Annotated in this window: 39 protein-coding genes (2 of these 39 cut by a window edge); 18 read left to right on the plus strand and 21 right to left on the minus strand. The window is 40.4% G+C overall.

Annotation, left to right across the window (positions count from 1 at the left end):
• From ACTB0Y_RS13580 to ACTB0Y_RS13605, 6 genes are all read right to left on the minus strand, one after another.
• Positions 1-1,755: the 5' portion of a PAS domain S-box protein gene (locus tag ACTB0Y_RS13580; RefSeq protein ID WP_463207373.1), read on the minus strand. Its footprint begins 876 nt before the window's first position; only the first 1,755 of its 2,631 coding nucleotides appear in the window; it begins with the start codon at positions 1,753-1,755; its stop codon lies beyond the left edge, outside the window.
• Between the two features lie 27 nt (positions 1,756-1,782).
• The gene (locus ACTB0Y_RS13585) at positions 1,783-2,532 is read right to left on the minus strand and encodes a GAF domain-containing protein (protein ID WP_463207374.1); all 750 of its coding nucleotides are present in this window, start codon (positions 2,530-2,532) and stop codon (positions 1,783-1,785) included.
• 10 nt (positions 2,533-2,542) lie between these two features.
• The gene (locus ACTB0Y_RS13590) at positions 2,543-3,100 is read right to left on the minus strand and encodes a chemotaxis protein CheB (protein WP_463207375.1); all 558 of its coding nucleotides are present in this window, start codon (positions 3,098-3,100) and stop codon (positions 2,543-2,545) included.
• A gap of 9 nt (positions 3,101-3,109) precedes the next feature.
• A complete protein-coding gene (locus tag ACTB0Y_RS13595) occupies positions 3,110-3,937 on the minus strand; it encodes a CheR family methyltransferase (RefSeq protein ID WP_463207376.1) in 828 nt (275 codons plus the stop codon).
• Positions 3,938-3,953: 16 nt separating this feature from the next.
• Positions 3,954-4,796, minus strand: coding sequence for a CheR family methyltransferase (locus ACTB0Y_RS13600; RefSeq protein WP_463207377.1), 843 nt, complete (start codon positions 4,794-4,796; stop codon positions 3,954-3,956).
• Between the two features lie 230 nt (positions 4,797-5,026).
• A complete protein-coding gene (locus tag ACTB0Y_RS13605; protein WP_463207378.1) occupies positions 5,027-6,082 on the minus strand; it encodes an endonuclease/exonuclease/phosphatase family protein in 1,056 nt (351 codons plus the stop codon).
• 470 nt (positions 6,083-6,552) lie between these two features.
• Between ACTB0Y_RS13605 and purQ the strand changes: the two genes are divergently transcribed.
• The 6 genes from purQ to ACTB0Y_RS13635 all read left to right on the plus strand — a co-directional run bounded on the left by purQ (position 6,553) and on the right by ACTB0Y_RS13635 (position 12,006).
• On the plus strand, positions 6,553-7,248 hold the full coding sequence (purQ, locus tag ACTB0Y_RS13610) for a phosphoribosylformylglycinamidine synthase subunit PurQ (protein WP_463207379.1): 696 nt from the start codon (positions 6,553-6,555) through the stop codon (positions 7,246-7,248).
• Positions 7,249-7,258: 10 nt separating this feature from the next.
• Positions 7,259-7,870 carry a DUF502 domain-containing protein gene (locus tag ACTB0Y_RS13615; RefSeq protein WP_463207380.1) on the plus strand — a complete coding sequence of 204 codons (612 nt, stop codon included), beginning with the start codon at positions 7,259-7,261 and terminating at the stop codon, positions 7,868-7,870.
• Between the two features lie 120 nt (positions 7,871-7,990).
• Positions 7,991-9,343 carry a TolC family protein gene (locus ACTB0Y_RS13620; protein ID WP_463207381.1) on the plus strand — a complete coding sequence of 451 codons (1,353 nt, stop codon included), beginning with the start codon at positions 7,991-7,993 and terminating at the stop codon, positions 9,341-9,343.
• A 40-nt stretch (positions 9,344-9,383) separates the two neighbouring features.
• Complete coding sequence (gene tsaB, locus ACTB0Y_RS13625; protein WP_463207382.1) at positions 9,384-10,079, plus strand: tRNA (adenosine(37)-N6)-threonylcarbamoyltransferase complex dimerization subunit type 1 TsaB; 696 nt, start codon at positions 9,384-9,386, stop codon at positions 10,077-10,079.
• An 81-nt stretch (positions 10,080-10,160) separates the two neighbouring features.
• Positions 10,161-10,730 (plus strand): elongation factor P, encoded by a 570-nt coding sequence (efp, locus tag ACTB0Y_RS13630; RefSeq protein WP_463207383.1) that lies wholly within the window; start codon positions 10,161-10,163, stop codon positions 10,728-10,730.
• Positions 10,731-10,776: 46 nt separating this feature from the next.
• Positions 10,777-12,006 carry a PP2C family protein-serine/threonine phosphatase gene (locus ACTB0Y_RS13635; RefSeq protein WP_463207384.1) on the plus strand — a complete coding sequence of 410 codons (1,230 nt, stop codon included), beginning with the start codon at positions 10,777-10,779 and terminating at the stop codon, positions 12,004-12,006.
• Here ACTB0Y_RS13635 and ACTB0Y_RS13640 read toward each other — a convergent pair.
• From ACTB0Y_RS13640 to hisG, 11 genes are all read right to left on the minus strand, one after another.
• Entirely contained in the window at positions 11,983-13,449 is a 1,467-nt protein-coding gene (locus ACTB0Y_RS13640; RefSeq protein WP_463207385.1) for an O-antigen ligase family protein, read from the minus strand. The genes ACTB0Y_RS13635 and ACTB0Y_RS13640 overlap by 24 nt on opposite strands.
• Before the next feature lie 6 nt (positions 13,450-13,455).
• Complete coding sequence (locus ACTB0Y_RS13645; protein ID WP_463207386.1) at positions 13,456-14,472, minus strand: Wzz/FepE/Etk N-terminal domain-containing protein; 1,017 nt, start codon at positions 14,470-14,472, stop codon at positions 13,456-13,458.
• Positions 14,473-14,544: 72 nt separating this feature from the next.
• Positions 14,545-16,449: a DUF4139 domain-containing protein gene (locus ACTB0Y_RS13650; RefSeq protein ID WP_463207387.1), complete on the minus strand. Its 1,905-nt coding sequence runs from the start codon at positions 16,447-16,449 to the stop codon at positions 14,545-14,547.
• Positions 16,450-16,515: 66 nt separating this feature from the next.
• Positions 16,516-17,118, minus strand: coding sequence for a bifunctional phosphoribosyl-AMP cyclohydrolase/phosphoribosyl-ATP diphosphatase HisIE (gene hisIE, locus ACTB0Y_RS13655; RefSeq protein ID WP_463207424.1), 603 nt, complete (start codon positions 17,116-17,118; stop codon positions 16,516-16,518).
• 27 nt (positions 17,119-17,145) lie between these two features.
• On the minus strand, positions 17,146-17,901 hold the full coding sequence (gene hisF / locus ACTB0Y_RS13660) for an imidazole glycerol phosphate synthase subunit HisF (protein ID WP_463207425.1): 756 nt from the start codon (positions 17,899-17,901) through the stop codon (positions 17,146-17,148).
• Entirely contained in the window at positions 17,895-18,623 is a 729-nt protein-coding gene (gene hisA, locus ACTB0Y_RS13665) for a 1-(5-phosphoribosyl)-5-[(5-phosphoribosylamino)methylideneamino]imidazole-4-carboxamide isomerase (RefSeq protein WP_463207388.1), read from the minus strand. The genes hisF and hisA overlap by 7 nt, the downstream gene beginning before the upstream one ends.
• A complete protein-coding gene (gene hisH, locus ACTB0Y_RS13670; protein WP_463207389.1) occupies positions 18,620-19,204 on the minus strand; it encodes an imidazole glycerol phosphate synthase subunit HisH in 585 nt (194 codons plus the stop codon). Before hisH ends, hisA begins: the two co-directional genes overlap by 4 nt.
• 12 nt (positions 19,205-19,216) lie before the next feature.
• Positions 19,217-20,323, minus strand: coding sequence for a bifunctional histidinol-phosphatase/imidazoleglycerol-phosphate dehydratase HisB (gene hisB, locus ACTB0Y_RS13675; RefSeq protein WP_463207390.1), 1,107 nt, complete (start codon positions 20,321-20,323; stop codon positions 19,217-19,219).
• A 10-nt stretch (positions 20,324-20,333) separates the two neighbouring features.
• Complete coding sequence (hisC, locus tag ACTB0Y_RS13680) at positions 20,334-21,404, minus strand: histidinol-phosphate transaminase (RefSeq protein ID WP_463207391.1); 1,071 nt, start codon at positions 21,402-21,404, stop codon at positions 20,334-20,336.
• The gene (hisD, locus tag ACTB0Y_RS13685) at positions 21,401-22,696 is read right to left on the minus strand and encodes a histidinol dehydrogenase (protein WP_463207392.1); all 1,296 of its coding nucleotides are present in this window, start codon (positions 22,694-22,696) and stop codon (positions 21,401-21,403) included. The genes hisC and hisD overlap by 4 nt, the downstream gene beginning before the upstream one ends.
• Before the next feature lie 17 nt (positions 22,697-22,713).
• Positions 22,714-23,571, minus strand: a complete 858-nt coding sequence (gene hisG, locus ACTB0Y_RS13690; RefSeq protein ID WP_463207393.1) for an ATP phosphoribosyltransferase — start codon at positions 23,569-23,571, stop codon at positions 22,714-22,716.
• Between the two features lie 611 nt (positions 23,572-24,182).
• Here hisG and ACTB0Y_RS13695 point away from each other — a divergent pair.
• The 4 genes from ACTB0Y_RS13695 to ACTB0Y_RS13710 all read left to right on the plus strand — a co-directional run bounded on the left by ACTB0Y_RS13695 (position 24,183) and on the right by ACTB0Y_RS13710 (position 28,965).
• The gene (locus tag ACTB0Y_RS13695; protein ID WP_463207394.1) at positions 24,183-24,500 is read left to right on the plus strand and encodes a hypothetical protein; all 318 of its coding nucleotides are present in this window, start codon (positions 24,183-24,185) and stop codon (positions 24,498-24,500) included.
• Between the two features lie 166 nt (positions 24,501-24,666).
• Positions 24,667-25,071, plus strand: coding sequence for a DUF1987 domain-containing protein (locus tag ACTB0Y_RS13700; protein ID WP_463207395.1), 405 nt, complete (start codon positions 24,667-24,669; stop codon positions 25,069-25,071).
• Positions 25,072-25,082: 11 nt separating this feature from the next.
• Positions 25,083-28,415: a transcription-repair coupling factor gene (gene mfd, locus ACTB0Y_RS13705; protein ID WP_463207396.1), complete on the plus strand. Its 3,333-nt coding sequence runs from the start codon at positions 25,083-25,085 to the stop codon at positions 28,413-28,415.
• A gap of 52 nt (positions 28,416-28,467) precedes the next feature.
• Positions 28,468-28,965, plus strand: coding sequence for a hypothetical protein (locus tag ACTB0Y_RS13710; protein ID WP_463207397.1), 498 nt, complete (start codon positions 28,468-28,470; stop codon positions 28,963-28,965).
• Between the two features lie 59 nt (positions 28,966-29,024).
• Here the strand turns inward: ACTB0Y_RS13710 and ACTB0Y_RS13715 are convergent, their stop codons facing one another.
• Complete coding sequence (locus ACTB0Y_RS13715; protein WP_463207398.1) at positions 29,025-29,528, minus strand: hypothetical protein; 504 nt, start codon at positions 29,526-29,528, stop codon at positions 29,025-29,027.
• 304 nt (positions 29,529-29,832) lie between these two features.
• Here ACTB0Y_RS13715 and ACTB0Y_RS13720 point away from each other — a divergent pair, with 304 nt between their 5' ends.
• Both ACTB0Y_RS13720 and ACTB0Y_RS13725 read left to right on the plus strand, forming a co-directional pair.
• Entirely contained in the window at positions 29,833-30,756 is a 924-nt protein-coding gene (locus tag ACTB0Y_RS13720) for a DUF362 domain-containing protein (protein WP_463207399.1), read from the plus strand.
• Between the two features lie 3 nt (positions 30,757-30,759).
• Complete coding sequence (locus ACTB0Y_RS13725; protein WP_463207400.1) at positions 30,760-32,319, plus strand: 4Fe-4S dicluster domain-containing protein; 1,560 nt, start codon at positions 30,760-30,762, stop codon at positions 32,317-32,319.
• Positions 32,320-32,698: 379 nt separating this feature from the next.
• Here ACTB0Y_RS13725 and ACTB0Y_RS13730 read toward each other — a convergent pair whose 3' ends face one another.
• On the minus strand, positions 32,699-43,681 hold the full coding sequence (locus ACTB0Y_RS13730; protein WP_463207401.1) for a T9SS type A sorting domain-containing protein: 10,983 nt from the start codon (positions 43,679-43,681) through the stop codon (positions 32,699-32,701).
• 391 nt (positions 43,682-44,072) lie between these two features.
• On the opposite strand from ACTB0Y_RS13730, the gene ACTB0Y_RS13735 reads away from it, so the two are divergent.
• The 4 genes from ACTB0Y_RS13735 to ACTB0Y_RS13750 all read left to right on the plus strand — a co-directional run bounded on the left by ACTB0Y_RS13735 (position 44,073) and on the right by ACTB0Y_RS13750 (position 49,922).
• Positions 44,073-44,225 carry a group II intron maturase-specific domain-containing protein gene (locus ACTB0Y_RS13735; RefSeq protein ID WP_463207426.1) on the plus strand — a complete coding sequence of 51 codons (153 nt, stop codon included), beginning with the start codon at positions 44,073-44,075 and terminating at the stop codon, positions 44,223-44,225.
• 111 nt (positions 44,226-44,336) lie between these two features.
• Positions 44,337-44,981, plus strand: coding sequence for an MEDS domain-containing protein (locus ACTB0Y_RS13740; RefSeq protein WP_463207402.1), 645 nt, complete (start codon positions 44,337-44,339; stop codon positions 44,979-44,981).
• Positions 44,982-44,985: 4 nt separating this feature from the next.
• Positions 44,986-47,259 (plus strand): PAS domain-containing sensor histidine kinase, encoded by a 2,274-nt coding sequence (locus tag ACTB0Y_RS13745; protein ID WP_463207403.1) that lies wholly within the window; start codon positions 44,986-44,988, stop codon positions 47,257-47,259.
• A 203-nt stretch (positions 47,260-47,462) separates the two neighbouring features.
• Positions 47,463-49,922, plus strand: coding sequence for a TonB-dependent receptor (locus tag ACTB0Y_RS13750; RefSeq protein ID WP_463207404.1), 2,460 nt, complete (start codon positions 47,463-47,465; stop codon positions 49,920-49,922).
• A gap of 263 nt (positions 49,923-50,185) precedes the next feature.
• On the opposite strand, the gene ACTB0Y_RS13755 is transcribed toward ACTB0Y_RS13750, so the two are convergent.
• Positions 50,186-54,784, minus strand: a complete 4,599-nt coding sequence (locus ACTB0Y_RS13755) for a C25 family cysteine peptidase (protein WP_463207405.1) — start codon at positions 54,782-54,784, stop codon at positions 50,186-50,188.
• A gap of 209 nt (positions 54,785-54,993) precedes the next feature.
• Here ACTB0Y_RS13755 and ACTB0Y_RS13760 point away from each other — a divergent pair, with 209 nt between their 5' ends.
• Positions 54,994-56,322, plus strand: a complete 1,329-nt coding sequence (locus tag ACTB0Y_RS13760; protein ID WP_463207406.1) for a deoxyguanosinetriphosphate triphosphohydrolase — start codon at positions 54,994-54,996, stop codon at positions 56,320-56,322.
• Positions 56,323-56,522: 200 nt separating this feature from the next.
• The gene (locus ACTB0Y_RS13765) at positions 56,523-57,554 is read left to right on the plus strand and encodes a hypothetical protein (RefSeq protein ID WP_463207407.1); all 1,032 of its coding nucleotides are present in this window, start codon (positions 56,523-56,525) and stop codon (positions 57,552-57,554) included.
• A 69-nt stretch (positions 57,555-57,623) separates the two neighbouring features.
• Here the strand turns inward: ACTB0Y_RS13765 and ACTB0Y_RS13770 are convergent, their stop codons facing one another.
• Positions 57,624-57,671 carry the end of a 4-hydroxy-3-methylbut-2-enyl diphosphate reductase gene (locus tag ACTB0Y_RS13770; RefSeq protein ID WP_463207408.1) on the minus strand. The gene runs 807 nt beyond the window's last position, so only the last 48 of its 855 coding nucleotides appear in the window; its start codon lies off the right edge, out of view; it ends in the stop codon at positions 57,624-57,626.

Genomic DNA, 57,671 nt, shown 5'->3' on the forward strand with positions numbered 1-57,671 from the left:
CTGCATTATTCTATCGCCAAAGTTTGTAGGGAAAACTGTTTCGTAATTTTGTTTTTGTCCGCTTTCAACGGTGTCTTTTATGGCTTCAGTAAAAAAGTTTTTTGTTTCATCATTAAATTCAACTTCGTGAAGCTTTCTTGTTACGATTGTTTTGTTGTCAACTCCAGTGAATATTTTAACAATCGGGTTGGCATAGAAGAATTGTCCTTCTTCATTCATACGCATGATCATATCAGGCGAGTTTTCTGATAGTGCCTGCATTTTACTTTTCATGCGTTCTTCTTTCTCTGCACGCTTACGTTCCGTAATATCCTGTGAGTTGAGTATAATGCCGGCTATGGCTTCGTCGCTGAGCAGGTTTCGACCTGTTGTTTCGACATAGATTTTCTTGCCGGCTTTGTTCATGTAAGTATATTGGATGACAATGGTTTCTGATGGATCATCAAGCAAACGTTTGAACATTTGCTGTATTTCCTTGGTGCCTTTTGCTGTTAATCGGTCCATGTCTTTTCCGTCAATCATTTCTTCGGGTGTAAATCCATAAATGTTGGCCACGGAAGGACTTATATATTTCAGGTTGAGTTCCTGGTCGTAAATAGAAATTACCTCAGAAGCATTTTCAAGGAGTGAGTGTAATCTTTTTTGCGCATTTTCTACCTCGGTTATTTGTTGTTCGAGCTTGGCATTTGATCGTTCCAATTCTTCATGCGTTGCCCGCATTTCTTCTGCGTTCTGTCTTAACTCTTCCTCGTTTTCTTTGAGCTCCTCTGTCATCTTTTGTGAGTCTTGCAGGAGCTTTTCTGTTCTTTTATTAACTTTTAGGTTAAAAAGTGTTCTGGCAATTACATCACTTAGTTCTTTGAGGAAGTTGATGGTGAGGTCTGTAATGTCTTTTTCGAGCGATGCAAATTCCAGTACACCCTGAAGTTTTTCATCTGTAATGAGTGGAACCACTAAAATGGTGTTGGGTTTTTGCTCTTTTAATAAACCGGATGTAATGGTAAGATAATCTTCGGGTATTTCTTTTCTGTAAATAATGTCCATTTCAAAGGCCGCCTGACCGACGAGGCCTTCGCCGATTTTAAATCGCTGATTTACATATTTTCGACGGTTATAGGCATAGGTAGCCTTGTTTTCTATAATTTTTTCTTCTTCATCGTAAAGGTAAAATGCGCCCTGAACAATTTCGATGTAATCGATAAGATTTACAAGTGTGTCGTATGCCAGTTCATCCAGGTCGTTGTGTAAACGAAGTATAGTAGCAATTTTATCTTTACCTGCGGTGATCCAGCTTCGTTCTGATTCTTTTTGGGATGTTTTAAGCAAATTATCACGCATTCTGATCAAAGACTGCCCCAGTAAATCATTTTCATTGAATGCATTGCTGTCAATATCTAACTTCCCTTCACCAATTTGTTTGGCGAAATAGGCATTGCGCTGTATGATAGATTTTTTGTCTTCAATGGATTGTTCATAATATGTTTCCATATTTTCCAGCCAGCCTTCCAGTTTGTATCCAACTACGCCGGCAACTATAGGAATAATATCTATCAGAAAGACCAGTGGGGTAGTTCTATGCATTTCCACAAAACCATAAAATGTAAATTCATGGTTTCTCAGAATAAATTCTACCATCCAGGCCACCAGCGGAAAAATCAGACTGATTAAAACTAAGCCTGTCGGAAACCGGGATTCAGTTCCGTAGCCAAGGAGTAGTTTGCGCAGCTGTATTTTTCGTTTATGTGTACTTTTCATATAACCAAAAATCTATACGGATAAATGTTAGGCAAAATGTTTTGCTAATTTGTTAAGTATGCCTTCGAATTTATCAATTTTTTGTTCTTCTAATTTTTCAAAGAAAGACAATTCCACTAAGGCTACTGTCTTTTTTTCATATATCAACGGTGCTAATAATAGCATCTTGGGTTGCCTTTTACCCAACCCGGAAATTACTTCTGTATAATCGTCTGGTAATTCGGTGAGTAAAATGCGATGCTGATCACGTGCAGCTTGTCCGGAGAGTCCTTCGCCTATGGTAAATGGTTGTGGTGGCTCCTCTCCGTAATATGCAAAAGTGCTTAATACTTCAAATTTTTCTGTTTCACTGCTGTACTGATACACCAGACCCTGAACAATATGTAGTTCTTCTCCTAATCGGGCAAGAAGTTTTTGAGCCAATTGTTCTGCGTCACTTTCACCTGATAATTGTTCAATAAGTTTGTCGAGCTCTTCTTCTTGTTGTTCTTTTTCTTCTTGCTGTCCTGTATTTTTTTGGTTGATGATGTCGCTGATTGAAATTTCTTCTTCAGATTCTTTTTGTTGCTGAAGGGTTATTTCTTTTATTTGTTTGTAAAAGGCAATTGCAATGGTGTAAATGCGTATAATTATTAACAGAATGACACCTGTTAGGGATACAATGACCCAGTTAAATCCGAAAGTTTGCAAACTAACTGCATAGGCAGCAACAATGGCCAGTAAAACAATGACCAGATAAACAGAGAGGTATGTGCGATTCTTTTGGATATGCTTCATAGTTGCGAAATTACTTTAATTTTAGTAAAAACCGTATAATTTCATCCGTTTTCATAATATGGTCTACTTTAGTAGCTTGCAATGATGCGTTGGTCATTGTGGGCACCTGGCATTCTGCCGGATCCTGCACTATTGTGAGCCCTCCGTTGTCTTTTGCTTTTTTGAGACCCATGGCCCCGTCTTTATTGGCTCCTGACAGAATGATGCCAACCAGTTTTCTTTTATAATTGTATGCCGCTGAAATAAATGACAAGTCTATTGATGGGCGTGAATGGTTAACGGCTTCTTCGGTAGAAAGCGCAAATTTGTTCCCGAGTTCTATGTACATATGATAATTGGCCGGGGCCAGGTAAATATTGCCCGCTTTAATTGGGTCTTTGTCGTTGGGCTCTTTTACCGGTAGACCGGTCTTAATGGATAAAGCTTCCACAAAACCAGATCGTACATGTTTCAGTCTGTGGAGACACAGGAATACCGGAAGCGGATAGTCCTTTGGTAACGCTGCTATAATGCGCGTTATAACCTGGAAACTTCCAGCACTACCTCCTATGATTATAGCTTTATACATTGGCGTCAATTATTCTGTTCGTTTTTTATATAACTTTTCTTCGTCGTTTAGGTGTGTGAGTTTTGTAAAGTATGATGTGTTTGCTAATGATTCTTTAGTTCCAGTGCTAATGATTCCGCCTAAAAGTGTTGATTTGATTAGTTTTTCTGTGATTTTATCCTGTAAGGTTGGATTAAAATAGATTAAGCGGTTTCTGTAAATGACCAGGTGGAACCCTTTTAGGGCATCATCTATAAGAAAACTATGTTTTTTGAATGTGACATTTTCCAAAAGGTCTTGATTCATCCTGGCCTTGGTGCCTTCAAGGGTGTAGTATGCACTGAGAGAAGCTTCATCTGAGAAGCGTTTATAATTGGCTTCGCCGATTTCTATCTTTTTTAAATCGTAGTAACCTCCTCGCTCAACATTATTTAACCGAATTTCGCTAATACTGGTTGCGGTTACTTTGGCATGATGTAACATACCTAATTCTTTCAGCATTATTAGCAGGGTGTACAAATCATCTCCACTTGAAATTCCGGGTATTAATACTTTAAACTCACGGTTTTTGTACAATTCTGGCACGTACTTGTCTCGTAATTCCCGCCAGGAAGATGGGTCACGAAACATTTCTGTTGTGTCGACCAGGCCCTGAGCAAGGTATTTTTCAAAAAGTAATTGATTATTTTCAATGTTTGAAATAAAATCTACTATACTGGCATAATTGTTTTCATTAAGCACATACAGCAACCGTCTTTTGAATGCTGTAAGCGCAAAATTGCTGAAGTCTATGTTGTAGACTTCGTTAATTGCTGCAATTACTTTTTTTGTATCTACTATGCCAATATCGTATATCATTCTCAATTAATTTCTTTTAATAAGCCTTTTTTTTGTATACCCCTTTGGTTCTTTCGAAATTGTTAGATACCGGGCCAAGTATACTTTCATGTGCTCCAAGTGCAAGGTAACCGTCGCGGTATAAATTATTGCTAAATAGCTCCAGTACTTTGTTTTGTAAATTGTTGTTAAAATATATGATTACATTTCTGCAAAAAATAATGTCAAATTTTGAATAAAAAATATTTTTATCGTTTACAAGGTCATGCTTTCGAAAAACGGTTTTATCCCTGAGGAATTTTTTCATTTTAATGGAATCCTGGGTTTTGTCAATATCAAAATATTTTTCGTAAGGGACATCTTTTACATCTTCGTAGTTGTAAGGGTTTTCTTTTATTACTTTGTCGAAATTGTCAAGGTACTGGAGGTTAAAACGATAGCGGTATTCGCCGGCTTTTGCACGTTCGAGCATGTCTGTGTTAATGTCTGTGGCGAATACTTTGGCTTTTTCGAACAGATCGAGTTCAGCCAGCAGGATTAACATAGAGTAGATCTCCTGTCCGCTGGAGCACCCTGCATGCCAGATGAAAATTGATTTGTTTTTGCGAAATTTGGGCAGAATCCGGTACTTAAGGGTAATCCATAATTCTGGATCCCGGAAGAGTTCGGTGGTATTGACTGTAATATCTTTAATTACATTTTCAAGAAAGTCTTTGTCCTTTGAGAGCTTATTGATCGCACCATTGATATCCATCCGATTATCATTGAGCACTTTGTCTATCCTTCGTTTGAATGACCGCTCTGAATAATCAGAAAAATCATATGTAGATACGTTCTTTATCGCATCAATGAATCTATTTACATCTTCTGCTGAGACCATAAAAATACTACCAATTGTGCTGGTAAATTATTGTCTTTATTTTTATTCCCGCATTTCAACAGCGGGTACTGCAATATATTTTCTATACTAATACTAGTACGTTTCAAATGTAATAATTTATTTTAAATTTTGACAGTACTTTAATTTCCCTTTGTGGTAAATTTCTTTTTGTTTTCAGTTATTCCGGTGTTATTGTATACTGAGAAGTTGTGTTTTTGGGTTTATTCTGTCTATTGTTTTTGATGAACAAAAGTAAATTTGAGATAAACCGGTTGATGGTCACTACTAATAAAGCTAAGATTTTTTGTTTTGACTTCAATGGGTTGGATCCCTGGCGAAATGGCAAAAAAGTCTATAATTGTTTTGTAGGAATTGTTGTGAAAAACCGTATCGAGTCCCCTGTTTGTCGGTTTTTCAGGGTCAAAAATAAATTGCCATCCATCAGGCAAAAAGTTGTTCGGGATTTTTTTTGGTGCATAGTTTTTACTTTTGGGATTAGAACCAAACTGGTCTATAGCAATTCCCGGTGGGAGTTGATTCCAATCTCCGGCTATGATAAGTCTATTTTTCCCATTATCATGCTTTTTCATCCATTTTTTTAATTGTTGCATTTGGGTTTTTCTTATTTCACCTTCGTCGTAGGCTGTATTGTGGGTGTTCACTATAAAGAGCGTGTCTCCGGCTGTCAGTGGATATTCAAGGCTTAGGAAACAACGGTCGAGCATAAAAATGGATTTTGGCCACTTAAAGTTTCCTTTGTAGCTATACCTGATTGCCTGAAGTGGCTTGTGTACAGAGCCGGTCACAATACCTGATTCTACTTTTCCTAATGGGTTGCCCGGAGGGATTGGGACAAAATCTACAAGGTAATTGTATGCAAAAAACCAGTTATAGTCTTTCATTCCAGTTTTAATGGTTTCAACCTGATTTGTGTGGTAGGACCTTTTCGAGTTGACGTCAATTTCTTGTAGTAAAAGAAAATCTGGTTTTGGCGCTTTGCTTAGTTCTTTTAAAATTTGTTGAAAATTTTCAGTGGCCCGGTTTTTATTCGTACGCATTTTGTCTCCTCCATCGTAGAAAAAATCCATATCATTGCCTAAGCCCCCATATCCAATATTCCATATCATTATAGACAATGTGTCTTTTTCTACAATAGAAGCTTTTTGTTGAGATAAAATTTCCGCGGGGTTCGGCTGATAGTCTTTAATTGTACTCCAGGCCAGCAAAATAATAAATGCTGCCACGAGTGTTATTGCAGACCAAAGAAAAATCTTTATGAGTTTCATCCGTTTATAATTTTGATTTTATTTGTCGGATAGCCTGTCCCGCAGAAGGCGGGGGAACCTCCTTTTTCCTGATAACAAGCTTTTCACCTTTACTCCTCTGATTAATCATGTGCGTGCCTCGCTTCGCCGAAGCTATGCGAAGGCGCAGCCTTGCTCCGCCGAAGCATCGCGTAGGCGCAGTCTTGCTCCGCCGAAGCATCGCGTAGGCGCAGTCTTGCTCCGCTAAAGCTACGCGAAGGCGAGGTGTGTCAAAAGCTTTGTCATGGAGGTTTCATCCGTTTAAAATTTTGATGATGCTGGTCAGAAAGAATAATCATTGAGTTTAATCATCTGTGGTTCGTTGAAAATTTCACCATGGATGGTTCATGCTTTTTTTGTTTTATTAACCGCATCTAATATAACTATTTTTCAGGGCTAAATGATAAAAATGCTATATTTGAACCCACAAAATCTATCAAAAAAATTAACCTATGAAATTTGGTGTTGTCGTATTTCCGGGATCTAATTGTGATCATGACATGATCTATGTACTTAGAGATAAACTTGGCCAGGATGTGGTGGAATTGTGGCACAAAGAATCGGACCTTCAGGGCGTTGATGCGGTTGTGCTTCCGGGAGGTTTTTCCTATGGCGATTACTTGCGTTCAGGAGCCATCGCAAGATATTCACCAATTATGAATTCGGTTGTTGACTTTGCCAAAAAAGGGGGCTATGTTTTTGGAATCTGTAATGGTTTTCAGATTCTTTGTGAGGCCGATCTATTGCCGGGTACACTACTCCATAACCTGAATCAGAAATTTATTTGCCGGAATACATTCATTAAGGCAGCCAATCATAACAATGCTTTTACGCAGGACGTACCAGACAGCGTTATTCGTATTCCAATTGCACATGGCGAAGGCCGATATTATGCAAGTGAAGCAACGATTGCTGAAATTGAAAAGAATGATCAGGTACTTTTCCACTATTGCGATGAAAATGGAGATCTTTTTGAACAGGGAAATCCCAATGGGTCGGTAAATAATATCGCTGGGATTTGCAACGCCGAACGTAATGTATATGGCATGATGCCACACCCGGAGCGTGCTTCTGATGAGGAGTTGGGGAATAAAGATGGTGAGTTTATTCTGAAATCATTTATCCATTTTGTATCTGAAAAACTTTAAATTATAATTTATGCGTAAGCTTTTAGCCTATTTTTTTCAGGGGCTTATTGCTACTGCCCCCATAGTGCTGACGGTATATTTACTCTATGTAAGTTTTGTGTATATCGATGGACTTTTGCCTTTCTCGATCCCCGGACTTGGCTTACTGGTGATTGTGTTATCTATTACAGTCGTTGGCTATCTTGTGAATCTCGCTATTCGCACGCCTCTGTATCATTTTGCGTCAAAGCTTTTGGATAAAATGCCATTGTTTCGTGTAATTGTTACTTCTATCAAAGACCTTTTGAGCGCTTTTGTCGGTAAAGAGAAGAAGTTTGAATATCCTGTGCGTTTATTGCTTGATAAGGAAAATGAAATAGAACGTTTAGGGTTTTTGACCCAAAAATCGCTTGAATTTATTGGTATTGAGGATGGAAAAATTGCAGTGTACCTGCCTTCTTCCTATGGTATTTTAGGTGATCTTTATATTGTACCTGCCTCACGGGTAAAGCCGCTTGATGCGCGTGCTGCAGAAACTATGAAATTTATAATTTCGGGAGGTGTATCAAAAACAACGCCTTTGATTCAGGCTACAGAAAATAAAAAACCAGAAAAAGAACCAAATCAGCATAATAATAGCTGAGAAAAAATGTTATTTTTACGTGATTTGTAACATTTTACATGTTATTTCGTCTTTTAGCGGGAATAACGAACTCAATAAACGAAATTAGATAGATCAACAACCCTTAAAACCCAATATGTGATGAGTCTAAAATTTCATTTTCTTGTTTTCATTTTACTATTTACAGGTTTGAGCGAAATCTTTGCCCAGGATCAGGACAAATGGAGCCTTAATGCCTGCATTGATTATGCGCTGGAGCATAACCTCAACATTCAGAAACAGGATCTTACCGTGTCAATTCTTAGGAATAATCTGGATATAGCCCGGTTTGATCGCTTGCCCTCTGTAAGTGCAAACTTTAGTGGCGGTAGTACATTTGGCAAAACTTTTAGTCAGGATGCCGGTCAATTTGTCGACGAGCAGATTAACTATTTAAATGGTGATGTTTCTACTAATGTTGCCTTGTTTGATGGTTTTCGCGATAAAAATACCATTCAGCAAAGAGACCAGGAAGCGCAAGCAGCACGCTATGATAAAGAGGCTTTTGCCAACGATATAGCTTTGCAGATTGTGAATTATTATTTGCAAATTTTGTATAATCGTGAACAATACAATGCTTCATTGTCGCAACTGAAAACCACCCAGGCACAGATTGATAGAACCAGGGAGCTGGTTAAGGCCGGTTCTGTGCCAAAAGGCGATGTGCTTGAGCTAAAAGCACAGGCTGCCAGTGAAAAAACCCAGTTGGTTAATTACCTTAATCTTGAAAAAGAGGCCCGGGTAAATCTTAAGCAGGCTATGAATATCGAAACTGACACATTGAATATTTCAAAGCCTGAAAACATCAATGCTGAGCAGCTTTTTGCCACATTAGAACCAATTGAGACTGTATACCAAACTGCTATCAGTCATTTGCCCGAAGTGAAGGCTGCTAAAGCCAGCATTATGGCTAACAAAAAAGCTGTCAGTATTGCGAAGGCTGATTATTACCCAACCCTGTATTTGGGTGCCAGCGTGTCTACCCGCTATAATGATGCTGCTGTGGATTTTAGTGACATAGGTAATAAATACACTTTCGGTGAGCAGGTACAGGACTACTTAAGTGCAAACGTTGGACTTACATTGTCTATACCTATTTTTAATAAATTCAGGACAAAATATAACGTAGATAATGCCAGAATTAATTATGAAATAGCTAAGCACGATGAATCACTTACTCTGCAGAATATATATCAGCAAATTGAGCGTGCTTTGAATGATTCACGAGCAGCTTATGAGAATTATCTGGCGGCTAAAGAATCGTTATCAGCCAACAAAGAATCATTTAAGTATGCTGAACAGCGCTTTAATGCCGGACTTATAAATTCTGTGGACTATAACCTGGCAAAAACAAATATGTCCAAAGCAGAAGTTACATTGCTCAATGCCCGCTATGACCTTGTTTTTAAAGTAAAAATACTCGATTTTTATATGGGAAGGGCATTGGAATTGTAGCCATCGTGGTTTTTTGTATTTTTGTCGGAAAATTATTAGCATGACCAAAATATTATGTGTTGATACAGCCACCGAAGTATGCTCGGTGGCGCTTTCTAAGGATGGTTTTTGCGCAGACAAAATAGAATCCACGGAAGAGCGTGCCCATGCCCGGGTACTTACCGTGCAAATTGAGGAGCTTCTTAAACGGAATAATATAACCGCTAAAGAACTTGATGCAGTTGCTGTAAGTGAAGGGCCTGGTTCTTATACAGGACTTAGGATTGGTGTTTCTGCAGCGAAAGGTATTTGTTATGCAACCGGCACGCCATTGATTGCCATTTCCACACTTCAAATATTGGCTGCTGCTTTTATGAAAGATCATGGGAGCCCACAAAAAGATGCATTGTTGATGCCAATGCTTGATGCGCGCAGGATGGAAATCTATTATGCTCAATATAACTTAAACCTTGAAGAACAAGTTAAGGCGACTCCCAAAATTATAGAACAGGGAACTTTTAATGAATTGAATGAGTGTTCAAAGATTTATATTATAGGAAGTGGTGCTGAAAAAAGTAAAGATGTGCTGGAATTAACAAATGCAGAATATTATCCGCAAATAATTAATAAAGCTGAGTACATGACTAATTTGGCTCAACAGTTTTATGTGACGGAGAAGTTTGCTGATTTGGCTTATTTCGAACCCGCCTATTTAAAGCCATTTTTGGCTACAACATCTAAAAAAAGGTTGTTTTGAACCAGCAAGTGTGCGTGCAACAACAGGCGTGCTTTTATAATAAAGAAATTTTTATGTAAGTTTGCCAAAAATTTAATTATCATGGGAGATACAACAGATATCAGAAACGGATTAACCATTAATTACAAAAACGGCTTGTATTCCGTTGTGAGTTTTCAGCATGTGAAGCCTGGTAAAGGACCGGCTTTTGTGCGTACGAAACTTAAGAATATTGAAACCGGTAAGGTAATTGACAATACATTTTCATCAGGCGCTAAACTCGATGTTGTACGCATTGAGAGAAGACCCTTTCAATATCTTTATAGGGACGAAACCGGTTTAATTTTTATGAATAATGAAACCTACGACCAAATTCCATTGGATCGTAACCTCATTACAGGAATTGATTTTTTAAAGGAAGGAATGAATGTTGATGTGGTTTTTCATGCTGATAACGAGGAGCCTCTTTTTGCCGAATTACCACCACAGGTTGAATTGGAAATAACCTATACTGAACCCGGAATTAAAGGCGATACTACTTCTACTTCGGCCATGAAACCGGCTAAACTGGAAACAGGAGCCGAGATTAATGTGCCTTTGTTTATTAATATTGGTGACAGAATAAAAATAGACACTGCAGAAGGAACCTATTTGGAAAGAGTGAAATCCTGATTTGTATTCAGCTTAAAATTGTATAAATTGCACTTAAAAGAATCGTATGGGTCGAAAAGCATCTTTACACCGATTGCAATTCTGTAATTTTAAGCTGGATTTTTTGCTGAATATCACACTGGCAATAAATGATAACCTGCCCATACAGGAGCTGCTCGACAGGTTTGTTGGAATTCTCCGTGAAGACCTGAACATTGGTAAGTTAATTTTATATAACTACAGTGAGAAGTGGGAGGTGCTGGCCTATGACGGAGTTTCAAAAAAGCTAATTGATGATATTTCAGTTGAAAATGATTTGCTTTACTATCAGCAAATTACCAACTTAACTACCACATTAAATATTCATCTGGGCCAATTTGATGTGATCATCCCCATCTTTCATAAAGATCGCCCACTGGCCTATCTGATAATTGGTGACATTGATGAAGAGCGTGTTGGCGTGAGCCCAACAATTAAGCATCTTCATTTTATACAAACGCTGGCTAATATTTTGGTAGTGGCCATTGAAAATAAGCGTTTATACAACCAGAACTTACATCAGAAAGTCTTGCACAAAGAGCTTGAACTGGCTTCTAAGATGCAAAGCATGCTGATTCCCACACACGCTTCATTGCCAAATAATGATTATCTCAGAACGGCAGCTTATTATTTGCCACACTTTGAGGTTGGTGGCGATTATTACGATATTATTAAACTACCCGGTAATAGTTATGGCTTTTGTATTGCCGATGTTTCGGGAAAAGGAATTTCAGCAGCCCTGCTAATGTCGAATTTTCAAGCCAATTTGCGTGCTTTGCTCAGCGAGAAAACTTCATTAATTGATGTTGTTGTCAACCTCAATGAACGGGTAATGAAAAACGCCAACGGAGAGAAGTTTATTACCTTATTTATTGGTCGGTATAATGCCGATACCCGCCGGCTTGAGTATATAAATGCCGGACATAATCCGCCAATTTTTTTCGAAGCAAGTGCCTACCAGGTTCGGTACCTGAAAACCGGTTGTACCGGGGTGGGTATGTTCGATGAGCTGCCAAGCATTGAAATGGGTGAGGATTATACAACACCGGGTTCAAAGTTGTTGCTTTACACCGACGGTATGGTTGAGCTGGAAAATGAAAACCAGGTCGAATTTGGTACTGGTATTATGGAACACGAATTGGTTCAGAAACAGTCTATTGATGACATTGTAGATAATACCATTAATCAACTTGATCAGCATAAAGGTGCCGGAAAATATAGCGATGATGTTACCTTATTTGCTTTTGAGTTCCTCTAAATTTTCACTTGAAAGTTTTTGGTTGTAGAGATCTATAGCTACAATTATTGCCGTAAATCCCCAAAACGGCACAGAAATTTTGTCTGTATCCAGAAAGTTATTCAGAAATCCGTGTAAAACATAGGTGGTTAAACCAAGAATAGCACCCATAAGATACCTTTTCAGGTTTGGGTCCCTGAGCAGGTAATAACGCCGTATTCCTGTAATTAAAATTGTAGTAATGAGTGCTATGTATGTTAACATGCCAGGTAGGCCCTGCTCTGCCAATGGTCCGAAATATTCAGAATGGGCATTTCCGCGATTAGCAGCATTGGTAGATATAATTGTGCGCTCGTAAGACATCTGATAGGGTGCATATTGAAACATATAAGTGCCCGGTCCAAAGCCCAACAAAGGCTTTTCACTAAACATTCGGAAAGCTGATTTCCAACGATTTATTCGCTCAAGATTCGACGCATCACTGGTAATATTGGTCATTGACTGTACATGTTCTCCAATATTTGAAACAGAACTTTCCTGCCGGTTTTGCTCAAGCTGGATCATAATTCTGTTCCACATGAAGCCAGTTGCTATAAGAGCTATAAATGCAAGTCCAAGGATATATTTCCAATTAATTTTTAGTTTTATGATGATGTATAAAACCAACGCACCTCCCACACTAAGCCATGCTGCCCTGGAGTAAGAAAAAATTAATGCAACACTAAATAGAACAAGCAAGCTGGCTGTACCAATCTGGGTAAGTAATGCTTTCCCTTTTCGAAAGGCCATCAGCGTTAAAAATGGTATGTAAAAGGCTAAAGCAGCACCATAAATCGTATGGTCCTTAAAGAAGGGATTAGCCGCCCAGTGGGCAATTTTTTTATCAAAAATGCCGTAGGTAGCATGCTTTACCAGTGCATAGGTTATCACAATGACCATTGGAATGGCATACAGCCATACCAGTTTTTCTAAATCTTTTGGTTTTCTGATGATTAATACCATCATGTAATAGAAGGTAACCAGAAACCATAAACGCATGAAAAAGAATTTAATGCTGACTACCGGCATGGTGCTGGTAACTGTGGTTAGGAGCAGCCAGGTCATTAAAATCGCACTAGCCACAGTAACAGGATGATGTAACAGTGGTTTGTTAATCCATTTTTTGGTAGGTAACAGCAACAGAAAAAGCAATAGAACTCCGGCAACCAATGGCTCTGTGGGAATAAACATATTTATGGGTAAACCACTGAAAAATTCACTCATGGGCACAGAAAGCGGCACCAAAAAGATAATCAGGAATATAAGTTTGTCAATAGCTTTCAGGGCCACCCAAACGATTCCCAGAACATAAGGTATGGTCAACAGGAAAAATTGTTCGCTAATGATAGCATAACCTGTCAAAAGGATGAACGCAATTGACAGGCTCCAGAATATAAACAGATTGCTTTGCAGGAGTTTTTTCACGAGAAATTATTTCTTCAGATATTTCCTGTAGGTGTCGAGAATTAATAGAATAAGTATACTAAAAACAAAGGCCCCAAATGTGGATACAACAACGATAAGCCACCTGACCGGATAAGCCTTTTTTTCTGATGGAATGGCATGGTCCACAACAAAAACGTGTGGTACGTTACTATTTGCTTCTATTTCCATTTCCTCTACTTTTTTGTTCAAAAATTTCACGCGTGATATGGATAGTTGAAGTCGTTGTGTTAAACTTTCGTATGCCCCACCATATTCTGATAAGATTTTTAGTTTTTCCTCAATTTTACGTACACCTTTGCTATTGCTTCGGCCTTCTGCAAGTGCCTGAGCATATGCATCATTGAAGACTTCTGCCTGGGATACATAGTTGTTGATGCCCATTTTTCGGATCACTTTTAAAGAATCTTCAAGTAATTCAATAGTTTTTTGCTCTTCTTCGTATCGTTCATGTAATAATTTCAATGCAATTTTGGCCCGCTTAAGCTTAATTTCGTTCATTAGGGTATCCGCATAATTTGAAATGGAATTGGCCATTTTGGCAGCCATTTCCGGATCTTCATCGAGCACCTCGATCCGCACAGACATGAATTTGGTGCGTTCTATTGAGATATTGGAATTGTATTCTTTCTTAATTTGTGTTTTCGGATATTTGGCATCTTGTTTTATTTCATAATGTTGAAATAAGTTGAATTTGTCAATGATCTTATTTTTAAGCTCATCAGAATTAAGTATCTGGAGCACCTGTTCAACTTCTTCTTCTTCTCCAAATTGTAAAGCGCCTTTAGACCCCATGTCATCCCTAATTACCGATTTTGCCAGGGATTCAGACGTGGCCGGATAGAGAATTACAGACGACTGAAATTTTGGGGTTATAATTAATGATGCTATAATCGAAATCACGGCTCCGATAGCTGTAATGGCAAAAATGATTTTCCATTTTTTGAGGATAAAAACGAAAAGATTTGTTGAATCAAATGTTGAATCCTGAGTAGTCTTATTCATTTGAGCTTATTTAAAAGTTTTGTGCAAAAATATAAATATCTGCCAATATCATTATGCTGGCAACGCAATAATTTATAATTCTATTGTGTAACTTAGTGTAAGTTTTTTAGATTCACCTTTATCAAGTTCTATATCCCAGTAAAGAAAACCTTTTTCTTCAATGTGCTTTGCCCCTGATAATTCTTCAATTTCGATTGTTTTATCTTTGATTTGGCTCACCGGTATTTGGTCTTCTATAGTAAGTTCAACTGAGTAGTTTTTTGTGTTTTTCACACTTATTTCATAGGTATAAGTTTCTGCTTTTTCCTTTCCCAGCAGGTTGCGTTTAATCTCATGCTTTAGAAGGTCTTTTTTGATTACTATAGATGGATCTCTGGCGATACTTAGTTTAAGTGTGTCGATAGTTTTTTTTGGTGTTAGAATGGTGCTTCCAACCCAGGTATTTTCGAAAAATATGGCTGCTTCGCCTTTTAAGAGATTAATTTTTTCCCATCCTGGTATTTCTGCAATCAGAAAAGCCTCATCGGCAAATTCGGGTAAGGCAAAATAGTGAAACTCTGCTGGTATGGATGTGGTTTTAAGTTCAATTTGTTTTTCCTGGTTATGTGCTGGTATAGTGTAGGCTTTATCGAATTTATATTCTATACGGTTGGTTTGCTCTACTGTACTTACGCCTTGTGCATTGCTCGAGGTTATTTCGTATGCAGCTTGAACTCCCGCTGCAGAGCTTGCAACATCCCGGGCAGGTTTTGCACTGCTTTTCCTGTTCTTTCTGGAAATCTCCTCTTTTTCTGTATCCATTACCATGATTTCGTTGAGTTGGGTTGCAGCAGGTCTCATGGTTAGGTTGATGTTGCTTGTTTGGCCGGCATTGACCCTGAACCGTGATGTGGCAGATGGCTCAAAACCAATGGCGCTTGCACTTATACTGTAATAGCCGGGCTTTATATTGCTGATGTTGAAGTTGCCATTTGAGTTTGAAACTGTGCCGGTTACGTTGTTTCCGTTTTGCATGAGCACAATGTTTGCGTAAGGTATTGCTGTTCCGCTATTCTCAAAAACGCGTCCACGTATGCTACCGGTTTGTTTCATTCGCTGTATAGTGCGCTTGCCCGTTCCGTATGATGGTTTGGGTTGGTTGGTAAACCATACCCGCATGTCGGGTTTTTCATTTGTTAGTGTGGGGTTGGAGTTACTAACACCTGCTTTTACATTTTTCCATGTTTTAGAGGTGTTTTGTTTTACCACGGCTTTGTGTATGAGTTTTATGGGTTCTTTGGTAGATGGTACCAATAATTCATAAGCTGCGCGCCAACTTGCATTGGGTATGTAGCCTGTAACTTCCAAAGTGGCATTGGTGTGTTTTGTGGCCTTGAGATTTACTATAATTTCTGCAAATGGTTCGCGGCGAGCCTGACGTACTGCAATGCTGTCGGCCAATGCTGTCATTTGTTTATTTAGGTCATGTAATTCATATTGTACATCCAGCTCGGTATTGTGTATTTCCTGCATTCTCGTCCTGTAAAAATCAGCAACAATCTTAAGCTGATCTTTAGTGAGTGTTTCCTGTCCCTTAATATTATAATTGGTTTTCAGTAGGGTTATTTCCTCTTTCAGGGCTTTGAGTTTGTTGTTTAGTTTTTGCTTTTTTTGCTGTATGTTTTTCCGTTTTCCCCGGAGGTCATCCAGTGCATTCATGGGCAGGGTATTGGGGTTTATCCTGGGTTCAACAGACCTCACTCTGATGGTTTCAGGCGTTTTTATTCTAATGGATGTTGGGTCGATACTTTGTGGTAAATGCTGAATAACCAGCACTGTTTCTCCCTGAGTTATGCTGGCTTTTGCGTTGGATTGAATGAGGGCCCCATCCAGTAGAAAAGTGACTTCATCAATATTGGTTTTTACGCGCAATGTGTCATTGGCATGCAAGGTAATGGCTGTCGTAATTAGTAAAAAGCAAAAGATGTATTTTTTCATGATGCAGGTTTTTTTAATGCACCCTAATATACATCTTTTTACGAATTAATATGAAAAGGTTTTTAATTACTTATGTCGTTCTATCAGTATCTTTTCAACCTCTTTAATCGTCAGATTGCGCTTGCTTAATAAAACCATTAAGTGGAAAATCAGGTCTGCAGATTCATTCAGCAATCTTTCATCGTTTGAGTTTTTCGCTTCAATAACTGTTTCTACAGCTTCTTCACCTACCTTTTGGGCGATTTTATCAATGCCTTTTTCAAATAGTTTTGTGGTATATGAACCATCGGGCATTTCTTTTTTACGCTCATCGATAATATTTTGCAGTTGAGGCAGAAAACCCAGAATTCCTGACTTTTTTGTGGCAAAACAGTTGTAATTCCCTGTGTGGCACGTAGGACCTTCTGGTGTAGCCATTACCAGGAGTGTGTCATTATCGCAATCGGGATAAAGATCTACCAGTTTGAGATAGTTTCCGCTACTTTCACCTTTTACCCAAATTTGTTGTCTGCTGCGGCTGTAAAAAGTTACTTTGCCCGTTTCTATGGTTTGATTCAGGGCTTGTTTGTCCATGTAGCCAAGCATAAGTACCTGGTGTGTTTCTGTATCCTGTACTATGACTGGCACTAAGCCGTTTTGTTTGTCGAAGTCTATTTGTTTAATGTCCATATTCATGATATAAATTTAATTTTGAAATTAGAGTCGCATGGCGATTCCCTGATTTTTAAGAAATAATTTCAGGTCACTGATTTGAATCTGATTATAGTGAAACACACTTGCTGCAAGCGCGGCATCGGCTTTCCCCTCTTCAAATGCACCTGCAAAGTGGTCCATTGTGCCCGCACCGCCCGATGCAATAATTGGGACATTGACGGTTTTAGATAATTTCTGTAACGCTTCATTTGCAAAACCGCTAATTGTGCCATCGTGATTCATAGATGTGAAAAGAATTTCTCCTGCACCCCGCTGCACGCCTTCTTTGGCCCAGCTAAATAGTTCCTTTGCAGTACGCTGTGTGCCACCTTTGGCATAAACGTTCCATTGCCCGTCTTCGAGTTTTGCATCAATGGCCAGCACTACGCACTGGTTTCCGAATGCAAGGGCAATATCATTGATGAGTTTTGGGTTGCTTAGCGCTGCAGAGTTGATTGATACTTTATCTGCCCCGGCCTTGAGTAACACGGAAGCATCCTGTGCGGTTTTTATGCCACCGCCAACGGTGAATGGGATGTTCACATGCCGGGCAATGCGTCTGACCAAATCCGGAAAAGTGTTTCGTTCTTCCTGGCTTGCTGTAATGTCGAGATAAACCAATTCATCGGCACCTGAAGCACTGTATAATTTTCCTAATTCTACCGGATCGCCCACATCCTTTATTTGTTTAAAATTAATGCCTTTTACGGTTCTTCCGTTGCGGACATCGAGGCACGGGATAATGCGTTTGGTTAACATAAGTTCATCCATGTTTTGAGGTTTATACTTTCTTGCGTTTTTTCATAAAGCGCTTTGCCAACAATGGCTTTAGAGATGCCGATTTGTTCCAGTTCCATTAAATCTACCCTTGCACTGACTCCACCGCTGGCAATGATGGTAAGTCGGGGGAAGTGTCTTTTAAGTTTTTCGTAGAGTCTAATTTCAGGACCATTCATCATGCCGTCGCGCTCAATGACTGTTATTACGGCTGTTTTTAATCCTTTTTTTACAAATTCATCCAGTAGCGTTGTAATGCTCATGCTGGTTTGTTCTTGCCAACCACTGATGGATATTTGTTCCTTGCGCACATCTGCTGAAAGCCAGATGCGATTATTGCCAAACTCCTCTAACCAGTTTGAAAATAGTTCTGGTTGTTTGATGGCAGTACTTCCAATGTTTATGGCGTCTATGCCGCTATTGAGCAGGTTTTGCACTTGTTTAGTGGTTTTTATGCCACCACCCACATCTATTTTTAAGTTTGTACCAAGTGCAATACGTTTGATGGTTTCCAGGTTTTGCTGTTGCCCCGTTCTGGCAGCATCGAGGTCTACGATGTGCAGCCTCCCGGCACCACATGTCTCAAAGCCTTTGGCAACTTCAACCGGGTCTGCTCCATATGTGGTTTGCTGACTAAAATCTCCTTGTTTCAGTCTTACGCATTTTCCATTGATGATATCTATTGCAGGAATAATTTCAATCATAGTGTTATAAATTTTTGTAAAAATTCGGCGCCCACCTCACCGCTTTTTTCGGGGTGGAACTGCACGCCATAAAAGTTTTTGTATTGCATAGCCGCACTAAATATATCGCCATAGTTTGTGGTCATTGCGGTATGCTTGTTTAGTGGTACATAATAGCTGTGAACAAAATAGACGTATTGCTCGTGAAGCACGCTGAAGATTCCTTCACCCATTGCATTTACTCTGTTCCAGCCCATGTGTGGTATCTTAAAACCGGGTTTTTTGGTGAACTTTTTCACGGGTGCGGGTAAGATATCCATGCATGATGTTGACCTTTCATCAGAATAGTTGCACATTAATTGCATGCCCAGGCAGATGCCCAAAACAGGTTGCTTCAGTGTTTGAATTACTTTGTCCAGACCATGTTCTTTCAAGTATCGCATGGTGCCCGAAGCTTCGCCAACGCCAGGGAAGATAACCTTGTCTGCCTTACGGATCTTTTCCGGATCAGCAGTTACCTCAGCCCGAATGCCCAGGCGCTGTAAGGCAAAGTCAACGGATTGGATGTTACCTGCATTATACTGGATGATAACTATTTGCATAAACTTCACTTTTTATATTTGCCCTTTGGAGGAGGGCAGTTCATTTTCCGGGTTTTGTTGAATGGCCATTTTTATTGATCGTGCAAATGATTTGAACACCGCTTCAATGATGTGGTGATCGTTTTCGCCTGAAGCATTTATGTGTACGGTACATTGCGCTTTTTGAGAAAACGAGCGAAAAAAGTGTTCAAACAATGTGGCATCAATTCCACCTACGGTGTTGCGACGAATTGGAACAGACCATTTTAAATAGGGGCGACCTCCGAAGTCGATAGCGGTAGAAGCTAATGCCTCGTCCATCGGTAATGTAAAACCATAGCGATTTAGGCCTTTTTTATTGTTCAAGACGTTGGCAAAAGCTTCACCTAAGGCTAAGGCAGTGTCTTCAATGGTGTGGTGTTCGTCTACTTCCAGATCGCCCAGGCAGTTGACCCTGAGTGTAACCTGCCCGTGAAAACCTATTTGCTCCAGCATGTGATCGAAAAAACCAATTCCGGTTTTAATCGTCGGGTTTTCGAAACGGTTGAGATCCAAATACACTTCGATATCAGTCTCTTTTGTTTTACGTTTTACCAGGCTTTGTCTTTGTTCTTCTACTAAAAAGTTCACAATATCGTCCCATTCATTGCTCACAACTGCCAGATTTTGCGACTGGCGTGTGCCAGTGTTTGATTCCTGAAAAAGGATGGCCCGGCTACCTATGTTTTCAGCCAGCTCCACGTCAGTGAAACGGTCGCCAATCACATACGATTCGGCCAAATTATATTGGCCATTCAGGTAGCTAGTCAACATGCCTGTTCCGGGCTTGCGGTTTGGGCTGTTGTCTGAGGGTAACGACGGGTCTATGTGTATGGCGTCGAAAACAATGCCTTCCCCCTGGAGCGTATTTACCAAAAGGTTTTGCAAAGGAGTGAATTTGTCCAGAGGAAAGTTTTCGGTGCCCAGACCATCCTGATTAGTTACCATTACCAATCGGTAGTCGGTGCGGGTAACTAATTTTTTTAGTGCCGTGATCACACCCGGCAAAAAGCGGAACTTATCCAAACTGTCTACCTGGAAGTCATCTGCTGGTTCTGCTATAAGTGTCCCATCACGGTCTATGAAGAGTATTTTTTGCATGTTTTTATGTTTATGAGGTGGCAAGTTTTTGCGCTGTGTCTGGCTTTCTTGTGGTGCTCAGATTTTGAAGTGTTTTTAATAGTAAGCTGTTTTCTCGCGGCGTACCTATGCTTATGCGCAATGTGTTTTCACAACCGGGCAAAGTGCTTCGGTTACGTACAATAAGCCCCCTTTCTTTTAACTTTTTGTAAATCGCTTCTGCATTATTGAACTTAACCAATAGGTAGTTCGCATCAGAAGGATATACCGCAACTACTTCATTGAGTTTTTGAAGGGTTTTGGCCGTTTTATTACGTTCGCTAATTATTATTTTTACCCATTGTCTCATAACTGGGGCAAGCTTGAGGGCCTTCAATAATTGCTGCTGTGTGAGTTGATTGAGATTATAAGGTAATTTTATGCGCATGAGCCATTGAATGATTTCCGGATTGGCAAATGCCAGCCCGCCACGAATACCGGCCAGACCCCAGGCCTTGGAGAATGTTTGCATTACTACCAGATTAGGAAACTCGGCAATGCGGTTACGCCAGGGTTCAGATTCGCTAAACTCTAAATAAGCCTGATCAACAATGACCAATCCGTTGAAATTATTAAGTATTTTTTCGATGCGCTCCGGATTCAATAGGTTGCCGGTAGGGTTGTTGGGTGAGCAAAGAAAAATCATTTTTGTTTGAGCATCGGTGGCTCCTAAAATATTTTCAGCATCAGGCTGAAAACTATCGTCAAGCATAACTTCCTTGGTTGTGCAACCTTGAATGTTTGCTGCTACTTCGTACATCCCGTAGGTGGGCTGGGGTATTACTACATTAGATTCGCCCGGTTCCGTGAAGATTCTGAAAAGCAGATCTATGATTTCATCTGAACCGTTGCCAGGTAAAACACAGTTCTCCGGTAAATTATAGTGTTCGGCCAGAGCCGCACGTAATTCTGTTTGATTAGGATCCGGGTAGCGACCCAATGCTCCAAAAGGATTTTCATTGGCATCCAGTAATACTTGTTGCCCCTGTTTTACAAGGCTGCGGGCCGAACTGTATGGTTTTAGTTTGCGTATGTTGGGTCTGACGAGTCTGTCGATGTTCATGGTTGTGTATTTTTAATGTTGTCCATTCTGAGTTGCATAGCATTGGCATGCGCCTGAAGTTGTTCGTTTTTGGCCATGGTTACTACCGTTTTGCCTATGGCGTTTACGCCCTGAGGAGTTAGTTCCTGAAAAGTGATTTTTTTCATAAAGGCATCCATGTTCACGCCACTGAAAGCCGTTGCTGCCCGGTTGGTTGGTAGTGTATGATTGGTACCCGATGCGTAGTCACCAGCACTTTCGGGTGTAAGCGTACCAATAAAAACTGAACCGGCATTGGTGACCTTCCCGGCAAGCACACGTGCGTTTGATGTGGCCAGGATGAGGTGCTCTGGTGCATAGGCATTACTAATGGTCATAGCTTCATTGGTATCTTTGACTTTCACCAAGAGACTTTTCTCCAAACTAACGCGTGCAATTGCTTTTCGGGGAAGTTCTTCGAGTTGCCTGGCCAGTTCCTGTTCAATTGCTTTGAGCTTAGAGTTGTCTGTGCCAATAAGTATTACCTGGCTATCAATGCCGTGTTCGGCTTGTGAAAGCAGGTCTGCAGCTACAAATGCTGCATTGGCTTCAGCGTCAGCAATGATTGCCACTTCACTTGGTCCGGCTGGCATATCAATAGCAACACCCTCCAGAAAAGCTAACTGTTTCGCTGCGGCTACATATTGATTTCCGGGACCCAATATTTTATCGACTTTTGGAATACTTTCTGTACCATAGGTCATTGCTGCAATGCCTTGTGCTCCTCCTGTACAATACATTTTGCTAAGTCCTGATTGCAAAGCAGCATATTGAATTGCAGGTGGAATATTGCCATTTTCGTCAGGTGGGGTAACCATTGCAATTTCCCTGCAACCGGCCAATACAGCCGGAACTGCCAACATAATTACGGAAGAGAAGAGTGGCGCTGTACCACCCGGAATATAAAGGCCAACTTTTTCGATGGGCAAAGAGCGCTGTTCGCATATTACTCCTGTTGATGGTTCAATTTTTAATGGTGGCGTTATTTGAGCCTCGTGGAATTTTTTGATGTTTACAATGGCATGATCGATGGCTTTTTTAAGGTCTGATGGTACGTTTTTGGTGTTTTTATTCATGGATTCTTTGTCAACCATAAGCTTTTTGGGGGCTTTGCCATCAAATCGAACCGAAAAATTTAAGAGGGCCCGGTCGCCATTGTTTTTTACTTCACGCATAATTTTTTGTACAGCCTGAAACAGATCTTCACTCTTCTGTACGGGGCGTTTTATGCGGCGATCGAGGTCTTTTTTGTCGCTATATTGAATGTATTGCATGGTATCGTTTATGAGTATTACATAATCATTTTTTCGAGAGAAGTGACTAATATGCCCTGGGCACCGGCACTTTTCAACTGGTCGATAACCTGCCAGAATTTATTTTCATTCACTACTGAGTGCACTGAACTCCATCCTTTGTCTGCCAGCGGAACCACCGTTGGGCTTTTCATGCCGGGTATGAGTTGAATGATTTCATCCAGCTTGTCATTGGGGGCATTGAGCAGTATGTATTTGTTGTTTTCGGCTGCCATTGCGGCGTCGAAGCGGAAAATCAGTTGATTAAGGAGTTCATCTTTAGCCGGGCTAATTGCCGGGTTTTTAATTAGGAGTGCTTCGCTTTTTATTACGGATTCCACTTCTTTAAGGCCATTGCTTATCAGTGTACTACCTGAACTTACAATGTCGAGAATGGCGTCGGCCAGTCCAATACCTGTAGCTATTTCTACTGAGCCACTAATTTCGTGTACTTCTGCTCTGATGTTTTTTTGTAAAAGAAACTTGGTGAGGATTTGAGGATAGGATGTAGCGATACGTTTTTTTTGGAACCACTCAAGGCCGGGATAGTCGTTTTCTTTGGGGATGGCCAGAGAGAGCCGGCATTTGGCAAATCCCAACTTTAGCGCTGTTTCTACCGGCCGGTTTTTTTCCAGTACCTCATTTTCTCCCACAATACCTGCGTCAGCTACTCCATCGGCTACATATTGAGGGATGTCATCGTCTCTGAGATAGAGCAGCCTCACGGGAAAATCGTTTGATAACGCAATGAGTCGCCTGGCCCCGTTTGTGAAACGTATGCCCGATTCTTTAAATAACTCAAGTGATTTGTCGCTCATGCGACCTTTTTTCTGTACTGCAATTGTAATTTTCTCCATTGTATTGTTCGTTTAAATTTTTTTAAATAAAAAAGGCCGGCAGTTAGCTGCCGGCCTTTTCTGATAAAAGATTATTTTTATTCAGACCATACGCATCCTGCCACGTGTTTTATATACTCGTGATGATGATGGATATGGTGATGAATTTGTATGGTTTTATTTGTGTTCATTTTTAATTTCTATTTTACTTTTTTCATCTATCCCGATTCGCTTCGCTCCCGGGATTTATTTCGACTAAAACTTTCAATGTATTCCGATTTTGAAAGTTTAGTCTCAATAAAAAAGGCCTGCAGTATCTGCAGGCCTTTTTCTGTATTTTAGGTCTTAGCATACCACTGCGCTTTCGTCACACAATTATGTGATGATGATGATGCATGGTATGTGTTGACATTTGTTTCATTTTTTTCTCAATCAGTTGCAAGTATAGGAATGATTTCTAACATATACAAATATTAAATTAAAATGTTTGTTTTTTGTTTACCATGTTCAGCCGTTTATGTGTCTGAAAACCTTAGTATAAGCCTTTCGTGACAAAAAATAAATTTGTATAAGCAAAAAAAAATGCTTAAATTTTAGTATTACATAGCAAAAAATAATAACAATATATAATTATGACACACACATGTAAAACACTTTACGAAAAAGTAACGGATAAGTATCCGGAATTAGCTAACAGGGGGTTAGAGGTTTATTGCTCACTGGCAGGAAAAACTGAAAGGCTCGATGGCATTCATTTTTATTATGGAAAAAATTCGTTGAATTGGCTTGTTGAGCAGTTGTCCGAAAATTTGTCAGATGAAGATATGGAACAGGTATTTTACGGAATTTTAGCGGATCTGCGGGCTTTAAATAAAAAATTTAAAGATTTGGAGCACAATATTCGCTCTTTCCCATCAACAAGGCGATATTGGAGTTTACTCGACAAGTAAACGTTTGCAAATTACTTGCTAAAATGAAGTTTCCGGTCGTAAATGCTAAAACGTGAATATCAGAAAGACACGCACAGTAACCTGAGCAGCCATATTGCCGACTTTTTTTTATATTTCAAACATAAGTCGTATATTTATCCTTTAAATCAAACGAAAGTTACATTGCATGGAACCATTAATCATTGAAGCCACTCCAAAGACGCCAAAAGTTGTATTTGATCCCAATGAACAATTATACGAGATTTCAGGTCGCTCACTTCCGGAGAATGTTGTTAAAACTTATGATCCGGTGATTAAGTGGATTGAGCGAAATCTTTCAGATGCGAAGGGTCAGATTGTGTTTAATTTTAAAATGGATTATCTGAATAGTGCTTCGGCTAAAATGATTTCTTTGATTTTAAGTAAACTTGAGGAATTATATGCTTCAGGAGTTAAAGTAACTGTTAAATGGTTCTATAATACCGATGATGATGATATACAATCGGAGGGAGAAATATACCAGATGTTGAAAAAGGTACCTATTAAACTTGTGGGTATTGAAGACGAAGAAGGAGAGGAAGACGATTTTTAAAAGCTTTATAAGTGGACATTCAAGCATTTCTTACTTTACTTGAGAAGCATCCCGGCTTAACACAGACTATAGAAGCACTTCCAAAGCAAAAAAATATTATTTGGAATAATCTTAAAGGTTCATCATTATCGCTGATGAGCCTTTTGTCTGCTAAAAAACTAGATAAGCGCTTGTTGCTGATTGTGGAGGAAAAAGAACAAGCTGCACAACTTCAAAATGAACTGGAAGCCTTTCATGGGGATGGTAACGTCTATTTTATGCCTTCAGCTTTTAAGCGCTCTATTGCGCATGGGCAGCCTGATGCAGACAGTGGGCTTTTGAGAACCGAAGCACTTAGTGCTTTTTTCAACAATAAAAAACCGAACCCGGTAATGATTTCCTATCCTGAGGCTTTGGCCGAAAAAGTCTTCAGGCCTGAAGATTTAATTGAGCACAGATTGCACGTTAGGGTGGGCGACCAATTGTCTCCTGATTTTATCCAGGAAGTGCTTCAAACCTACGGTTTTGAATTTGCTGATTTTGTCTATCAGCCTGGCCAATATGCTATGCGGGGTAGTATAGTTGATGTGTTTTCATATGCAGCCGACTGGCCTTTTCGCATTGATTTTTTTGGTGATGAGGTGGAGAGTATCCGTACGTTCGATATTGAATCCCAATTATCGAGAGGCCAGAATGAAACAATTAACCTTGTTCCTGACCTTAACGATGAAACCATGTTTCAGAACAGGGCAGGTTTAATAGGGCTCTTAGGTGCAGAAACCCTTGTGGTAGTTGCTAACCTCAAATATACACAAGAACGAATTCAAGTTACCATCGAAAGTGCTTTGAAAAATGCTTCAGCTTTGAAGGAGGATTATAATATAGAGCTTGATCAAGCTCTTGTTCAGGCTGAGCATGTTACTTTAGTGAATCAAAAGTTTTTCACCATTGAGTCTCAATTAGCAAAAGAAGGAGGAGAGGCTAAAATTGAATTCGATACTTCAGCACAACCAGGATTTCAGAAAAACTTTCAGTTAATTGCCGAGCACTTAAAGCAAAATACATTTGCCGGATATCGTAATATAGTGTTTTCAACTCAGCAGAGCCAGATCGACAGGCTCACCCACATTTTTAAAGAAATGGAAAGTGAGGTGCAGTTTGAGCCTGTTATTGGCAGGTTGCATGAGGGGTTTATTGACCATCAAATTAAGGTGGCCTGCTATACCGATCATCAAATATTTGACCGTTATCAGAGATTTTATCTTAAACAACGCTTTAGTAAAAAAGATGCCATCTCTCTCAAGGAGTTAACCGGATTGCACCCCGGTGATTATGTTGTGCATATTGATCATGGCGTGGGCCAATTTGGAGGGCTTGAAAAGATTGATATTAATGGTAAACCACAGGAAGCCATAAAGCTGATATACAAAGATAACGATGTGCTCTATGTGAATATTCATTCGCTGCACCGCATTTCGAAGTACAAGGGAAAAGACAATACACCTCCACGCATACACAAACTCGGTTCGGCAGCATGGGCCAAATTGAAATCCAAAACCAAGTCGAAAGTTAAAGATATTGCGCGCGACTTAATTAAGCTTTATGCAGCTCGCAGACAAAAGAAAGGATATAGTTTTGGCGACGATACTTATTTAAACGAGCAGCTCGAAGCATCATTTATTTATGAAGATACACCCGATCAGCTAAAAGCCACCCAGAATGTAAAAGCTGACATGGAAGCCAATATCCCTATGGACCGCCTGGTATGCGGCGATGTGGGGTTTGGTAAAACCGAAGTGGCCATAAGAGCAGCCTTCAAAGCTGTTTGCGATAGTAAGCAGGTAGCTGTATTGGTACCTACCACCATTTTAGCTTTTCAGCATTATAAAACATTTTCTGATAGGCTCAAAAATTTCCCGGTGCGGGTAGAGTATATTTCCCGTATGCGCTCGGCCAAAGATCAGCGGCAAATTTTGAAAGATCTAACCAGTGGAAATATTGATATTTTAATAGGTACCCACCGTTTGGTAGGGAAAGATATAAAATTTAAGGATCTGGGTCTGCTCATTAATGATGAGGAACAGAAATTTGGGGTTACAACAAAAGAAAAAATAAGGGCCATGAAGGCCGATGTGGATACGCTTACCATGACAGCTACTCCAATACCACGGACCTTGCAATTTTCCCTTATGGGAGCCCGTGATCTCTCTATTATCAACACAGCACCTCCAAACCGTTATCCCATTACAACAGAGTTGCATCCATTTAATGAGGATGTAATAAGAGAGGCCATCGATTACGAAATATCAAGGAATGGACAGGTGTTTTTTATTCATAACCGGGTACAAAATATTGCTGAAGTAGAAGCTTTGATAAAGCGTTTATGCCCAAAAGCCAGCACAGTTCATGCTCATGGACAAATGGAAGGTAGAACGCTGGAAAAAACCATGATGGATTTTATTGATCAGAAATATGATGTGTTGGTGGCCACCACAATTATTGAGTCAGGACTTGATATTCCCAATACCAACACCATAATTATAAATGATGCACAGAATTACGGTTTGAGTGATTTGCATCAATTGCGGGGAAGGGTTGGGCGCTCCAACAAGAAAGCTTTTTGCTATTTACTCACGCCCCCGCTGACTACCCTTACCAGGGAAGCGCGGCGCAGGCTTCAGGCAATAGAGATGTTCAGTGAGCTGGGCAGTGGATTTAATATTGCCATGCAAGATTTGGATATCAGGGGTGCCGGTAATTTGCTTGGCGCAGAACAAAGTGGTTTTATTGCTGATGTTGGACTGGAAACTTACCAGCAAATACTCGATGAGGCCATGTATGAACTTAAAGAAACAGAGTTTTCAGAGTTGTTTAGCCACGAGCAAGCAGAAAAAGTTGAGGATAATAAGGATTGGTCGCGCGAATGTCAGGTGGATACTGATTTTGAAGTACGCTTGCCCGATAGCTATATTGCCAATGTCTCCGAACGCATTAAACTATACCGTGAATTGGACAATATGAAACAATCGGATGAAATAGAGGAGTTTGAACAACGGCTTGTTGATCGTTTTGGCGCACTCCCCAATCAGGCTGTTGACTTGCTTATCGTTGTTAGGATGCGTATGCTGGCACGCAAGCTTGGTTTTGAAAAAATAGTGATTCGAAGTGGTAAAATGCTGGCATGGTTTATTAGTAATAAAGAAAGTTCTTTCTATGAATCAGAGGTTTTTATGCACATTTTGGGTAAGTTGCAGGAAAATCCACATATCGGCCGAATTGAAGAAAAGAACGATAAATTAAGGCTTGTTTTTACGGAAATTGAAAATGTAACAACGGCGCTGGAAAAATTAAAAAAAATTATGTGATCCTCATTTTTGTATTAACTTTACATGCAGCGAAAATAACAAGTTAAAGCTTATGGATTTTTTCAAGGAACCGAAAACCATATTAGAACTTTTTACATACGACCTTACAACTTTTTTTTATGAGGACTATAAGGAAGTGAACAGTGAAGAGATTTTGGACACTGTATTGATCGATTATGAAAAAAATCTTCCCTGGAAAGAGTTTGAAGTGTTTAACCGTGTTGTATTCAGAGTTTTTATTGAAAAAACAAATATTACAGGGACTAATCACATCAATGTAACTTTTCATGCTGATGAGGGTTATACTAAAGAGCATATTTTAAAAATTGTAGAAAAAGTTACACGCATTACCGGCATAGATGATAACCGTAAAGGTTTTTGGTCCAGCAGCGATGATGTCCAATTCGAAAAGGGCCATGTAGACCGTATGTGGACACTCGGGAAAAACGAAAATATTTATTCCCTGAGACTTATTTACGATAAAAACAACGGTTTGCAGTTATCTATACTGTTTTTCACCAATTTACTGAAGCAGCTCGGTAAATTGTAAATCTATTCTTATATTGGTTAACAGGTGGGCTGCCAACCCTAACTACCTGTCTAAAGAATCTATTTTAAACTTTTCCTGAAAAAAACCGCCACATAAATACTAAAAGCCAGCGTAGTGGCTCCCTGAATCCACAGGCTGGTTGAAACCAATCCCATGTGCAAAACTGCAGTTTGTATGAGTAAATATTTCGCCACATAATAGGCAAGTTTACTCAGGATTATACTGGAAAGTATGGCTACAAACTTCGATTTAACGCTGTTGGCAATAGCAAAGAACAACACTACATTGAGTACCAGTTCAGCACTGATAAGGATGGCCTTGGGCAGTACCGGATGACCAGAAACCAGAAAGGTGAAAAATGGTAGTGTTGCTGCCAAAACAAGCGCATTGATTTTATGTGTATGTACCAATGCCAGAATTAACACAATGCGCATGGGCTCCAGCAAATAAAGAGGGAAACTCAGCATATGTGAGATTGCCGGAATGAAATAAATAAAAGTAATAGCTGCCACATCAAATAAGGCGTGGAGCAGCTTCCGGTTCAATGTAATTGTTGTAGCCATAATTTTTTTATTTAATCTTATAAATTTACAAATATTTCATTAATCAACAATACAATTACAAATTCACTTTAAAGTATTGATATAAAGGGCATTAGTTTTTATTTGCTATTTTATATTCATTTTAAATTATTGAAATTTTATGCAATTTTCTTAATTTTTGCTTATATTCATAACTCACTAAAATATTGGCTTTTGCAAATTGGCTGATGTCTGCTCCACTTGTGTATATACAAATGCATAAGTACATTATACTTCAAGCATGCAGCTTTAACGCATTGATTTTTCAAAGATTAAAATTTTTACCATGGACAGAAGAGCGTTTTTGAAAAAAAGTTTCAGGGCCGGACTATTTGCCGGCGCCGCACTTGCTTTTGGGCGCTATGGCGAATTACTTGCCAATACAGCCCAAAACAACAGCATTCCTTATGATTTGGTTGCAGTACGAAATGGCGAGCCGGCTCAAATGTATGAACGAGCCATAAATGCCATGGGCGGAATTTCCAAATATGTTAAAAAAGGCCAACGTGTAGTTGTGAAACCCAATATTGGTTGGAATGTAGTACCTGAATTGGCTGCAAACACTAATCCTGAACTGGTAAAGGCCATTGTTAAAAGTTGTTATGAGGCCGGAGCTGGGTCAGTTTATGTGTTTGATAATACCTGTGATGATTGGAATAAATGCTATGATAGCAGTAAACTAAAGCAAGTTGCTAAAGAAGCCGGAGCTCAGGTTGTTTCCGGAGCCAGTGAAAGATACTATCAGCATGTAGATATCCCACAGGGAAAAAAACTCAAAAGTGCCAAGGTACATGAGCAAATTCTTGAAGCCGACGTATTTATTAATGTGCCAATACTAAAAAACCACGGTTCAGCCAAACTAACCATAGCCATGAAAAATCTTATGGGTATTGTTTGGGATCGGTCGTACTGGCACCGAAATAACCTGCACCAGTGTATTGCTGATTTTTCTACCTGGCGTCAGCCCGATCTCAATATTATTGATGCTTACCGTGTAATGATGAAAAATGGTCCGCGGGGTCGTTCCGATGCAGATGTGGCCAAGATGAAGTTTCTGGTAATGTCTGACGATATGGTAGCTGCCGATGCGGCAGCCAGTAAAATATTTGGCATGCAACCGGAAGCTGTGCCTTACATTCAATATGCACACGATATGAACGTGGGTAATATGAATCTGAAACAACAAGAAATCGGACGTATTAAAATTTAATGCATGAATTACAGGTACCTGAAAATTTTACGCGTCGCTATCGCCACCATTTTTTTATTTCTTGCAGGTATAGCTTTTATTGATTTTACTGGTTTGTGGCCAAACGAACTTATTAAAGGTACCATGTGGGTGCAGTTTGTTCCCTCTTTGTTGACTTTCTCCAGGCTGTTTACTTTCACTGCCCTGGGTTTTGTGGTTGTTTTGGTGCTGACTCTACTTATTGGGCGGTTTTATTGTGCATCTATATGTCCATTGGGGATTTTTCAGGATGTAATTCTCAGAATTGCCCGCCGGTTTAAGAAAATTCGGTTTCGTTACCATAAACCCGTACGTTTAATACGGCATATACTTTTTGCAGTTACTGCTTTAACGTTAATTTTCGGGAGCTTGCTTGCCTTGAATTTTCTCGATCCATACAGTTTGTTTGGTCGTATCTTTTCCGATTTGTTCAGACCCATTGTGATAGCTTTTAATAACATGATGGTTGGCATATTCCAGGAATTTAATGTTTATACCCTTTATTACATCGACGTACACCCATTGAGTATTGCGGTGTATCTTGTTCCGGTACTTTTTCTGGGTCTTATAACCTATTTAACTGTTACCCACGGCCGGTTGTATTGCAATACTGTGTGCCCGGTAGGGACTTTGTTGGGCTATTTGTCGAGGTTTTCAATTTTTAAAGTGCGCATTAATACGACAAACTGCACCAATTGCAAACTGTGCGAAAGAGCATGCAAGGCAGAATGTATCTCTCTGTCTGACCATAAAATTGACCATTCGAGGTGCATTGCTTGTTTTAATTGTCTTACAGTGTGCAACTTCAATGCAATTGACTTTGCAGCAAAAAGTCAAAAGCTCCAGCCTGTAACCATAGACCAGCCCGATGATCCGGAGCGCAGACAAGTGCTTAAAACATTAGTTGGCGGCGCTTTATTGACTCCACTTATGAGCCCTGGGCAGGATCAGGAGATTTATAATACAGCTACAGTGCCAATTAAGCGAAGTCAGTATACCACACCCCCGGGATCGGGCGATGTGAAAGAGTTTTTGTCAAAGTGTACAGCATGCCACCTTTGTGTAAGCGCATGTCCCACCCAGGTCATTCAGCCCTCTAAAGACCAATTCGGCTGGGAGCATTTTATGCAGGTGCATATGGATTATAAGGCAGGTTACTGTACGTACGAATGTACCCGCTGTACAGAGGTTTGTCCTACTGGAGCACTTTTACCATTAAAAGAGGAAGATAAAAAACTGAAGCAGTTAGGTAAAGTGAATTTTATAGAAGACAATTGCATTGTGAAAACCGAAGGTACCGATTGTGGATCTTGCGCTGAGCATTGCCCGACAAAAGCTGTTTATATGGTGCCATACAAAGATGATTTGCGTATTCCTGAAGTGAATGATAAAATTTGTGTGGGTTGTGGCGCATGTGAGCATGTATGCCCCACAAGACCTTACCGTGCAATTTATGTGGAAGGCAACGCGGTGCATGTGCAGGCCGAAAAACCAAAAGAAAAGGAAGCGGAGACCCCCGATCACGAGGGTGATTTTCCTTTCTAAAAAATGTACATTACTAATTTTGCACTATCACCGGCTGTTTGAGTATTTTTTGCCCATTGCTAATATTCAACACATGCCAACCCGCAGGTAAATTATCGCAGTTTAACTCCAGTTTCCGATTTCCCGGAGCAACTTCAAATTGTAATGATATACAGGTTTGCATACCCGTCCAAAAGAGTGTGTCTACTGAATATGTCAGATTAGTGAATATGTGTTGTTGCGTTGATGAGCGGCTTACCGGGTGTGGGAGAATATGTATTGGATCAGGGCTCGTTAAAATAAATGATGTTTCTATATTTTCGTCAAAGCTATAAATAGGTTATAGCATGAGAGAAGAAAAAAGCGAGACTTTCTGGGGTCTCGCTTTTGAGTTATTTGGTTAATAAATTATGAGGCGTTTTACAGCGGTATGGTTTTCGAATTTTACATGAACAAGGTATATGCCGCCGGGCAAACTTGTGAGCTGGTTGAGATTGACCATTTTTTTATTATCTGGTACAGGTATTTTGTTCTGGTAAACCATTTCGCCGGTCATACTCATGATTGAGAGTGTAATCGTCGACACAGGCTGTGCATTTTCGATTTCCAATGTGAGATCACCCGCGCTGTATGGATTTGGATAAATGTTAAATGAATGATTATCAAGCAAAGTGAGGCTTTCTGAATGCACAGCAATGGTTTGATGAATTTCGAAGTTACCATCAAAATCTACTTGTTTCAGACGATAATAATTAATTCCGTTGACCGGATTTAAATGTGTGAAACTGTAATCTTTTCTTACAGCGCTGTTACCTGCACCTGAAACCGATCCGATGGGAGTGAAATTTACTGCATCGGTGCTGTGTTGCACTTCAAAATAGTCGTTGTTGGTTTCTGAGGCAGTAACCCAGTTGAGGCCTATTTTTCCGCCTTCATCTTTGCCTGTGAATGAAATTAATTCTACCGGCAGTGGGTGGAACTGATCATTTGTAGTTGCGAGTGTAAATACTTCAGAACCTCCTTTTGCACCATCGAATACAACCACATCACCTGAGGTAACAGTTCCAAAATTTCCTCCGTCTCCTGTTGCTGTTCCGGCATTGGTTGTAATCCATTCAGAACTGTTATTCAAGTGTGCTACTCTAAGGGAGTTTAATTGGTCGCTGTTGACGTAAAGATCGCCATTGTAATTATCGTACCATGATAGTGTAACTTCTGCATTTCCGGCTGATGATGTTATGGACCAACTTTCCTGATTACTAACCCGCACAATTTCTTCTCCTGTTGCAATAGAATTTTCTGCAGGGGGTGCATTATTGAACTGAGCTGTCCAGGTATTTGTTCCCGGAGCATCGGCGGTGTTTACTTTTACAGGTTTATACACTGTGCCAGCTCCAATTGGGAAGAAAAATTCGTCGTTGCCCAAAATTACTTTATTCAGGACTCCATCAATATAGCTGGTAACAGGACCGCTGGCTGCAGAAATATTCGTGGTTGCATTTTGCCCCAGCGTAAGGAATCCGTTTGAAGATAGCACTCCGTTTGTGAGGCTCAGTGTTCCGTCAATTTGTTTGCTGCCTGATTTAAGAACAAGGCCTGAGGCATTATCAATAACAACATTATTTAAGGTATTACCGCCAGTAAAGTCCCCTGAGATGGATTGCTCAGCAACACCATTAAATGTTACAGTTCCATTGTTGTGATTAAATGTACCATTATTGGTGAAATCGCCGTTAAGGTAAAGATTATTGTCTGATGATGTAAGTGTAACGCCGTTATCGATCATCACATCATGGAAGCTTAATTCATTACTACCATTGAGTGTGGTGTTTCCTTTAAAGTTTACTGTTCCGGTGTTGGGAATAAAGGTACCATTGTTATTCCATGTACCGTAAATATCAAAATTTGTTTCTCCCTGCATTGTAACAGTTGCTCCTGCTTTAACAGTAAGCCCACCACATTCGGCATCGGAATTGATAACGGGCATTCGGGTCGGTGACTGTGGAATAACTACTGCATCGGCAATAGATGGGCGGTTACCACACGTCCAGTTACCATCATCATTCCAATCTTCGTTATGAAGCCCGTCCCAAATTCGATCACCAACCGCAATAGTTATTGCATTGCTTGTAGTGGCACACCCGGCATCAGAAGTGGCAATTACTTCAACTTCAATATTGGTTGTTATGCTGTTGATGTTGAGTGTGTTGGTGGTTCCGGTCTGGTCGTTTGCTCCGTCTACCATGAAATTATAATCGGCAACCGATACCCCTGCCGTTTCAGTTGCGGTAAATATAATATTCGATCCGTTACATGTTACATTGTCGGCATCATTGCTGGAAAGTGTTACTTCGGGCATGGGGTGGATATTAATATCGATTGTGCGTGGATCACTATCGCCGCAGGAGTTTGAAGCCACAATTTGCAGGGTTCCATCATCGGTGACTGAACTAAAATCGGCTGTTATACTGTTGCCCGATCCGGTAAAAGTTAAACCATCATTTCCATCACCTGTATTGCCATTGTTGTCAAAAGTCCATGTGTAATTTACGGTGGCATCATCGGGTACAGTATATTCAACATCCGTTTCGGTTTGACAAACATCTGTACTGGCAACAATAAATTCGCCGGGTTGTGCAGCAAGTACCGGGAAGTCAATATTGACATCATCAGAAGCGGTACAGCCACCATTATCTACCGTGTAGGTTAATGTGTAGCCAGATCCGTTTGTTCCGTTAAAAACAGTGCTTTCCGAAGTTGGGGCAACAAATGAACCACCGGAGCCGGAAGTTACGCTCCACAGTACTGAACCCACAGATGGTGCTGAGCCTGAAATATTGGCCTGGGTGCCACCGCAAATAGATTGGTCTGGTCCTGCATTCGGCACACCGGGTTGCTCATAAGCAGTAATTTCGTTTTGATCTACCGCACCTGTTTTGGCTCCATCATATGTGAATGCAGTAAGTTTGTATACGCCACCACCAGCCTGCGTGGGCAGTGAGTAAGGTGTAGAAGAAATAGTAATATCATCCTGAGGCACACCATCAATTGTATAGCTCAGCACGTAATTTAACGCCGGACTTGATGAGAACGAAACCGGAATGCCACTTGTACCACAAACTGGCCCTGTTGGAGTGAATTTAGCACGCGGTTTTATTGTATTGATGCATGCGGTTGAAAATTGCGAATATCCATCGGTGGGGATTGTAATTCTGCTGCTTGTGGTTACTGTTCCTGACGTGTTGTTTCCTGCTGCTGTGGAACTTAATTCATTCCAGACAGAATTCCCTTCGTCATAGCGTGCTACACGCATATCATCAGTTCCGTTTTGTGTATTGGCTGGTGTGAGGTCGCTGTTTGCGTCCCATTTTAAGCCCACTTGTGCTTCACTACCCGCGGTTGCTGAAACGGTCCAGCGATCGTATGAGTTTACATAAGATAACGGGGTGTTGTAACTTGTGTATGTATCATTCGGTGTAAAATATTCGGCTGTCCATTCAATAGTTCCCGACTGACTGGCAGAAAGGACTAATTTGTTGCCCAGTTCGTTCTCTTTACCTACGGGGAAATTGAAGTTATCGCCCTGAATAATGGTTTTGGTCAGCGGGCCGTTCACGAACGAGTTGCTTTGACCTCCTGCAGGTACTACACAGTCTGTATTTGTATTGGTAATTGTAAGCTGGTTGGTGGCGGTTGTGGTGATGTTTCCATCGGTAAGCAAGAGTTTTCCGCTTACTTCAATATCGCCACTCGCGTTGATGCTTAAGCCGGCGGGGTTATCTATTTCTAAATTATTGAAGGCATTACTTCCGGTAAAATCACCCAAAGCTCCACCCACGATTTGTGCTGCTGTTCCGGCGAAAGAAACCGTTCCGTTTCCGCTAACAAATGCCCCGGTATTGTAGCGTTCCATTGTGCCTTGTATGGTCAGATTGCTGTTGTTTACACTGTTATCTACAGTTGGGCCGTCAATCATTAGCTGTTTGCACGCAGTCAGGTCTTTATTGGGTAAAGTTCTGGAACCTGTTCCTGTAAAATGTAGGTTAGGAACTGAGGTGTAAAGATCGGCAATAAGATCATAATTGGTTGAACCGCCATATTCAAGGGTTGCATCGTTGGCGCAATCAAAGAAGTACATGTAACGGCCTGCAGGAAATGTTCCGTTTTCCAGGTGTAATGTTCCTGCACCTGTTACCGTTCCGAGGTTGTGGCCATAAGTTGTGTTGGTTACTTTAAGCTCACCATCAATACTGATTCGGTAGGCTGAGGCATAGTTGGTGTTGGTCGTAACTGTATGGTCACCATGAATTGTTAGAATAAATCCATTGGGCGCACCGGTTAAGGTAAAGGCGTCTCCTCCAACTTGTGTCCAAATGTTTGGATCGGACCAATCACCATTTTGGTTGGTGATAAATTCGGGCACTTCATCGGGCAGTGCTTCATCTATTCCGGCAGTGTATTCGCCCGACAAAGAATTTGTTCCTGAAAAATTGAAGCTTATGATGTCGTTGGTTTCGTCTACATTATTTGCTTTTGACCAGCTTGTGCCAGGCACTAGCAGGTGAGCTGCGATGTAATCGGCTTCGGTGTTTGATCCGGTAACCTGTACATCGTCATCCATATAATTCAACTCAATTTTTCCGTTGAAATTGGTAATTCCGGTACTTTCTACTTCCCAGTAATAGGTCAATACGTTGGTGTTGTCAATAACGCCGGGATGGTGATTGTTAATGTTGTTTACCCGAAGGCTACCTGTATTGTCGATATTGTCAATAGTCAGTTCAGCCGGGGTATATTTCCCAGAAGTTCCCAATGGGAACAAATACGTTGTTCCATTATAAGCACTGGAGAATACTTTTGAAATACCTACGTCGCTAAACACACCGTCTGAAGTAATCATTTTGGTGTTGCTGAAATTATTACCAACAATGTCGCTGTTTTCAAGCAGCGTAAGTAGTTTTGAGTTAATGTCGAAGATTCCTTTTGTTAGGATAAAATCATTCTGTAATGTAATTTCTGTTACTAATCTGGCGCCGGCGGCATTATCTAATTCCAATTGGCCCCAGGTTCCAGTACCTCCGATATTTTGTTGCTCACGTCCATTAAGGACAATTCCTGTTGTGTTATCGGTGTAGTTGGCATTGTTGGTTACGTCTCCTTCCACATTTACGTAATAGCTATCGCAACTTAGCGTTCCGTTGTTGAGCGAAAGATCATTGTTTATGGTGATGTTTTTACTAAGAGAAACGCTTGTAACAGGCGTGATTACCGCATCGTAAAAACTTATAGCCGAAGTACCTCCAATGGTTTGTTCGCCACCATCAAATGTTGTGAGATTTCTTTGATGGGCATAACTACCATTGTTCGTAAAGTTGCCTTTTACGGTAACAGGGATATCGAAATTCACATTGGCATCAAGCGTTCCTGCATTATTGATTAATAAGTTATTTTGGAGTGTAAGCGGGCTCACCAGTAATTTTACATTGGCATTGAAGCCGCCGGCCCCGTTTATGGTCAGGTTCCATACAGGTATATTCGCATCGAAGATATAGTTTTGGCCTGCGCTCACATCATCGGGATTAAAAATAATTTCACCGCCTGTAACGCTACTCATTTCAGGACGCAGATAAAGGTCGCCATATGTTCCGGCACCGCCGCCACGTTCAATGGTAAGTGTTCCGCCTGACATGTTGAATATACTTCCGGCATTGAGAATTTCCATTTTGGCGTTGTCGGTGTTATGATTGCGACCATTAATGGTTACATCGCCACCCGATTGACTGTATTTGAGAATCCCTGCCGAGGTAGACGGATTTCGGCGAATTTGTCCGTTTACCGTTAAATTACCATCCTGAATGTCAATTTCTGAGCTGCCACCTCCGGAATATTCGATGTCGTTATTATTGTTGGGTGCTCCTGTTTGACCGACATACACATCGCCATCAATAACAGTTAGTTTTCCGTAAAGGTACAAATCGTTATCGTTTACGTTGTCATTGGCCAGGTAAACCGTATTGCCGGGCGAATTGATATACAATCCGGCAGTTGAAGGTATGGTAAACTCACTATTCTCTGTTATGCGTAAATCATTGTTATGTAAATATTTGAATGTGCCGTTGGTAAGCGTGAGCCAATTGTCGGTTGGGGTGTTGAGGGTTCCTTCGATGTCTACGATTAATTCTGAAGACTGGGAATTTCCTTTATCAATAGTTAAATTATTAAATGTGGTTGTTGGCGTACCTGCCGTATTTGTGATATTGGCGGTTCCACTTCCAAAAAATGTTACATCGCAGTAATAATTTCCATCCTTAAATTCAGCAACATTATTGTTTATAAGGCTGCCTCCAATTCTCACAGTATTTGCCTGAGTTGGATTATTAAAAGGGTAGCCCGGGTAGACCTCCATTAAAGCATCTGTATCGATTGTAATATCTCCATCAACGATTAAATGCTGGGGTACTTCATTATTAAGGAAAATAAAAGTTCCTGCATTAACATTTAAACTTCCTTTTACATGAACTGTTTTTTCAATTACGGGATTATAATCATTGGAATTGTATGGCCAAACATTTGTGTTCCATCCCATGGCGATCCAGGCCCTGGTATCATTATCAATAGAACTACATGTCAAGTTACCATTTATTGTGGTTTCACTATTATTAGGCAACACAACGTTATCTCCGCCTTTGGCACTTAAAATAAGATTTCCGTAGGAAGACACATTGGCGGGTAAAATATATAAAGCCCCAACTGTTCCGTCAATATCATAGTATTCTGTTGTGCCTCCATTGGTGTTGAACTCTGAAAAGTCGCCTGACGGGAAGGAGAAAAATTGTGGGATACTATTATTTGCCGCTTTTTCGGTAGTTACTCTTATTAAACCATTTCCATCAGGATGGTTTAAAACGATGCTGAAACTGCTGGAGGTGTTACTTTTAATGTCCAGGATCGACCCATCTTCTATTAATAGACTGGCACAGTTTCTTACATCATAATCCATTGGGTAATCAGCCCCATTATGTTCTAATTCCACTGTATGATTGTTTTCAATCACAACAATGTCATTTTGTCCGGGAATACCGGCACCGGGCGCACCACCGCTGCTGTTTGACCAGGTTGATGCGTTGCCCCAAAATCCATCATTTACACTGTAAAACTTGACTGGCTCCCCAAATGGATCGGTTCCAACATTATCTCCAGCTGTGAATTCACCATCGATAAAATTTACTGACTGGAGTACTGTACCTGCTCCTCCTATTGTGTTTGTGTTTTCATCTACCTCAGCGATGCTATAGGTTGTCCAGTTTAATACATCATTGTTGAATTTGGCTGCTACATAGCCATTTTCATCCACATCTCCGCCTGTAATCACATCGTTTTGTGAATAGGTATAGGCGTGACTTAATGTGCCTGCACCTAAATCAAAACCTTCGGATTTTACCCGCCAGAAATAGGTTAAACTCCTGTCTTTGGTCGTGGTGTTTGGATGCTCGTATCCTACAGGTACAATTGTGATGTTGCCGAACGTATTTGGGTTTGTTTCAAAAGCCAGGGTTGCGGGTGTATATTCGGCTGCCGGGTGGCTGGTAGAAATCGTTCCTACGGGGAAAGTAAACGATGTGGCCGATGCCGTATAAGTCTTTGTGATGCCGCCATCTCCGGCATTGCCGGCTGTCTTGATGAAACGATTGGTGCCGGCATTGACTACCGTGGCATTTTCGCCAAAAGTCAATTTGTAAGTTGAGATATCTAGTAGTTTATCCTGGGAGAATGTTAATGTACCACTGATGGTTGCACTTGCACCGAGTAAAACCGGAGCTGTGCTGCCCGAGGTGTTGTTTAGTTCAATGTTGCCAAAAACACCATTACCTGAGCCGTTAATTACCTGATCGGCCGTACCGTTCAGTACAATTTTTCCGTCGCCACTGTGGGTGCCGGCATTGTATACATCTCCGGTTACATGGATGGTTTTACTGTTATCGGCCAATTCGCCTTTTTGAATGGTCAGTTTATTGTTGACGTTAATTGTATTTTGAGAACCCGATAGAGTTAATTTCTTTCCGGAGGTATTGTTGAGTGTCAGGTTGTTAAAAGTCTGCGCTGTAGCCAGATTTATGGTTAAAAGCTGGTTTTGTGTTCCGTTAAAAGTTGTTGTGTTGGTTCCGGGAGTGTAAAGAGTTCCGCTTGAAATGGTTAAATTACCACCAATAGCTACATCCTGGTTGTTGGCATTGAAATCACCGGATGCAATCGTTACATCATTTAAAACAGTCAGGCTATATGTTTTTAGATCAACACTTGCTGAGCTACTTGCCCGGTTAATGGTGAGATTGCCCAAATCGGCTGTGGTTTCAACATAAAATTCTGTGGCATCTGTACCGCTACCAGAGGTTGGGATAATTTCCAGTGTGCCGCCGGTAACACTATTGTTGACATCTTTAGAGAATACCTGAAATGCTTCACTCTCGCCGGTTCCACATACATCGTAAATACGGATGGTGCCTCCCGACATGGCAAACACGTTGGCTGGTTCATTGATGTTGAAGGTTGCCAGTCCACCATTCAAGCCATCTGTTACACGTGAAGTGTTTAATGTGTTAGAAGAAAAGTCTTTCAGGTTGGAAATGCTTGAAAATGCCGATGGCGTACGTTGGAAGCGTCCACGTAGCAGAAATGTTCCTCCGTTTTGAGTAAATGAGGCCAATCCGCCGGAACTTCCTGCTGACCTAAATTGCTTGGCATCTACTATACCGCCGTTTATAATTAATTCACCGGCAGCATCGTCCCAGGTGATAATACCACCTGATTCACGGGTAGAAAAATATCCGTCGTTGACTTGTAGTTTGCCGAGAATAGAAAAGGATGTACAAGAACCTGTGGCCACGCCACAATCTCCATCGTTGGATGCAGAAACGCCGTAAGCAAGGTTTATTTCTTCATAAGAATCGGCAGTAGATAGCACGATTACCTCAGGTCCGTTTAGTATAAGCGCACCGTTGGCAGGAATATAATAGTCTGAGTTGGGATTTGAACCACAATCTGTTCCTTCAACCAAAGATGGAATAATTGTTAGTCCTTTAAGTTCCAATGTTCCGGTTCTTATCCAAAGCGCTTTGCGTAAATCGGGGTTAGCCCCGGGGTTTTCGCCACCGATGTTGTTTCGGCCAAATAAGCGGAAATGGTCATAAGCGGTAGAGTAAACAGTTAGTTTATACGTTTTATCAATACCTTTGTCTAAGACAATATTGTAGAAATCGGTGGTACCATTACAAGTGAGTGTGTTGTTGGTAGCTCCCATAAAATAAACGGTAGCCATACCATTGGTCGGAAAAGCATCGTATTCCGGGGAGCTTTGGTTGGTGAATCTCACGGTACCGTTATTTGTGAAGTTGCCTTTTATAACCACACGGTGTGAATTTAGATTGTAATAGTCAGTGAAAGGTGCTGTTCCGCCACTCTCGTCACCACTAAGTGTATTTCCGGTACCTGTTGTAATGGATGTGCCATTGTCGACCAGTACATTGCCGTTAATGGTGAGTTGCCGGCGATTGGCTGAGTTATCGTTAATTTGATAAGTTCCTTGTTTTATGTGCAGGTCGCCATTCAGTGTAATATTATTCAACTGCGTTGCAGTAACACCCGCAGCATTTATTCGCAGGTTGTTGTACTCGGCTTGCGCAACGGGCAGGGTGAAGTCGGCAGCGTTGTAGTATTCGGTGGTGCCGCCGTTTGTATCTATAAATTCATTGGTGACAACCGATGGAAAGTTTACTGATTCGAGTTTGAATGTTCCTTTGCCCCGGAGTGCTAGTAGGCCATTCGTGAATTCGTAGGTGGATTGGTCAATTGTACCGCCTTCGCGAATTGTAATATCGAGGTTTAAGGAATTGACATCTCCGGTTAATGATACTGTGCGTCCGCTGAGAATTGTAATTTTATCGTTTTCATCAGGCAGCTCTGTGGCTGTTTGGGTTGTTCCACCGGGATCATGAGTCCATGTGCTTACCTGGTTCCAATTGCCGGTTTGGTAGCTATAATAATCTACGATAGGGTCAAACGCAACGCCATACCTATTGGCCAAATCAAGGTTTACGGCAAGTTCCGCTTCCTCAAGCAAGGAAACGTCGTAATAAATTATTTCGCCAATTTCTCCGGTAAAGTTATTACCTGCTGCATGTGTTCCACCTGTTTCATTCCGGGTTGTGCCTCCAGTGAAACCAATAGAAATATCGCCGGTATGTTGTTTTAAATTAGTTATTGTGCCATTAGAAGTTTGATTCGAAAAGGGCACATTATTTAGATATCCCGAGAAAATACCATTGTCCCAGTTAAATGAGAGTATGTATGTTGTATTAATACTTATGGTTTCATATAACGTTATTCGGTTGTCTGCATTATCATTATAAATATTCAGGTAAAGATTTCCATTTTTTAGATAAACGCCAATTCCATTTACACCATCACCTTCTTCATAAATGTATTGAGTAGTTGTAACATTTGCACCTGTTTGAAAGGCCACGAACATGGTTCTTTCACTTCCGTCATAAACTGAACCGCCATTAATTCTTGCATCATTGACAATATTCAGGTCATCGGTTCCATCAAAAGCCATCACTTGTTGGCTGTTCATGTCTGCTGATGCAATTTGGTCAGGACCAATGCTGTTGGGTGTAGCATCGTTTCCATTGCCCGATTGGTCTGCCCATTCTGTTATTGGTGTTGCCCCTGTTACGCCTAAGTCGCCACGGAGCCAGTAGACTAAGTCTCCTCCAAAACCATGAGGTGTTTCAACTCCTGTTACTTCAACATCGTCCATATTCCAACCAGAATAAAACCAACCCCCATCAGTAGAACCCAAAGCAAAACGTATTTTTACATTAGGGTTGTCGTTTGCTCCTGCTGGTAATTCAATGTTTTGTAAACTCCAAGAAGTTTCTTCAAAAGTAGTATTGGGGTTTTCCCATATATTTATCCATGTTGTGCCATCGTAATAATCTATGTAGCCATGATCATAAGCATTCCTTTCTAGATTTAACCATCGTTGAAAATTGAGGGTAATATTTGTATAGCCGGAACAATCAATTGTTGGAGATTCTGCTATATAGGCTCTATCTGTAAGATCATTGGGATATGCTCCATCTAAATCGGTGCCGATAGCATTGGTACCACTAAATGCCGATGTAGGGTTGGGGTTTCCATAACTGCCAGAACCTCCGGCAGGCGTGCCGCGCTCAAATTCGCCTGATAATGTCCACCCCTTATCGGTTTCAAAGTCATCACTGAAAAGCACCGTTTGCCCAACAGAGCTTAATGAGATAAAGGCTGTTACTATAAAAACAAAAAGTTTTTTTGCGTTTGTGTGTAAGGTAAAATTTTCCGTCATCTGGTCAATATTTTAGTTGACAATTGATTTTTCAGTATCGTTAAAAGCTAAATTAATAGCGTATTTTTACGTATTTTAAGTGAAATAAAATTCGAGTAGCAGGCAAATGTACTAATTTTTAAAAGGTTAACAAATGGGGTTGTAACCGGAAAATGACCAGTGGTTGCCTGTGTTTTTTCTTCTTCTGTCGCAAAATCTCTTTATTCTCGTCCATTGATTTATTACTTCCGGATACGGATAGGTTGATTTTATGTTAAGACTTTGAAATAATGTTTTGATGAACTGTGTAAAACTGTTGATGAGTGATTTTGATAGGAGGGGTAATGCAAAACGTAAAGAAGGGCTCTCTTCGGTTATTAAAGATTGGGTCAATTAATGCAAGTATGCAGATATAAAGAATCTGTTCTTAAGGATTGATGCATGCTATAGACGGAGGCTTAGGATGGTAATATGGAAACAATGGAAACGGGTTATGATGCGTTACCGCAACCTATGTAAGTTTGGCATTTGTAAAGGGGAATCTTGGGAATATGCTAATACCTGAGAAGGTTATTGGCATATTTCGAATAGTCGATTATCATCATCTTTCAAAAAGACAGGCACTTTTACCCATTGACTTTCTCCTTTTTTGTTTTAAATTTTAAAAAAATAAAAGATGCACATAAAAACTTCCAATCAAGATTCATTTGTTTTAGGCATTGGTGACTACACGTGCAATTTGGGATTACATATTGCCGGTTTGTATGAAACAGAGCAGGAAAGGGACGATATTATACTTGGTTTTCTTGAACAGGGCTACAAAGATGGAGACCTGGAATTTTACTGTCCAGCTGAACGCACAGAGGAAGATTTTCATGAAAAGATGCACGCACATTGCCCCCACTGCAACACGCATGATGAAAAGTATTTTCAAATTAGTTCGGCAAAAGATTTATACTATCCCGAAGGTATCTTTAGCCCCAAGCAAATGGATATTGGCCTGAATGACTTTTTTGAACAGTCTCAAAAACAAGGAAAACGAACCGTTCGGGCTACAGCAGAAATGGTTTGGGCGCTAGATGCCATTCCGGGCTCCGATTTACTCATGGTATATGAGTCGCGATTAAATTATTTCATTGCAGGTAAACCATGGATTAGTATTTGCTTATATAATGTAAACAAATTTTCTGGAGCTACCATTATGAATGTTTTACGAACACATCCATTCACAATAAATGGCGGCATTTTAACGGAAAATCCTTATTTTGTTGACCCGGATATTTGGCTAAAAGAAAACTATCCAGCATACCTAAATTTATAAACGGATGGAAAATTTTTCGAATAACCTGCTCTTACTTACCGCTAATCTAAGCCAACTAAACAATCCGGAAAGGGTAAAACAACTATTCCTTGAGGGTATTTCAGGGCTATTTCCGCAATTCGATTTTATGTGGATCAATAAAGACACATTAAATAATGGTGATTACGAAGTTTGCACGAAAAATAAAACCTTTGGGGGAATCAAACTAAAAAAAGGAAAACTTAAAAACTCCGAGCAAGCGATGTTAAAAAATGCCACCCAAATGCTCGGCGTTATTTTAGAAAACATCGACAGCCAACATCTAAAGGTACGCGAACTTGAAATTGAAAGGAAAAAATATCAGCTACTATTCACAAACTCGCCGGTTGGCCTTATGACTTACAATAAAAAAGGCGAAATTTTAGATGCTAATCACAAATTAATCGAAATTCTTGGTTCGCCCAGTATTGAAGCTACACTCAAATTAAATATCTTTTCACTCCCTGCCCTCGTAAAAGCTGGTATATCTGATGATTTGAAGAAGGGCATAGAAACAGGAAATACAATTTCCAATGTAAAAAAATACGAATCTGTTTGGGGCGTTAGCCTGTCTTTGAAATATACCATCACTCCGGTGTTTTTTTCAGGCTCTACACATACCATGGCACAAGTTATTGTAGAAGATTTTACCATCTTTGAACAAACTAAGGAGCAGCTCCTTAATGCGAAAAATGATGCGGTTCAAAATGAACGTAAAGTAAAAAGTTTACTTGATGCTATTCCCGATTTAATGTTTGTGTTCAACAAAGAGGGTATAATTCTCGATTTCAATGCCGCAAAAAATGAATTATACACAAATCCGGAGGCCTTTCTGGACAAGGCCATTGATGCCGTTTTGCCGCCTTTAATAGCCAAACTGACCAAAGAAAAAATATACGAAACATTAAAAAATGGCGCTCAGGAATATGAGTACACCATGGAGATGAAAGGGCATCCACATATTTATGAAACCCGCATGGTGCCTCTTTCACAAGACAAAACCCTGGCCATAGTGCGCGATATGACACAAATCAAAAAAGCACAAAAAGCGTTACGCCAAACAAATGCACAATTAGAATTGCGCACAAGTATTTCAAATGCATTTTTACGGTACAACGACAATCGGTTTTATCACGAAGTTTTATCAATTGTTATGAACCAGCTGGAAAGCAAATTTGGTTTTTTTGGATATATTGATGAAAACGGGAACCTGGCCTGCCCTGCCATTACAGAATCTGTTTGGACAGGCGATAAAATCAACGATGAATTAATTGTTTTTAAAAAAGACAAATGGTCGGGTGTTTGGGGTGAGGCTTTAAAACAAAACAAACCTTTCAGGAAAAACAGTAATCTGCAAATACCATCAAATCATATTAAACTCAAAAATGTAGTGGTTTCTCCAATAAGCAATGAGCAAAATACTGTTATTGGGGAAATAGTAGTAGCAAACAATACAGATGAATATACTGAAAATGATTTAAACACGCTGGTATCTATTTGTAATTATGTGGCGCCATTGTTGAATGCCCGTTTGAAAGAGATGCAGTACAAACAACAACTAATCAACGCAAAAAACCAGGCAGAAGAAAGCGACCGGCTTAAATCAGCGTTTCTGGCCAATATGAGCCATGAAATACGCACACCCATGAATGGCATAGTCAACTTTGCTAAAATGCTAAAAAAACCAACACTTAGCAAAGAGAAACAAATTAAATATACAAACATCGTCAATCATCAATCCACGCAGCTTTTACACATCATTTCAGATATTGTAGATATTTCTAAACTCGAGGCCGGACAAGCCAAAATACACAAAGAAGAACTCCGTTTAAACGAAATGATAGAGGAGCTGAAGTTGGTACACAAACGTATTCATGACCGGGAAAAGGTAAGAATTATTACCCATGTTTCGGAAAAAGAGACCGTTATTCATTCAGACAGGACAAAAATTCAACAAATACTTTCCAACCTGATCGATAATGCTTTAAAATTTACAGTTGAAGGGTCTGTAGAATTTGGTTATGCAGATTTGGGGCGTGAAATTTTATTTTACGTGAAAGATACCGGCCCGGGAATTCCCAAAGAACGGTATGATAAAATATTTGAGCGCTTCACACAACTGGAAACAACACAAAAGCAAAGCGGAACCGGCCTGGGACTTTCTATTTGCAAAGGTTTTGCGGAGCTGCTGGGCGGTAGCATGTCTTTGGAATCTTATTCCGGTAAAGGAAGTACGTTTTATTTTTATCACCCAAAATAAAATTATTGCTAAAATTACGGGGTTGACTGTGTTATATGAGATTGAGCATTTGGGGATTTTTATATCTATCATCCTTTTCCCTGCTTTTTTTCTCCCTCCATTAAACCTTTTCATCTATCCGCTATCGAACAATTATCCGTACTGCCATTTTAATAAATGGTGATAGTATATTTTTGTGAATTATTTTTAAAGTTATTATCCAAATGAAAAAGTTATTTACTTCCCTTTTACTCGTTTTTATTTTATTCAATGTAAATGCTCAAACGCCTGAAGGCCGACGCCCTGCCGGTGGTCGCACCGGAGGAGGTGGTATGCCCATTTCATCAGGTATTGTGGGGCGCGTAGTTGATGCCGAAACCAATAACCCGGTAGAATACGCCAATGTTGCCCTCTTTAAATCGACCGATTCCTCACTGGTCAACGGAACCATTACCAACCCCAAAGGCTTTTTTATGCTGAAAAAAATTCCCAACGGAACATACGATATGCGCATTAAGTTTATGGGATATAAAAGCCACACCATAAACAAAATACAAATTACCGACGACAACCCGGTAGTTCGCCTGCGTGCGCTGAAACTACAACCGGCCAATGTGGAGCTCGATGCTGTAGATGTTACGGCCAAGCAAGAGGATGTGACGTTTAAAATTGATAAAAGGGTGATCAATGTATCTGAAAATATCAACACCGTTGGCGGAACAGCAGTAGATGCCCTGGAAAATGCACCAGGTGTTGAGGTGGATATTGATGGAAATGTTTCGATTCGGGGAAGTAGCAACTTTAAAGTGCTTATAGACGGAAAACCAACAGCTATGGAAGGTAGCGAAGCGCTGCAGCAGATACCGGCCAACTCGATAAAAGAAATAGAAATTATTACCAACCCATCAGCCAAATACGACCCTGACGGCCTGACCGGCATACTGAATATAATTATGAAAAAGAATCTGAAAGGTGGTTTGAATGGCCTGGTTAGTGCTTCAGTGGGAAATGACGACCGTTACAATGCCTCTGCCAATTTGAATTACCGAAAAAACAAACTCAACCTGATTGGTGGATATAGCTTGAGGCAGGGTGGTCGTGGAGGCAACTCTGAATCATATTATGAAACTTACCGCAACGATACCACACATTATCGTGACGAAGAAGGAGAGAGAGGACATACCCGGATTTCGCATAATTTTAAAGCCGGTATGGATTACGATTTCAATGACGCGAACCTGTTATCTTTTAATGCCCAGTATAGATTGAATGAACGTGAGCGGGGAAATGAGAGTTTTTACGAACAATATACCGACCCTGAATCAATTCTCATTGAATCATATACCGAAGGAGAAAATCAAAATGAAGGCTCATCTTACGATTTGTCCGGGGTTTATATTCATAAGTTTGATGAAAAAGACCATGAATTGAAACTCATGGCCACTTTTTCTTCAAAGGATGATACAGAATCTGCTTATACCTTGAAAGACACCCTGGGTACAGAAGCAGATATTGTGGAAGAAACCTTAACAGAAACTACCCAGGATCACAATCATAGCACTTTGCAGGCCGATTATGTGTTACCTCTGGGGGGCAATAAGCTTGAAGCCGGATTTAAATCGTCTCTTCGTGCAATTAACTACAACCAAACCGGTGATATTCTGAATCCAATTCCCGGAGCGCCTAATAATGAATTTATTTATCAGGAAGATATTCATGCCCTCTATGCGATGTTCTCAGGGCCACTTGGTGGTATTGAATACCAGCTTGGTTTGCGTGGAGAGTATTCACGCGTTTACACCGAACAAAAAGCCAATGATGACTCGAATACGAAAGAAATTTTTACCGTGTATCCAACGCTGCATTTTAGTTATGAGCTTAACGAAAGCAATAAGCTGATGGTCGGCTACAGCAGAAGGGTGCATCGGCCCCGCACTTATTTTCTTAACCCATATGAGGAGCGTTCTGATGCTTTTACCATCAGAAAAGGTAATCCTGATCTGGACCCGGAATATGCCCACTCATTGGAAATGAACTATCTGAAATATTTTGACCAGTCGTTTTTTAATGCTACGGTATTTTACAGGCAGACTGATAACAATATTGGCCGCATCCAAAAAGCCATTGATGATAATATGGTGCTGTTGACATTTGAGAATATTAACAAAGAAACATCGCTTGGTGCAGAGTTTAGCGGCCGGCACAAATTTGCCAAATGGCTGAGCGCTAATTTATCTTATTCATTTTTCCGTTACACCATCGATGGGGAAACCAATGGCGAAGACCTCTCAAATGAGTCTGTTAACCATAAATTGAGAGGTAATGCCAATGTGCGTTTCGGACCCAATTCTAATCTGCAAATGTTTGGTATGTATTATTCCCCTTCGGTTACCTCGCAGGGCGAAAGAGATGGGTTCTTTTTTACCGGGTTGGGATATAAGCAATTGTTGTTAGATCGCAAGCTTACGCTCTCGCTCCGCGTACGAAATCCGCTTGGCAACTTTCAGTGGCGATTTACCTCTGAGGGTAGTAACTTTAAAAATGAGTTCGTGCGTCGTCCTGATTTCCCGGTTGTTTACGTGGGCATAACATACAGAATAAATGAAGGTTTTAAACAACGTAAAATGAATGGTCGAAACGGCGGCACCAGTGAGGACTTTTCCGAGGGAATGACGGTAGATTAATATAACTTATTTAAAATGCGAGTCTTTGTAGTTTGTTCTTTTTCAGTATGCAATAGCGTTATTGGAGATTTACTCATACAATAGGAAAAGCCGCGCATCAACAAATTAATCTGCCATAAACACACTTAAAATTGTGGGTTGTTTAAAACTAAATGCAGCCCACGGCTAATTCAGGTTGGGTTATAAAAAGATGAGGCTGTCTAAAAGGTTAAATTTCGTCATTACTCCTTTTTAGACAGCCTCCTTTGTGAAATCTATTTCAATTATTGCTTAATAATCTTTTTGTAGGCTATTTGTTTGCCGGTTAGGAACCTGATGATGTAGTATCCATCCGGAAGTGTCTTAATGTCAACTTCGCTTGTTGTATCATTTATTAATTCCTGATATACAATTTTACCAGTATTATTAATTATGGTCATTGTAGTTTCAGCGCTAACGGTTACGTTAAATACTCCATTATTTGGGTTTGGAAATACTTCAATACCTAATTCTGCCAAATCATCGATGGAGGTGGCTGATATGTTAACGTCCTCAGTCCATTGGTTATCCGGGCAAATTCCGTTTGCTGCTGTAAGCGCTACTGTGTAGTTGCCATCGGCGGTATAGGTATATGCCGGGTTTTCTTCGTTTGAGGTGCCTTCACCATCACCAAAATCCCAGTTGTATGTATCCGCATTTTCCGATTCATTGGTTAGCATGATGTTCAGGCTATCTGTTTCGTAAGAAAATGCAGAGATTGGATTGGCAAAAACGCTGATTCCCATTGGTTCAGAAAATATATCACCACATCCGTTGGTTGCTTTCAGGCGGAAGAAACATGAGCTTGCAAGGGCCTCTGAAGTGTATGAGTCAGCTGTTGCGCCTTCCATGTTGCTCCATGCACTACCATCATCTGAGATTTGCCATTGAATTGTGCCGATATAATCTGAGGTGACTAAAGTAATTGTTTCACCTTCGCAAACAGAAGTTTCGTTCACGGTTATTGTTCCGGCATCAGCCAGTGGATTAACTGTGATCAACTGTTCGTTTGAGTACACTGCCTCGCAAACCGGGTTCGATAGTTTTGCTCTGAAATAAACATCATTGGTTAAGGCATTGGAAGTATATGTTTCTGAAATCTCACCAGAAATGTCCATCCAGTTACTTCCATCGTCAGATTTTTGCCACTGAATATTGCCGATGTATCCGGTTAGTGTTAAATTAATCGTTTCTCCGGCACAAATTTCACTCATATCCGATGCAGCTGTTCCGGCAACCGGGGTTGCGAATACTTCAACTAACAACGCATCGGTATTTACCGGGTTTTCGCCTTCAGCATAAATTTCTGCTCTGAAATAGCGGTTTTCAGAAAATTCTGTGGTTGTGTAATTTTCAGTGGTGGCATCAGGAATATCTGTCCATGTTGTACCGTTTGCAGACTCTTGCCATTGCAGGCTGTCGCCAATCCATCCTTCTAAGGAAAGGGTAGTTGTGCCTGTGCTGCATATTTCAAGTGGGTTAGCAGAAGCTGTTCCTGCATAGATGTTGGGCGAAATAACATTTATTGTGTAATCTTCAACCTCTCCATAACTACTATTGCCACATGGGGAGAGATCACCGGATGAATACTTCACACGCAGACGCATGGTAAGCATACCAACCTGGGCATCGGCCGGAACCATGATTGTGCCGGTTCCGTCAGGTTCAGAATAGTTGATGGTAATGCTTTCGTTGGCGTCTTCAAAGTCACCGTCGTAGTTCCAGTCTATCCAGCAACCCATTTCATCTCCGTCCCAATGTTCTCCGTTGGTAATGGTTATTGGGTATGATTGGCTGACAAATACATCAGTTGAAATCTCGGTATAATCCGTATAATTTGATGCTCCGGATGTATTGTCTATATCTGCAAACTGAACTCTTGAGATGTGCTCATCATTCTGGTTGTCAGAGCCTGCGTCGCAATATTCCGGCACAAAACCTATAACGAAAGTTTTGGCGTCTTCGGCAGTATATTGATTTTCAGCACCTGCTGTTACTTCAAAATCAATGTTTACGGGTGTTCCATCGGGAGTAGCAGTATCTGCAGTAACGTTGAAAATTAGGTCCTGGGTTCCTTCTACTGTTAAGCCCACCGGCACTGTAGTTGCTGAATTTATGGTGATGTCGGTGCTTGTGGAGGTGATATTGCCAATTACATTAGATACATCAGCATTACCAGTATTGGTGACCGGAATAATAATATCGGCAGTTTCGCCCGGATCCAGTATGGCATCGCCATTACCAGTAGCATCATCTATCAAAAGGGTGCCAATGGTTAAGACCGGTGCGTTAACCTTGAATGAAAGGCTGCCTTCGTATGTGCTTTTGGTTGCATTGTCTGTAATAATTGCAGCAAAGGTTATTGTTGTGCCGTCAGGGATATTGTTGGCCAGTTCTACTGTGAAATTACCTGAGTTGGTTTCGATTGTATCTGGCTGAATATCACCGTAGCTGACATTGGTTGCATTAGTCAGCGATAGTACATGAACATCTTCAGTGGTAAGTGTAACTTCTACATTTTCAGAAATATCTACACCCACATTTTTAATACTGATGTCCAGGTTAAAGGTTTCGCCAAAATCTGCAGTATTGTTTTGGCCGTCGTTAATTGTAAAATTGTCTACCACGTCATAAGGCCCTGAAGGCGCAATAATGGTGGTAGTTGAAGTATGGCGGAAATAATTTTGTTTTGTAACCGTAGTAAGTAACTCAGTTCCGGGGTTTGGTATATTTGTAAGGGTAATGGTGTTTGTTCCGCCTGTGCTTATAGCCGTTCCCAGGATTTCGGTTTGTTGGGTTGTTTCGTTGAAATAGGTTACTGCAATTGTAGCGCCTTCGTCTGCACTGATGTCCATGGTGTTGCTGCCAAAAACATGCGAATCAGGAGCATTTACTGTCAGGTTTTGTGGAACCTCTGTGTAAACATTCAGATAGGCACCACCATGGTGGTGGAAAAGCCGGTAGGTTACTTCCTTGCTGTTTGTATTGTAAGGCCAGTTTGATTGATATAAGAAGATTTTTCCTGCCGCATTTCCAAAAGCAGGATAAACAAAGTTGTTGGAAAAGTCAGCCGTTTCATTGGGCATGAAATCAGGCCAGAGGTTGTCGAAAAGGCCCCATACATAAACATCATTTACAAAAGAATAAGAAACTTCTGTGGCTGCAATAAGTCCGAGTGCACCACTGTTTTGGCCATTGTATGTGTAGCGGTGAAAGGCTTCTGTAAAAGTAGGGTCTTCCTCCGGGTTGTGGTAGGCTCCTGTTTGACAATTGATGGAAAAGATAAACGGAAGTTTGTTGTCCACATTGGTCAAAGAGCTAATGTTGTTTGTTTGGAATGCCGGTTCTCCCCAGCCATAGTATGCACCATGATCGCGGTGTTGCAGCATGAATGCACCATTGTTAATGGCATTGGCTACATCTCCGGCTGTTCCGCCTGACCAGCCACCAAGTTCACCGGGTGTTGCCGGCAAATAATTCAGTCCGTTTGGCCCGAAATAATCCATAACAGTTGGAGTATTTGTGGCTGTTGACCATGGGTCTGATGAAGGGCTACCGTCGTAAACGGCATTGATTCTGACCGTATTTTTTCCTAACTCGTTATTCCAGAAACCACCTACAACCTCTGAGCATATCTGGAACCAGCGTTCTGTTTGCCAGCCCAGGGCTGTGATCGGGTTATCGTAAAAACTGGCGTCTGTGGGTGGGTTTTGTTCATAGTCCATAAACTTAGAAACCATCGTGTTGAGTTGGGTTGTGTTTTCGGCGGTGATTCTCGCAAATACAATGTCGGGAAGTTCATCGCCGTCTACATCGCCATAGCGATTGTCCGATGCGAAATCGGGGTAATATGATGGGTGATCATACAAATGGGAAATGATTCCATCGGAACCGGTGCTATAGTCTCCCAAAAGCAGGAAGGCTTCTGGTGGGTTTGTCCAGTTGTAATATGCATTATCTACCCAATCTTCGATAGCGGCAACTGTATTGCCACCAACCTCTGTAGTGGTTATAACCATGCTTGAAATTCCCTGTTTTCTTCTGAATTCTGCAATTTCTTCAGCTTTGGCAATAAAGTCCGGGTCATCAATGGTTAGAATTACATAATCGGCCTCGCCATCTTTAGCTTTGTTGCTTTTTTCGGCAAAGTTAATTTTAGGCAGTGCCTCGTAATTGATAAGGTTTTGCTGGAGAACTGGTTCCCAAAAGCGACTTCGGTATTTAGCTTCGCTAAGTTTTCCGTTACCCCCTTCGAAAGTCACTTCCATTTTAACATCGCGGTATATTTTTAAAACTTTGGTTACCGGGTTGTACTGAAAAGGAGTTACTCCAAGCGTTACGGCATTGACGCCTCTTAGGTTAATAGCATCAGATATTTTAAACGGATCTGCAGGATAAAAGCGGTCTGCTGTGTAGACTTTTTCATCCTTTTCGTATTTCATGGGTTCTTTGTCGGTGTCTAATGGTATTACAGGAGCAGGTGCAATTTTCACATTTTCAATTGTTTCTACGCGATAATCAACAATTTTTAGTTGTGCTTTTGCTCCTTGCGGAATGGCTACCATGTGACCTTCACCTGGTAAGTTGGGCATTCCGGCATCGTTTGGTAGCATGCTGCCCGGCAGTTGCACCACTTTCATAGACTCTTCCTTTATTTGCTGGTCTGTAAGTGCAAATGCTTTAACGGAATAGTTGAATGTTATTCCGTTTGATTTTTGATTTTCAATGGTAAGGCCTTGTTTGCCCCAACCATCAGCATATTCAAATTTCTGGCCCTTAAGAAAAAAGGCACACAAAGTTAGAAAGGTCACTAAAAGGGTGCCCTTCAATAAAAAATTTCTCATAGCAAAGTGTTTTTTGTTTGGATTCTCATAGCTTAATTAGTTGATAAAGATAGAAAAGTTTATCATAATAAATAGTATGTTGTGTCGCTAAATGTTCTTTTTCTGAATATTAGCTTATCCAAATGTTTTTATATGTTTGGACTTATTTGCCTTTCAGGTTAAATGTTTTACGCAAATTTTTGTAAGTTCGCTTTCTGAAAAACTTAGTTATGGAATGGAGCAAGCTGTTAAATGCAAATAGGTTCGGTCAGGATACCCGTCAATTGAACCCTGTTGAGATACGATCGCAGTTTCAACGCGATTATGACCGCATAATTTTTGCCCCGGCCTTCAGAAGGTTGCAGAATAAAACACAGGTTTTCCCGCTACCGGGTTCGGTTTATGTGCACAACAGGCTTACCCATAGTCTTGAGGTGGCCAGTGTGGGAAGATCGCTGGGCAGAAAGATTGCGAATTACTTGATGAGTATAGAAAACGGACCCCCTTCGCATTTATTGGAAGAGCTTCCTACCATTGTCTCTACAGCTTGTTTGTGCCACGATATGGGCAATCCCCCCTTTGGGCATTCGGGAGAAGATGCATTGTCGCGCTATTTTCGCGATGGGAAAGGTCAAAACTTAAAAAATGAATTTGATGAGCAGCAATGGAGAGACCTCACCTATTTCGAAGGTAATGCCAATGTGTTACGGTTGCTCACACATCAGTTCAACGGGCGTAGAAAAGGTGGATTTGTTACGACTTATGCCACGCTTGGGTCAATAATCAAGTATCCGTACGCCTCAACTCAGGCCTCTGGCAATAAATATGGTTTTTTTAGTACGGAGTTTAACAGCTTTAATGAGGTGGGGAAAAAGACCGGTCTCATATGGCAATCTGATGGTACTTATAGCCGTCACCCGTTGGTTTTTTTGGTGGAGGCAGCTGATGATATTTCCTATTTATTGATGGATATGGAAGATGCACATCGGTTGAAAATATTAACGTATGAGGAGATTATCCAATACCTGGCACCATTTTACGAAGCCGATGATTCGTTGAAATATAAATTTAAAGAGGTACAAAAAGAGGTTTCCGACAAAAATGAACTGATTTCGTTTTTGCGCGCTTCTATTATCAATAAATTGGTCAATGCCAGTGCTGACGTATTTGTGGAAAATTATGATGCGATCATGAATGGCACCTTTCAGGATGCCTTGTACAAACATTTGCCCGACTATCTGATGGAAAATATGAAGCGCTGCAAAAAAGTTAGTGCGGAAAAAATTTATAATCACAGATCAGTGGTTAAAATACAGCTCGCCGGGTATCATGTTCTGGGAACTTTACTCGAAGAGTTTGTGGGTGCCGTAATGAACCCGGAAGCATCATACAGCCAGCAACTATTATCGCTGATTCCGGAGCAATTTGAGGTGCGCGAGGGTGATTTGTATAACCGCCTGCGTAATGTGTTGGACTTCATTAGTGGAATGACTGATATTTATGCAGTGCAACTGTTTCGCGATATCAGGGGTATTGATTTTGAGCAGTGGCCGGTTTAATTTTGTATTCACCCAGAATTATTTATTTATAAAAACAAAACAATTGTGAAAACTAAAAATTTTAAACAGATGAACCGAGCCATGACAAAATTTTTGACACACACGCCTATTGATTATAATGAAAAAAAAATCATGTGTGACGTAAATATGAATCATCATGGCGAGCTCCATCTGACCACTAAAATCAAAATTATAAACAGATGAAAAAAGTAAGCTTATTATTGATTTTCGCGTTTTTAACCTCAATGATGATGGGGCAACGTATTAGTTCAAAGGAACTGGACTATACAATTAAACATTATCCCGCCAAACCTATTCCACCACGATTTAAGTCTTATACAGTAGATGTTAAAGTGTTTCCCGGACATCCCTCGTTAGATGGGAAAGACTACAATTTAAATCTTGATTTAATTGGTATGGAAAAAAAGGCCAGTGCCAATAGCTCAAAGGACTGTATTAAAGTTGAGATAGGGTTGAATAAGGTGAAAACCTCACCTATAAAAACCACTAAAATTACTCGAGGATATACAACTTTTGTGGCCAAATCAAATATTCAATATCAGGTAGATTATGTGCTGTCAGGTAAAAAAGCCAATGATGACAATGGTAAATATGAGCAGCATAAATACTATTCCGGAAAAATCAAAAAGAATGTAATGGCTCAGGAAACTGGCGGAACCGAGTTAGAGGCAAAATCAAAAATGGAAAGTTGGGCACTTGATAAAAAAGTTGAAGAAGCTGTGCAGCAAGTTTTAAATGAAACCATAAACGACCGGATAAATGATGAGTTTATGCTTTATAATGCCAACAGAACAATTAAATTTTACACAGTTGATAAATTTAAACGTTTCGATTATTCAGACTTTAACAGTGCCCGGAAAATAGCATTTAAAGTCACACAAACTTTTATAAAAGATAAAGACTTACCAGCTTATAAAAAGGCTATTGCATCAGCACGCCAGATATGGGCCAAAGCGCTGAAGGAATCTAATCTTAACAAGCGCAAATCGCGCGTAAATAAAAAAGTCACATGCTATGCGCTTTTAAATTTGGCCAATACAAGCTTTCTGCTTAGAGATTACCGCAAAGCACAAAGCTATCTGGATCGAATAAAGTCCATTGACAAAAGATTTGATGCAAAACCCTTTTTTAAAGCGGGTGACCAAATTGATCAAAAACGTATCAAAAAATATAATGAAATGATGAAGACGGTTGATTTTAAGGATGTGTAATGTCTTCTAAACTTTAAATCATTCTATAAAGCAGGTTGTTTGAGCAGTTTCTGTCTTGCGCCTGCTTTTTTATATAAAGAAAGCCTGAATTGTTTTTTTTGCCTCTTCCATTTGCCA

This window comes from Salinivirga sp. (genome assembly GCF_055145285.1).

What these genes read in the sequence shown, in the direction of transcription:
- ACTB0Y_RS13605 (WP_463207378.1), bottom strand. Translation starts at nt 6,082, where the DNA reads ATGAAACTCATAAAGATTTTTCTTTGGTCTGCAATAACACTCGTGGCA.
- ACTB0Y_RS13725 (WP_463207400.1), top strand. Translation starts at nt 30,760, where the DNA reads ATGAATTACAGGTACCTGAAAATTTTACGCGTCGCTATCGCCACCATT.
- ACTB0Y_RS13585 (WP_463207374.1), bottom strand. Translation starts at nt 2,532, where the DNA reads ATGAAGCATATCCAAAAGAATCGCACATACCTCTCTGTTTATCTGGTC.
- hisH (WP_463207389.1), bottom strand. Translation starts at nt 19,204, where the DNA reads ATGCAAATAGTTATCATCCAGTATAATGCAGGTAACATCCAATCCGTT.
- ACTB0Y_RS13590 (WP_463207375.1), bottom strand. Translation starts at nt 3,100, where the DNA reads ATGTATAAAGCTATAATCATAGGAGGTAGTGCTGGAAGTTTCCAGGTT.
- hisB (WP_463207390.1), bottom strand. Translation starts at nt 20,323, where the DNA reads ATGCAAAAAATACTCTTCATAGACCGTGATGGGACACTTATAGCAGAA.
- ACTB0Y_RS13650 (WP_463207387.1), bottom strand. Translation starts at nt 16,449, where the DNA reads ATGAAAAAATACATCTTTTGCTTTTTACTAATTACGACAGCCATTACC.
- tsaB (WP_463207382.1), top strand. Translation starts at nt 9,384, where the DNA reads ATGACCAAAATATTATGTGTTGATACAGCCACCGAAGTATGCTCGGTG.
- purQ (WP_463207379.1), top strand. Translation starts at nt 6,553, where the DNA reads ATGAAATTTGGTGTTGTCGTATTTCCGGGATCTAATTGTGATCATGAC.
- ACTB0Y_RS13730 (WP_463207401.1), bottom strand. Translation starts at nt 43,681, where the DNA reads ATGACGGAAAATTTTACCTTACACACAAACGCAAAAAAACTTTTTGTT.
- ACTB0Y_RS13620 (WP_463207381.1), top strand. Translation starts at nt 7,991, where the DNA reads ATGAGTCTAAAATTTCATTTTCTTGTTTTCATTTTACTATTTACAGGT.
- hisG (WP_463207393.1), bottom strand. Translation starts at nt 23,571, where the DNA reads ATGGAGAAAATTACAATTGCAGTACAGAAAAAAGGTCGCATGAGCGAC.
- ACTB0Y_RS13615 (WP_463207380.1), top strand. Translation starts at nt 7,259, where the DNA reads ATGCGTAAGCTTTTAGCCTATTTTTTTCAGGGGCTTATTGCTACTGCC.
- ACTB0Y_RS13600 (WP_463207377.1), bottom strand. Translation starts at nt 4,796, where the DNA reads ATGGTCTCAGCAGAAGATGTAAATAGATTCATTGATGCGATAAAGAAC.
- ACTB0Y_RS13595 (WP_463207376.1), bottom strand. Translation starts at nt 3,937, where the DNA reads ATGATATACGATATTGGCATAGTAGATACAAAAAAAGTAATTGCAGCA.
- ACTB0Y_RS13645 (WP_463207386.1), bottom strand. Translation starts at nt 14,472, where the DNA reads ATGAATAAGACTACTCAGGATTCAACATTTGATTCAACAAATCTTTTC.
- ACTB0Y_RS13715 (WP_463207398.1), bottom strand. Translation starts at nt 29,528, where the DNA reads ATGGCTACAACAATTACATTGAACCGGAAGCTGCTCCACGCCTTATTT.
- hisC (WP_463207391.1), bottom strand. Translation starts at nt 21,404, where the DNA reads ATGAACATCGACAGACTCGTCAGACCCAACATACGCAAACTAAAACCA.
- ACTB0Y_RS13740 (WP_463207402.1), top strand. Translation starts at nt 44,337, where the DNA reads ATGCACATAAAAACTTCCAATCAAGATTCATTTGTTTTAGGCATTGGT.
- ACTB0Y_RS13720 (WP_463207399.1), top strand. Translation starts at nt 29,833, where the DNA reads ATGGACAGAAGAGCGTTTTTGAAAAAAAGTTTCAGGGCCGGACTATTT.
- ACTB0Y_RS13760 (WP_463207406.1), top strand. Translation starts at nt 54,994, where the DNA reads ATGGAATGGAGCAAGCTGTTAAATGCAAATAGGTTCGGTCAGGATACC.
- hisD (WP_463207392.1), bottom strand. Translation starts at nt 22,696, where the DNA reads ATGCAATACATTCAATATAGCGACAAAAAAGACCTCGATCGCCGCATA.
- hisA (WP_463207388.1), bottom strand. Translation starts at nt 18,623, where the DNA reads ATGATTGAAATTATTCCTGCAATAGATATCATCAATGGAAAATGCGTA.
- ACTB0Y_RS13745 (WP_463207403.1), top strand. Translation starts at nt 44,986, where the DNA reads ATGGAAAATTTTTCGAATAACCTGCTCTTACTTACCGCTAATCTAAGC.
- ACTB0Y_RS13765 (WP_463207407.1), top strand. Translation starts at nt 56,523, where the DNA reads ATGAAAAAAGTAAGCTTATTATTGATTTTCGCGTTTTTAACCTCAATG.
- ACTB0Y_RS13695 (WP_463207394.1), top strand. Translation starts at nt 24,183, where the DNA reads ATGACACACACATGTAAAACACTTTACGAAAAAGTAACGGATAAGTAT.
- hisIE (WP_463207424.1), bottom strand. Translation starts at nt 17,118, where the DNA reads ATGGACATTAAACAAATAGACTTCGACAAACAAAACGGCTTAGTGCCA.
- ACTB0Y_RS13750 (WP_463207404.1), top strand. Translation starts at nt 47,463, where the DNA reads ATGAAAAAGTTATTTACTTCCCTTTTACTCGTTTTTATTTTATTCAAT.
- ACTB0Y_RS13635 (WP_463207384.1), top strand. Translation starts at nt 10,777, where the DNA reads ATGGGTCGAAAAGCATCTTTACACCGATTGCAATTCTGTAATTTTAAG.
- ACTB0Y_RS13700 (WP_463207395.1), top strand. Translation starts at nt 24,667, where the DNA reads ATGGAACCATTAATCATTGAAGCCACTCCAAAGACGCCAAAAGTTGTA.
- hisF (WP_463207425.1), bottom strand. Translation starts at nt 17,901, where the DNA reads ATGTTAACCAAACGCATTATCCCGTGCCTCGATGTCCGCAACGGAAGA.
- efp (WP_463207383.1), top strand. Translation starts at nt 10,161, where the DNA reads ATGGGAGATACAACAGATATCAGAAACGGATTAACCATTAATTACAAA.
- ACTB0Y_RS13755 (WP_463207405.1), bottom strand. Translation starts at nt 54,784, where the DNA reads ATGAGAAATTTTTTATTGAAGGGCACCCTTTTAGTGACCTTTCTAACT.
- ACTB0Y_RS13710 (WP_463207397.1), top strand. Translation starts at nt 28,468, where the DNA reads ATGGATTTTTTCAAGGAACCGAAAACCATATTAGAACTTTTTACATAC.